Source organism: Brucella sp. TWI432 (assembly GCF_039674445.1).
Classification (GTDB): domain Bacteria; phylum Pseudomonadota; class Alphaproteobacteria; order Rhizobiales; family Rhizobiaceae; genus Brucella; species Brucella chromiisoli.
This window is the reverse complement of record NZ_JBDJNL010000010.1, coordinates 50,500-105,390: the sequence shown is the minus strand read 5'-3', so window position 1 is coordinate 105,390 and position 54,891 is coordinate 50,500. Positions and strand designations below refer to the sequence as shown.

Genomic DNA, 54,891 nt, shown 5'->3' with positions numbered 1-54,891 from the left:
CGCGACCAAAGGCGTGCACACGCAGGCCTGCTCGCATATTCTTGATGGTTTCAAGCCGGAATACGAATCGACCGTCACCGCCAATCTCTGGGCTGATGGCGCGGTTATGCTGGGCAAGCTCAATATGGACGAATTTGCCATGGGCTCGTCCAATGAAAGCTCCTATTATGGCCCTGTGAAAAACCCTTGGCGCGCAAACGGCTCAGATGTCGATCTGGTGCCGGGTGGCTCTTCGGGTGGTTCAGCGGCGGCTGTTGCTGCACATCTTTGTGCAGGCGCTACGGCGACCGATACCGGCGGTTCGATCCGCCAGCCAGCAGCCTTCACAGGCACAGTGGGTATCAAGCCGACTTATGGCCGTGTTTCGCGTTGGGGTGTCGTTGCTTATGCATCGTCGCTTGATCAGGCTGGTCCGATTGCTCGCGATGTACGTGATGCTGCGATCCTGCTGAAATCCATGGCATCGCTTGATCTCAAAGATACGACATCCGTTGATCTGCCTGTGCCGGATTATGAAGCAGCGATCGGCAAATCGCTGAAAGGTCTCAAAATCGGTATTCCAAAAGAATATCGTATGGATGGCATGCCAGAAGAAATCGAAAAGCTTTGGCAGCAGGGCGTTCAGTATCTCAAGGATGCTGGTGCGGAAATCGTCGATGTTTCGCTGCCGCACACCAAGTATGCGCTTGCTGCCTATTATATTGTGGCACCTGCAGAGGCTTCGTCTAACCTCGCACGTTATGATGGTGTGCGTTACGGCCTGCGCGTACCTGGCAAGGATATTGCCGACATGTACGAACAAAGCCGTGCCGCTGGTTTTGGCAAGGAAGTAAAGCGCCGCATTCTGACTGGTACCTATGTTCTGTCAGCTGGCTATTACGATGCTTATTATCTGCGCGCGCAGAAGGTTCGCACGCTGATCAAGAAAGACTTTGAAAATGTCTTTGCAAGCGGCGTTCATGCAATCCTGACGCCGGTTACGCCTTCTGCTGCATTCAGCATTGGCGATAAGGAACTCGCAAACGATCCGGTCAAGATGTATCTCAACGACATCTTCACTATCACGCTCAACATGGCTGGTCTGCCGGGCATCGCAGTCCCTGCGGGTCTCAACGATCAGGGCCTGCCGCTTGGGCTTCAGCTGATTGGCCGTCCGTTTGAGGAAGAAACATTGTTCCAGGCAGCAAGTGCAATCGAGCAGGCTGCGGGACGCTTTACGCCAAAGAAGTGGTGGTAAAATCTGAAACTCTTATTCGCCGTGCCCGGCTTCGATCCGAAAATCGGGATCGATTTTCAAGAGGATCGAAGCCAGAATATAAAAAATTAGAGCGACCTTTGTGCGTCCAAGTGGACGCACAGCGCTCTATGCCCGGCGAATTTGTTTTGATGGCTGAAATTGCGGTGCGCGCATGGCAAACCGCAGCGCGTGAGATTGTTCTGACGGATGAAAGACGGTCAGAACTTCAGGCCAAATTCCTTCGCGATTTGCGCGAAAATACCGATGGTGTTCTGTTGGCGGAGCGAAGCGGCGAGATTTGCGGCTGGGGCGCTCGCGTCCCGAAAACAAACTATGTTTCTGATCTTTGGATTGCCCCTGCCTTTCACGGTCAGGGAGTGGGCGGCGCCCTGCTTGACGCATTGATGGCACAGATTGTTCTTGATGGTTTTGTGGAAGCCGAAATTGGCACCCATGCCGATAATTTTCCAGCAATCGGGCTTTATGAAAAAGCAGGGTTCAGGATCTATCACCGCAGCGAAGAATGGTCGGAGTGCTTTGGCCGAACGGTTGAAAAAGTCCGTATGCGGATCGTCTTGTAAAGTTTCATTGTCATTTGGGCATATGCGCCTATCCTCTGTAAGGAATCATTTTTCAGCAGGAGGGGCTTATGTGGATTATGCTTACGGATGTCAGTGGCGAGCGTGTTGCCGTCAACTTCAATCACGTCCTGTCTTACAATGCATATGGCACCGGAACGCGTATTGTGACGCTGAGCACTGATCTGACATTCTTCGTTAAAGAGTCGATCGATGATATTCAAACCAAGCTCGGCATCGATGTGAAAAGCTGAAACATATAGAAAAAACGTCAGCGTGCATAACACGCTGACGTTTATCTTTTGTGATCTGGCAGGCGAAAAGCTTAAATATCAAGCTCTTCCACAAATGCAGCGCGATCCTGAATGAAGCGGAAGCGGGCTTCCGGCTTTGTACCCATCAGATCATCAACAGTGCTGCGCGTTTCATCAACGTAATCTTCATCGACATGAACGCGCAGAAGCGTGCGCTTCTTTGGGTCCATGGTCGTTTCTTTCAGCTGATCGGCACGCATTTCGCCAAGACCTTTGAAACGGCCGATTTCGATTTTACCGCGCCCGGTGAACATCGTGCGAAGCAGTTCATCCTTGTGCGCATCGTCGCGCGCATAGGCCACTTTGCCGCCTTGGCTCAAACGATAAAGTGGCGGGACTGCCAGATAAAGATGGCCGTTGCGGATGAGGTCCGGCATTTCCTGATAGAAGAACGTGATGAGCAGCGATGCGATATGCGCGCCGTCAACGTCAGCATCAGTCATGACGATCACGCGATCATAGCGCAGATCATCTTCGCGATAATTTTTGCGCGTACCTGCTCCCAGTGCCTGTACGAGGTCGGCAATCTGCTGGTTGGCTGTCAGTTTTTCACGGCCAGCACTCGCAACATTGAGAATTTTGCCACGCAGTGGCAGGATCGCCTGATTGGAACGATTGCGTGCCTGCTTGGCGGAGCCGCCGGCCGAGTCACCTTCGACGATGAAAAGTTCTGCACCTGCTGCCGCATTCTGCGTACAGTCTGCAAGCTTGCCCGGAAGGCGCAGCTTTCGTGTCGCACTCTTGCGGACGGTTTCCTTTTCCTGACGGCGACGCAGGCGTTCTTCGGCGCGATCGACAACCCAGTCGAGCAAGCGCGAAGCTTCCTGCGGTGAAGCCGCCAGCCAGTGGTCAAACGGGTCGCGGATAACATTTTCGACAATGCGTTGCGCTTCAACCGTCGCAAGCTTGTCTTTGGTTTGGCCAACAAATTCCGGTTCGCGAATAAAAACTGACATCATGGCAGCAGCCGATGTCATCACGTCATCGGTTGTGATGATTGAGGCGCGCTTGTTGTTAGTCAGTTCTGCATAGGCCTTAAGGCCGCGCGTCAATGCAATGCGAAGGCCTGCTTCATGCGTGCCGCCATCGCCGGTTGGGATCGTATTACAGTAGGAATTGACAAAACCATCGCCGCCATACCAGGACACAGCCCATTCAACGGCGCCATGCCCGCCCTGCTTTTCGGTGCGGCCCGAGAAAATCTCGCGCGTCACCTGATGCTCTTTACCCAGTGAGGCTGCGAGATAATCTTTCAGGCCGCCGGGAAAGTGGAAAACAGCCTTTTCGGGTGTTTCTTTTTTTGGATCAAGAAGAGATGGGTCGCAGTTCCAGCGGATTTCAACACCGCCAAACAGATAGGCTTTCGAGCGCGCCATGCGGTAAAGCCGATGCGGATCGAAATGTGCAGCCTTTCCGAAAATATCCGGGTCGGGATGAAAGCGGACGCGCGTGCCACGACGATTATGCACTTCGCCGACATCTTCAAGGCCGCCTTGTGGAATGCCGCGCGAGAAGCGCTGGCGATAAAGACGGCGATTGCGGGCGACTTCAACTTCCAGAACATCGGAAAGCGCATTAACCACTGAGACACCGACACCATGCAGACCGCCGGAGGTTTCATAGGCCTTGCCGTCAAACTTGCCGCCTGCGTGCAGCTTGGTCATGATCACTTCAAGCGTCGATTTTCCCGGCACCTGTGGATGCTCGTCCACTGGAATGCCGCGTCCATTATCGCTCACAGTCAGGAAGCCTTCGGCATCAAGACTGACTTCGATGAAATTGGCATGGCCTGCAACGGCTTCGTCCATCGAGTTATCGATGACTTCTGCGAAGAGGTGATGCAGGGCTTTTTCGTCGGTGCCGCCAATATACATGCCGGGGCGCAGACGAACCGGCTCAAGGCCTTCGAGAACGCGAATGGAGGAGGCGTTGTAATCATCGCCGCCTGATGAAACAGGTGGAGCTTTGGTTGCAGCAGGTGCTGGCTTCGGTGCAGATGATGGCGTCGCCGTTGGCGCAACAGGCGTCGATGCAGGCGCCTTTTGGGGCTGCTGCTCCATCTGCCGTTCACGGGCATTGTTGACTACTCTGGAAAAGAGATCGTTGCTGTCGTCCATCTTTGTCCGAAAAGCTTTCTGTCTGAAACCGAAAGAACCGTCCCCACTGAACGGCACGAAATAAGTTGTCTGCGAATCACAATGATAATGCCATGAGAATACCCGCAATGCGAACAAAGTTCGCTTTACGTTCCGCTTTTGCCCGGAGTTATCAAATGATTTTGCTCGCAGCGCAACAGATTTGCACCAGAAACGTGGCGAAAGTCAAACCGGGCGCTTTTCGTAATCGAATTAGGATGGAAACGGGCATGGCATTCGCGTAAGCGCAATGGAGTTGAGAAAATTGCGAGTAGCGAGATGCAGGGCAGGGCGGCAGGCGGCTTAGAAGCGCATGTAAAGGGCATGGCGATCATGGTGCTCTCGGTATTGCTGTTGCCGCTTATGGATGCCATCGGCAAATGGCTTGCGATGATGGATAACATGCCGCCGGCGACCGTCACCTTCATGCGCTTTTTCATTCAATCCTGGCTAATGTTCCTGATCCTTGTTGTGATGGGCGGGATCGCAGCGCTGCGGACCACGCATCTTGTCGGCAATCTTGTGCGCGGCGCACTGATGGGCTTTGGCGGAACGTGTTTCTTCACTGCCGTCAAATATATGCCTCTGGCGGATGCCATGGCGGTGTTTTTTGCCGAGCCGTTGATCCTGACGCTGCTTTCAGCGGTATTTCTCAAGGAGAAAGTCGGCTGGCGTCGTTTCAGCGCTGTTGGTATCGGCCTGATCGGGACGATGATCGTTATTCAGCCAAGCTTCGAGATTTTCGGCGCAGTATCCTTGTTGCCTCTCGCAACGGCTGTAACTTTTGCGATCTATCTGATCCTGAACCGGAAATATGGTGCGAAAGAAGGCCCGGTCGTGATGCAGTTTTACGCCGGTATCGGTGGATCGCTGATTGCGGGGCTGTTTATGGTTTTCGGCACGGCTATGGGCGTGCAAGACTTAGGTTTTTCGTTGCCGCATAGTCTACAGCCCTGGCTGCTTCTGCTTTTGCTGGGTACAATCGGCACTGTCAGTCACCTTCTGGTGGTGCAGGCATTCAAGCTTGCACCAGCATCCATGCTCGCGCCGTTCCAGTATCTGGAGATCGTCAATGCGGTTCTGGTCGGTTTGATTGTCTTCGGCGACTTCCCAACACCGTCCAAATGGTTCGGAATCGCGATCATCGTGGGATCAGGCTTCTATGTCTTCATGCGCGAGCGGCGCGTGAAGAGCGTCTGATTATTTGGTCTGACGAGGGCCAAAGACGCTTTCGAAAGCTTTGCCCAATGCCACATCGACATCGCCCATCGTCACCGGTAGCCCCAGATCGACGAGGCTCGTCACGCCGTAATCAGCAATCCCGCACGGTACGATGCCGCCGAAATGTTCGAGTTCCGGCTCGACATTGATGGCAATGCCGTGGAAGCTCACCCAGCGGCGCAGGCGGATGCCGATTGCGGCAATTTTGTCTTCGCACATGCCACCAGTGGCAAGCAGGGGCTTTTCCGGGCGAACAACCCAGACGCCAACGCGATCTGCGCGCCGTTCGCCTTTGATATTGAATTGTGCAAGTGTTTCGACGATCCATTGCTCTAGCGCCGTCACAAATGCGCGCACATCTTCGCGGCGACGCTTCAGATCGAGCATGACATAGGCCACCCGTTGGCCGGGACCGTGATAAGTATATTCGCCACCGCGCCCGGTGTTGAACACTGGAAAGCGATCCGGTGTCAGCAGGTCCTCGGAATTTGCGCTGGTGCCTGCGGTATAGAGTGAAGGGTGTTCAACAAGCCAAATCAGCTCATTTGCTGTCCCTTCGCGAATGGCTGCGACACGCGCTTCCATAAAGGCGAGCGCTTCTTCGTAATCCGTTAAACCGTCAGTGATCAGCCAATCGACAGGCTGATCGTTTGACGATATGGGCAGAAAATGCGTTGGGCGGTATCCGTCGCCGGATTTTTCGGGAAGGGGGGATGCAGAGCTTTCTTTCATGATTGCAGCATATGACGTTTTTGTAGGTATACTGCCAGATGTCAAAATGCCTCTGCCTCAACAGCCTGTTGCAATCAAAACGTCTTATGCAGATCTACACAAAAAGGTTTGCGCAGATTTCTCGCGGTTCCTTGTCAGGCCTTTGGGCCGCTATATATTTATCCCTACTATTCAGCGCAGGTTCATCAACCATCAATCATGATGTTTGCAGTTGAAGTGGAGAAGAATATGATTAATTCACTGAAAAAAATGATGGTCGGCTTGATTGGCGCAACATTTTTAGTGGGGGCGATTGCTCCTGTTTCCGCATCGCCGGTCCTGCCCACTGCACAAATCGCCAGTAGCGATAACATTGCCAATGTTCGGGATGATCGCTGGCGGCGCCACGGTAACGGCAACTGGAATGGCCACCGCCCCGGTCCACGTCCGGGCTGGAATGGTCACCGTCCTGGCCCACGTCCCGGCTGGAATGACAATCATCGCCCGCGTCCGGGTTATTGGAACGGCCATCGTGGCTATAACCATTATCGTAACGGCTACCGCCGTCACAATGATGGCTGGTGGTATCCGCTGGCAGCGTTCGGCGCTGGTGCAATCATTGGCGGCGCAATTGCGAACCAGCCGGCACCTCAGCCGGTATATCGTTACAGCAACAACCATGTTCAGTGGTGCTATAATCGCTATAAGTCCTATCGCGCTTCGGACAACACGTTCCAGCCATATAATGGGCCTCGCCAGCAATGCTATTCGCCTTACCGATGATAGCAATTTGAATTTTCAGAATGACAGCCGCCTCGCAAGGGCGGCTGTTTTTATATGCAATATTTTCAGCAAAAGTGCAGAGCACGCTGACGCATAACCTACCCGGCAATCGGTTTCGGCACTGGATTGCGCTCTGGGCCTGCAAACACGCCGTCCGATCTTATGAGGCATTTTTTGAAAAGATACGCCCCAAAACCAATGCAGGAATAAACATCAGCAGAAGGAGTTCTTTAAGTGGTTGATTTTCTTGAATTTATTGGTGAGCGCGCAGGGATTCGAACCCTGGACCTACTGATTAAAAGTGGCAACCGCGCAAACAATCATGAACTCAATGAACACCACCTAATAAACCAAAATATTGATAAATAAGTAAATTATTGTTCGATACCGTCCGAAGGCGTATCAACGAGTTTTGACATTTCCGTACCCATACGGTACCCATTTGAAAATCAGCAGATTTTCATCAGTAGGTTCAATATGGCTGAGGTACGTCTCAGCGCAAGTTTTGTTAAAGGCATAAAGGTCGTTGATCGGACGGACTATCACGACACTCTCGTGCATGGCTTGTCGTTGCGTGTCGCCCCGACTGGCACCAAAACGTGGAACCTACTTTACACCCGCGAAAGTGATCGCACGAAGCAGCGTGTTAAGATCGGGCGCTACCCTGCCATTGATCTAGAGGAAGCCCGATCCAAGGCGCTTAAAGCGATGAGCGGTATTTCCGAGGGAAAGGACCCAGCAGGACATAAACGCGCCAGACGGGACGCTATGACGGTTCGTGAACTGGGGGGGCTTTATATCGAGAAGTATGCACAGCGTAATAAGAAGACTTGGAAGCAGGATGAGCAACTGCTGGTGACTGAAGTTTATCCAGAGATCGGGCGCATGAAGGCGGAAGCCGTGAAGAAGCGTGACGTGCTGGATATTATCGAAGCAAAGGCCGATGCTGGCAAAGGCGCTCAATCAAATAACCTTCTGGCGGTCATCCGCAAAATGTTCAACTGGGCTGTTGACGGTGACTATCTAAGTGCCTCGCCTGCTTCTGGCATTAAACCGCGAGCAAGGGCCGTCAGGCGCGATAGAGTGCTTTCAAAGGATGAGATCAAGGCAATAATCGAAGCCCTGCCCGATGCCGCTCTAAGCTCTAATACCGTAAACGTTATCCGGCTGCTGTTTTTGACTGGGCAGCGATCCGGTGAGGTTTGCGGGATCATGCGCAGCGAGATCGACTTGGACGGTATGAAATGGACTATTCCAAGCCACCGCACAAAGAACGGTTTATCTCATCTCGTGCCGTTATCAGAGCCGGCCATAACCATTCTGTCAGACGCAATCGACGCCACAGACCCGGATGCTGACGATGCACCGCTATTCAGTCGGGTAGACAACCCGATAGAGAGCAACGCTATTGCTCAAGCAGTACGGCTGAAATTGCAGATGAATAAGGAGCGCTGGACGCCTCACGATATTCGCCGCACGGTTGCAACGGGCATGGCTGACTTAGGCGTGATGCCCCATATCATTGAAGCCTGTTTAAATCATATTAGCGGATTTAGGTCGGGAGTAGCCGGGGTTTATAACCGAGCCACTTATGAGCCAGAAAAACGGGCCGCAATGGTACAATGGGTAAACACTCTGCCAAAGAACATAATATGAACATACGTGAACATAAATAGCACAGAAAAACGTAAATAACTGGGGACGTTCATTAAAAACATCCTCGGACAGTTAGCTGTGGTGTTCAACCTTTGGTATAATCGAGGTCAATGATTTACTTGCCTCGGACGGAGAACCTATGTCTAAATCTGTAAGTGCATTCAAAAAGTTAATCAGCATCCGGGAAGTCTGCTCACTCACATCACTCTCACGCACAACACTATGGATGAGCGTTAAAAGGGGTGCTTTTCCAAAGCCTATCTCGCTCACACCCGAAGGCACCCGCAAAGCTTTTGTAGCCGATGAAGTTCAGTCTTGGATCGAAGGCCGTATCTCATTACGCGATCAGAAGGATGCAGTATGAGTGTAGACGAGAAGTCTGATCATGAAACACAGCGCACCTTCACTGGTTGGAAACTAGACCTGTGTCGCGCCGTCCGTGCTGATCATAAAGTAGGACCTGCCCCAGCATCATGCTTTGCTGCTCTGATGGATCATGTAAACAGCGAAACGCTCAAAGCATGGCCTTCTGAGGCGGCATTAGCAATAAACTTAGGTGTGTCCACAAAGACGGTTAGAAAGTATCTTGCCGTTTTGATCGATGCCAAGTGGATCAAAGTTGAAGGTCGCTCGAACCGTGGCACGATTATTTACCTCGTCCAAGGCTACCGAATGAATGCAGTGCTCGATCAAGTAGCCATTCAAATCGAACGCCATCGAGACGCGGAAAGAGAGCGTCAATCAAAACGCCGCGTACAAAAAAGGACAGTTGTCACGGAACATGGGTTCCAACCCACGGAAACGCCGTCACGGAACATGGGTTCTGAGTTGTCACGGAACATGGGTTCCAACGAACACCTTCATAGAACACCTTCATCTAAGATTAGCTATGAGGAAGGGAATACTTATAGGAGTTCTTCAAATGGTTGGTGATCAGCTTGATTTATTGAACTGGAAAGCCCCGGCAGTCATTCACGCGTTTCCGTTATCGGCACGGCACAGCAAGGTTAGGGCGGTTGCTGAAAATCTATCACGCAAACACTGCAAAGCTGCGGATACATATTGGCGGCAGACTGTAAACACGTTGGGCGGTCAGTTGGTACGTGCTGGCGTGGCGAGGTCCGAGGTCGAGGATCACATTCGATTGTTCTTCGATGCCGTCCAATCTGAATTGAACCGTATGGCCTATGAAGGCACGTGCAAAAACGAAGGCGGCGCAGCATGACCATTCAGCCAAGCTCGTCTCTGGAACAAACAGTGGACATCGACCATGCCGCGAAGCTGACTACGGACACACGACAGGCAAACTGGCGTCGAGCAAATCCGAAAAAGTACGCGGCGCATATCGCAGTTCAGAAAGCTTTGGGCAGCAAGCAGATTGAAAAGCAGGCTTGCGAAGTCTGTGGCAATCCAAACGTGGACGCTCACCACGACGATTATTCGCAGCCTTCGGCCGTGCGTTGGCTTTGCCGACAGCACCACACCCGGCTTCACTCAGGCGGTGAAGATATGTTTTCAGGAGGTTTGGAATGACCCCGACCAATCCCCGCGTTGTTGAAGCCGCTCAATGGCTGGCGACGACACCCGATCATGAAAAGCCGCATCCGGTTATGGAAGGACTGCGCCAGCGGTTCGGCCTGACTGTTCTCGAAGCCAGCCAAGCAGCGACAGAAGCAAGGCTAATTCGAGCGAGGTCGGTTTGAAGGGACGTGCCCGGAATAGCCGGGTTAAGACACCAGCCGAGCGGAAGCGTGATCGACGTGCGCGGCGTCGACGTGGTGAGGTGGTCTTTCCGATTGCTCTGCCTGAAGAAGCCGTCAGGGATATTCTGATTGAAACAGGACGGCTGAAAGAATGGGATGATGATGATCGGCAACGGTTAACTGAAGCCCTTGGAGAGTTGTTTCGCGATTACGTCACGCGTGACGGGTAGCAAAAATCAACAGTGCTAAAGTGTCATTCAATGGCAACCAAGGCACAAATGATGAGCAGAACGAAAGAAGAACTCAAGGGCGCGACGGACTTCAGCCGCGCTCTCCAGCTTCCGAAGAAAAGCCACAAGCTGGTTGAAGCAACCGAAGCTTACGAGGCGGCCCGGAACGCCAGAGCAACCGCTACACGCGAGCTTTCCGATATGCGGTTGAGCCGCAGCAATGCCGAAGCCGGTGTCACGGTTCGGTCAGTTCCGAGCCAGATCCAGATCGATGATGCAGCCGACAATCTGGATGAACTCGTCAATCAGGATACCGAGACAAGCGGCACATTCCAAAGCCTCCATCGCGAATACGTTCAGACGGCCAATCAGCAACTCCAGCCCGTATATCAGGCATATGCAGGTGCGGTCCTCGAAGCTGTGGAGACGCTGGATACCCTTCTGAAGGCTGGCGAAGATTTCCACCGCGAAGCTCTGCGGGCCGGTCTCTCGCCCGACCATCCAGCAATCAACGGCAGCAAGGCAACACGCGGCCTTATCGACAACTCTCTGAAACTTGCCCGGAGCTGGTGCCGATGATCATCAGCATGTTCTCAGACGATGGCATCAGCCTGGAGCCGACCGAGACCGTGAAGCATCGCAATCTGAAGCTTGCCGAGCGTCACCGCGCCAAGGGCGATTATGTCCGTCATATCGAGATCGCCATCAAGGGACCGATTGACGAACTGATGTTCTGCGACACGGTTGAGAAGCTTGCATCTGTTCCAGCTGCTCATTCCATCGACCTTATTATCGACTGCCCCGGTGGCGAGTGCTTTCCAGCGATGTTGCTACACAAGCAGCTTCGCGACCATCCCGCCGAACGCAAGACCGCTCATATCGTCGGTAGCTGCGAAAGCGGCGGCCTATTGATCGCACTGGCCGCAGATCGGCGTATCGCCAGCCGGAAAGCGTCTTTCCTCATTCATCAGACACGATGCGGGGAATACTCGGTCACATCTTGGAAGGCTGAGGATTTCCAGCGTCAGGCAGATCAGTTCCGGGCGATTGACGCCGATCTGATCACCATCATCGCACAGCGCACCGCCATAGACGTTTCTACGATCCGAGCCATCGCAGCCGACGAGAAACCTTCATCAATCGAGTGGTGCCTTGAGAACGGGATCATTCACCAAATCGCGGAGGATCGGACATGAGCCTGCGAGACGTAATCAAGAACGCATCACCGGAGCTTTTGAAATCTGCAACAAATCGTGGCGAGTTCTATGAGGCCTTGGCCAAAGTGATGGACGTGTTCGATGCGATCAAGAAACGGCTGGATGCACTGGAAGAAGGTGGCATCAAATACCGTGGCGTTCACCAACGCGCACAGGGCTATCGCAAAGGCGATGTTGCCACGTTCAAGGGCGATAGCTGGATAGCACTCAGATCAATCAATGAAACTGAAGAACCCGGCAAGTGTGACGGCTGGCAGTTGATGGCTAAGGCCGGAAAGGACGCGTGATGACCAATGAAAAGCGCGGTGGATCGGTTGGCCTGATTACTAAGGAGCCGCCTGTGAGCAATATCTTCGACTGGATCGACAAAACAATCTCAGACATGCTTTTGCGTGAAGAGATGCTTCTTGAGGAAAAGGGGGCAACAGAAGAAGAGATTGTTGCTCACCGAAAAATCCGCAAGGACGAGTTGAACACATGGGCTAAAGGCGTTCTGTCAGAGCTTGAAGTGGCTAGGCAAGAGAGCAGCCACGATGCGCAGCCAGCCGCAAATGACAATGCCAACGTGTTCAGCAAGCCTATCAGTGATCTATACGGCCCAGATGCTCAACAGCACCTTATCGACATTGGCGCTGAGTTCGGCATCCGCGCACAGTATGAAGTTGAAGTGTTCCTACGGTCCCTCGCTCATGTGACCGCACTCATTGGCCGATACCCGACCAAAGAAGAGCAGAAGGCAATCTTCGATGTGGTGAAGCGCAATACAGCGGGGCGCTTCTGATGGCTAAGATCAAGACAATACGACCATTGATTAGAACGATGAAGCCGCTGCTTGGACCTACACCGGGTAGCCAGCGCAGCCGTGACCAGCATCGCGTAAAGCAAGAGCCGTGGCGTCGGTGGTATCGCATAGCCAGATGGCAGAAGCTACGCATGAAGATATTCGTGCGCGACCTGTTCACCTGTCAGATGTGCAAACGGATTGAGCCGGACACATCGCAGCTTGTGTGTGACCACATCGAAGTACATGGCGGCAATGAACGTATGTTCTGGGATGAGGACAATCTGCAATGCCTCTGCAAGACCTGCCATGACGGGACGAAGCAGCGCCAAGACAATCAGGCGAGGCTCTATCGATGATGGGGGGGGGGAGGTTTTGATCCTAAAACGGCTTCGAGCGCGTACCCACGACCTCCACATTCACATATTTTTTTTGGTGAGGTGAAATTTGTTAAGTCCTGACCAAAAGAAAAACAAAGAGGAATACCCCGTAGACCACTGCAAATACGGGGTTTTTCACCAGAGAAGCGCTGACAGAATGAACGATTTAATTTCGGAAGGACTTAACAATGGCTAAGTCTTACAAAATCAGCGGTCTCCGCGAGTTGGACAAGAACCTTGAGCAATTCACCAAGGCAACGCAGCGTCGTGTTCTGGAGCGTGTTTTGAAGCAGACTGCCAAGCCAGTTGAGGACACAGCCAAGAGATTAGCGCCAGTTGATAAGGGCGATCTGAAGCGCTCGATTGAGACAGTCATTCTGAAAAGCAACGCTGGCAAAGCTGCCTTCGCGAACGCCATGCAGTCAGGGGCCACACGAGAAGAAGCAGGTAAAGCCGCTCGTGCCGCGAATAAGGCAGCAGCAGGCCAAGGACTATCCGCAACGGTCCGTGTCAGAGCCAATGCTCCCCATGCCATTTTTGCCGAGTTCGGCACTCAGAAGATGCCAGCGCAGCCGTTCATGGGGCCTGCATTTCGATCCGTAAAATCCATCGAGAATATGCGCAATTTACTGCGCGTTGAAATCGACAAGACAGCAAAGCGCTTGGCTAACCGCGCCAGCAAAGGAAAAAAATCATGAACACAAAGACCGATAACCTTGAACTGAAATACAGCGTCAATGCTCTTTGCGTCCTAGAACGCACGTTGGGGAAACGCGCAGTCGATATCGTTGAAGATTTGGAAGCCGATGGAGGCCCGGCAATCCACACGCTCAGGGCGGTTGTTGCTGCTGGCTGGCTATGGAACGACCACATGGCGAAACTGGCTATGGGTATGCCAGAGATGATGGGTGAAGTTCGATTGAACCTGCCAAAGGCGGGTAATGCTATCGACAGGATAGGGATTAACGGAGCCTCTCGTCAGGTTGGGCGAGCATTGGGTGAGTTCCTTCGCAGCATCGGAGGTGAAGCATGACACAGGTAGGTGGCGTTTATGTCGATCTCGGCTTGAGTTCGGCTAACTTCAAGAAGGGCATCAATGATGCCAGAAAGCAGGCCAAGGGCTTCGGTAAGGAAATGGATGGGGTTTTCTCCGGCATTTCCTCGTCGTTCACTGGTGCCTTTGCCGGTGGCTTTATCGGCGGTGCATTCTCTGGAGGTATCACTGGTGCCGTTTCTGGCATCAGATCGATCATTACAGAAACAGCCAATCTACGAGCCGAGGCTGCAAGAGCCGGCGTTTCACTGACTGCATTCCAGCAATGGAAAGCCGTGGCAGAAGATACCCGTATTCCGCTTGATGCGATGGTAGACGCGCTGAAAGAATTGAACATCAGAGCGGATGAGTTTGCTTTGACTGGCAAGGGCAGCGCCGCGGAAGCATTTGGCCGTCTTGGAATGACGCCAGAAGAAGTTCAAAAGAAGCTTCGTGACCCTTCCAAGCTGATGCAGGAAATCATCGACAAGACCAAAGCGCTTAATAATCAGGCAGCGGCAACCCGTATCTTTGATGAGGTCTTTGGAGGAACTGGTGCAGAGCAAGCGGTGCGGTTGCTTGATCTTGCCGATGGCAGCATTCAGAAAATAATGCAAAGCGCCCAAGACGCTGATCGTATTCTCGATGAGACGATGATCAAGAGGGCCGAGGATATTGACAAGGAGTTCAACACGCTCTGGCGCAACTTTGAAAGCTCTGCAAAGAACGCCATTCTCAACGTATCGGTAGTACTCAAGGATGGCCTCGCTAAAGATATGGGCAACATTGCCGCCTATATGAAAGACTTCTGGGCCGATCCAAGCATGGAGAATTTTGGCCGGGTCATGTTGGGCGACAAAAATGACATGCGTGTCGCTGGTGCACATGGTCCTGCAACAGACAGCAATCCGGCGCTTGTAGAGGCAGCACGTAGAAAATACGGCACACAGCCAACCGAGATTACGGTTACGCCGACGAAACCAGATAAGCCGACAAAAAGCACAGGCGGCAGCAAGTCACGCTCTCAAGCCGTGGACGAGGCACTGCGCGAAGCAGAGGCCGTCAAGGAGCTTATCAAGGATCTTCAATTTGAGGCGGCGCTGGTTGGTAAAAGCGCTCTTGAGAAAGAGAAACTGATTGCGATCCGTCAAGCTGGCGCAGCTGCTACGGGCGAGCAAAAAGCCCAAATCGAAGCGCTGATCGAAAGCACTTATCGGCAGAATGAAGCTTGGGAAAAATCGCAGGATAAACTGCAAGCGCTCAATGATGCTGGACGTGACTTTGCTGGCACTATGATTTCCGGCTTGTTGAATGGTGCGAAGGCTTCCGATGTGCTGGCTGATGCTATTGGCCGTTTAGCTGATCGGTTCCTTAATAGTGGCCTTGATGCGCTATTCGGCAGCGGTGGCGGTATCGGCAGTATTGTTGGGAGCATATTCGGAGGCGGCGGTTCCGATCCATGGGGCGGTTTAAGACTAGCGACAGGTGGCCATGTGCGCGGCCCCGGCAGTGCAACGTCTGACAGTATTCCCGCGATGCTCTCCGATGGGGAGTTCGTTGTAAATGCCAAAGCTACCAAGATGAACCGCGGCATTCTGGAAGCAATCAATAACGGCATTCCGTTGGATAGGTTCGCGCTGGGTGGATCGGTTCCAGGCGGTGAAGCTGGCGCAGAGTTCGTGATGACAATAGGAGTGCAGGCATGAGCGCGTTAGCTGTCGCAGTTGGAACTGATGGAATTATTGTCGCATCGGATGGGGTTTGTCACACCTACGATACAGGCGAGGTTCACGGCTTCGTATCCAAGTTCATTCTGTTGCCAGAGTATAACTGTTTCATCGGTTCGACAGGCGCAGGTGGTTTCTGCACTGCCTTGCGATGGGAAATCACTCAGCAGATAAACAGCTTTGATGATTTGGTTGAGGGAATAGCTGAGTTTTGCAAAACCTCTCACCAGCGATTGTTCTCTGACATATGGGGCAATTGGGATAGAGGCCCACACAGTGAGGCGGCTTGCGTCATCGGTGGATGGTCTGATGAGCGTCAGGCTTATGAGGCGTATCGTGTGGTGAGTTATGAAAAGCCAAGCGTGACATTGAGCGATGGCAATCTTATCACCTTAGAACCGTTCGTCAGATACCCTTTGCCAGCGGCAACATGGTGCAGTCATCTACCAGACACGATGCATGAATTTGATCTCGTGCCGCCACTGCCAAACGAAGAAACCGGCGATATTCTCATGCGGCTCGTGTGTGCGTGTCGGGCCGACAGTGGGCTTGTGGTCGGGGAGGAAGAACGCGAGGGCGATGACCGTTACTATATGGCCGGTGGGTTTATTCAGATGGCAGTTATTCAGGAAGGCACAAGCCAGTCATGGATAGCCCATAGGTGGCCGGAAGATCAGATTGGAAAGCAAATTGATCCGAACGGGCCTGAGCGTTATCCAGCATGGCTGAAAGAGCGCTATGAGCAAGCTAAGAGCATCAATTACGCGGCGGGTGCATGAACCGCGTTAGTGAAATCCATATCGAAGGTGTCGGCATCGTCCGGCACCTAATCCCGAAGTAATTACTGGCCACAAACGAGTGGCCGTTAAATCTGGCAACTACTCATTTACCCATCAACTTTGTTCAATTCCGCCCGCAGAACGATTTTCTTATGCCTGCCGTCGATGAGCTGAGCTTCCACGATAACGTTTTCAACGTCTTCCCAAGTTGTCTCTATGTATTCCCGGTCATCCGAAAAGCCATATCGATTAAGCTGTATTTCCACAACTGCAGGAGGTTTGGTCCGGTCTATCCAGCCCTCGATCGCAAAATCCACCCAACCACTTTTCATAGACTGCTTTTCACTTCCAATCTTAAGCTGTTTATAGCCTAAATAAATTCCGGCTCCGGTTGGAGGAGCATCAATCTTTTTTATTATCAGTGATCTGCGGTTCCAGTTTACTATGCGAACGACGACGATCTTATCGTCAGTGATGTGCTGTAAGGCGTCGAGGGTTGGTAGACTGTCACCAATTACAAACTCTGTTTGTCGGCGCTGCTCCCTAATTTGTGCAAACAAACCAAACAGCGCTAATCCAGCCACTGCAGCGCCAATCCATCCGCTAAGTGCCCCAATCCAACTGCGGATACATTCAGTCGTATCACCATCAGACGTAGAGCAAAGTCCAAACGATGAAAACGTTCGGCTCAACATCAAGAAGCAAACACCTACCAAAGCTATAACTGAAGCCGGTAAAAAGAGCCAAATATATCTTTTGATAATCTTCATTACTAGCATTCTGGAATATACTTCAACAGCAATGGTATACGCTTCGCTTTAATCCAATGCCCCAAAACGACAAGTAAGCCCATGCTTATATGGGCCTACTCACCTCATCCGTTTCGAAGTCAGTTGATTAGTTAATTCATCACAACATCTTCGATGCGGCCGATTTGTTTTTTTGCATAAGCAGGGTCGATATTATCTTCCTCGACCATTCTACGATAAATTTCGTTAATCTCTGTTTGTCTGTCTTCTACGCTCATTTCCTTCCATCCCGCGTTGCAGGCACCAACGGAACAAGGAATGTCATTGTTATCCGGTTCAACATTATGATGGATAACCCTAACTTGGCCACAAGTTGGGTTTTGCAAGAATGGATCCCGGTTTGGCGTCCAAGTTATCATCGCATCTATAGATTTCATTCAAGCCTCCTATTTGCCCTTCACGAATAAACATCGGCTTGCCTCGCAAAGCAAGGGGGGGCTTTGCGACGTCCAGCGGCATCGCAGCACGTACCCAACGCCCCCAACGCTTTTCATAAAGCGTAAGAATTTTAGTTTTTGAGCTGTATAAGTTTAGCTAATCACAATTTCCAATTGAATTAAAAGACAGGTCGTGATCGAGTGTTGCAAAAATGTGATCGTCTTTTGCGGTCGATTGGGCTAAGCGGCGGATAGTTTCGACTAGGGGGTTTTGGGGGAATGACGTTTTTTGAGGATTTGCCTGCACAGTGTCCACCAGCTGCGGCGGCGGATGTACCTTACCAACAGATATGGCGAGTAGTCGCGGACAAGAACTGTAACGCAGATGAGTTTAAGTCTCACCATGCGCGTGGGCAAAAAAAGCCGCCTACAGTAGATGAGTGCAGTTATGCATCTTGCTCACTATTGACCGACTTCCAGAAGATTAAAAAGCTGGCGAAAGGCCTACCGAAAAAGCGCTATCCAAAACCATTCATAGCCGAACTCAATATACCGATGGGTTCAGGATTGTCGGTAAATAACTCCAAAACATCGCACGTGGACTTCTGGATGTTCAAGTCATTTGATCCAGTTAGTGCTATAGTGCAGATTGTGGAGGCATAGATGGCTATTCGACGCCGCAAGGCCAAATATCTTGATACTTTGATCTATCTAGATGAGCCGCAGCTGATTGCACTTGTTTCTGAAAAGCTACCTATTCTGGCAATTGCAGTTCCTGATGAGGATCACGAGGTTGCAAAGTTTTTGGCAACCACTGTCTCTCAACAGAATTGGGAGAGTTATTTAGATGGCAATACGGATTTAAGGTTTCTATTTACCTATCCACGGATGCGAAGACTTTATTATTTTGATCTGCACGATCTAAATAGTGAGGGCGAACTCTTCATGACGCCAGCTTCGGCTTCTGTTCCCGAAGAGCATCTGCCTTCACCCCGTTTATTCTCCAGCGAGCACACTAACGATTTTGAGTTAGCGGCGAGAGCTTCCGATGAGGAAAAGCTAATTATTGATGGCGAATGGGAGATGCCACAATTCGGAGAATTTTATCAGAAATATTCCGATATGTACGCTTTTTTGGCTACTCTAAGTAACTGGAGTGATCCTAACAAGCCTAAAAAAATGAAGGATAGAATAGCCAATACCTTCAGAAGTAAGCCTTTCGAAGGTGGCTCAAGCTATGTCCATTTTTACAAAGAACTTGTTAACGGACTTGTTCGCGAGCAAAGACCAAGCTTGGAGAGTATTCAATACAATTCACCCGGGGTAGTAAATATCCATGGCGAGGGATTTGTTTTTTCTGATATTTCTTCGATAGTGACAACGTATATCACAAATAGAAAAGAAGTTATCGACGCATACGGAAAGCTACACAAGTTCTTATCCGATAGTAAGTATCTAAAAATGCCCGGAAATCAGTTCGGCAAAGATACTCCAGGGGCAGCGTTTATAAATGCTTCTGCAAAAAAGCTGTCCGATGAACTGAGTGCTATAGATTTTGACGCCATACACGAGTTAACTAATCAGAATGCATTGGTTACCGCAAAAATTATCCTTTCGCTTTGTCGACGGGTGGAGGACGCCGCGGAATATTTCGCTCAGGGACGTATGAGTTATTCCGAATAGAGCTATTATCGGGGAGAATTATTTACTTTCTCCCCGATGGATAGTCCAAGCTACATGCAATAATCGCCGGCGTGATTGTCCGCTCATGCGGCGCTGCGATCCTATTCATACGAACGGCTTCTGCATGGCCGTCTATAATGTTTCCAAGCTGGTAAAAGCCCTTGCGTCTGGCTGGCTTAATATAACCTTCTACAACCAGTTCCTTGAACGCGGTATCAGTTTTGTGCAGCACCCTCGCACCATCGTATCGGCTAATGAGCATAGAACGGATAGGCTTATTTAGTTTGGACATCGGCCCCCATTGTTCACAAATAATGATCAAATATAGGTCATCGTTCAATTATTGTGATATATTTCTGCATCACTTTCAACGAATAGGCCTCATCAAATGATCACAGCTCATGAGCTTTGCGCAGAATTTGGCATTGAGATTATTGCAGGCACCAGTTACCCGCTACCGGGCCAGACCCGCGCAGTCGCCACGATCAACCGCATTATTGAGAAACATGGTGAAGGCCATGCGCGTATCGTGCTTTCCACATTGGCGGAAGCGGCAGGCAAGCAGGGCTTGATTGACAAATATAGCCTTTGGGCTGTCAGTGACCTCGTGAGGGCGTGTTCTGACTGGATCGAAACAGATCTTTCAAGCTGGTATGAGGCATGGGATCAGATGCCTATGGGCTTCGCCATGTGGGAATGCAGTCAGCTATCAGGCACCGTTCCGCATCGCGCTGGACTTGCGGGTATGCTCTATCTGATGCTTTCCATGCATAGAAGCGCAAAACGGGCCAACAAAGCGCCGAATTACAAATCCCTAAAGAAAGCCTATGACGAAGAGAAATCGCTTCACCGGGCAACCTCGCAGGAACCACAGCCCAATTCAGACGAAGCGCCAATGTTTCAGCCCTATACGCGCCACACAGAAGAGGACCTGATCGAGATAGGGCAATACCTCATCGAGAATAAGCAATCGCTGCCACACGGCGAATTTGGGCCGTGGGTGCGTGATAAGACAGGGCTGTCATATAATACCGCGCTGAAAGCTATGAGGCTAGCGGAGGCGGCTTAGGCCGTCTGCTATTATCTGCTGATTATGATGAGATGCCGATCATAGCATCCTGAGTAAGACGACGACGAACATCGTCCTTCTGCTGCTGCACCATCCCGGGGATTAGGAACGCATCAATGAGAACCCAAATGAAACCAACAATGATGAAGTAAGACAAAATCTGCAATACGGCGGATCCCGGACGACCGAGATAAAATCTATGTGCCGAGAAGAACCATAGAAAGAACCACAATAGATAGGCCGCGCCAACCGACTTGGCTTCATTGGTCACGCGTTGTTCGATAAGCATCTGCTGTTGAGTAGTAAGCCCCATAAAAACCCCCTATGGAATTAGCAATCTCTGGCAGAGGCGCGGCGGGTGGTCAAGGGCAAAAGAAAACCCCGCCGAAGCGGGGCTGTATCCTTCAAATTTCAATGTGTGTCAGTGCGCGACATATGCCGCTATAGCGAACGTTAATCCTGCAATAGCAATTCCAACGCCAATTACAGTTGCGACCATGCCCCACAACCCGTTCGTTGTCGGCAGAGCGCCCATCTTCTCAAGGACGCGATCTAGCTTATCCTCAATCCGCGTCAGGCGCTGCTCGGCAAAATCCGCACGGGCTTCAAGTTTTGCTATTCTTTCCATACCGTCCAATGTGCCACCGCCGCCGTCAGATTTCAATGGTGCTTTATCTTTTGGGTCCAACCAGTGGATGTTGTCACTCATCCGCATCACCAGAATTTGCGTACTGAGACATTATTTTTTCAGCGTTGAAAATGTGTGTATTGCTGCAATTATTGCATAACATTGCAACGCACAAATACATTTCTATTTTATCATGATGTGTGAGGGGGTTTAGATAAACAGGCATTTGGATGTATTGTGGGAGGAAAGACCATTTAGTTTCCTTGCAAACTACGCATTCAAAAGGCTTCTTAGCTTTGCTGTTGTAATGATTTTCGATTATTTTCCTCTGATCATCGGGGATAACCCCGTCATCTGGAAAAACAATTATTTTCTTTGGCATGTCGCCCCATCCCCTTATCCCCGCTTCTCAAACTCTTCCGGTGATATGACCTGAGTCTTTGAAGGGCGGCAACCTTTCGATTTAAGCGGGAGGTTGATCAGGCCTTTATGCGGACGCCCGGACCGCCATCGCGATTGTCACCAGTGGCAAGAAAAACAATCCCCTCTTTTTCAAGCGCAGTTTGTATTGCCGCCAAGGTCGAGGCCTTTGGATCGGCAGAACCGCGTTCAATGTTATTAAGGCCCGTCGTTGATAGGCCTGCCAACTTTGCGAGATCAGCTTGCGTCATACCAAGCATTGCTCGCGCTCCACGTATTTGCGCTGGTGTAATCATGTCTATTTTCTACACCGTAATTGTTTTTTTATCAAGCACGCTTGACAAGAACTTCAATTATGATTAATTCAATCTTACTTGATAAATTAACAAGTGGAGAAATAAAGATGCCGACACAACCAAGTCAGGCAACTGCCGAAGGTATGCCGAAAACTCAGATGACAAGACGTTCGATGCTGGCGGGAGCCGTTGGTATCGTGGTGGCAGGCACATCAACCACCATAGCCGAGCCTGCTATGTCGGAGTTGGAAAGCCTCATTGAGCAGCACAGAATAGCACTTAAGGCCACATCGGATGCTTGGGATCAAGTGTCCGAAATCGAAGATACTGCCGACTGGTCGGGTCGTTGCGAAGTCCGTGTCCAAGTCGGAAATTTGCTTTCTGGATGGGATAACGATGGCAATCAGATATTGCGGCCAATCTATGCTTACAGCGATGCCGATGTTGATATTCACCTCAACAGGACTTTGCAATCATCGCTCAATCTAGCTTGGTCTGACATGGGAAAAGCAAGGGCTGCAGAACGGTGTGAAGAGAAGAAAGCCGTGCTCAAAGCAGTGTTGCGGGAGTGTGACGCACAAAATCAGATCATTGAGGATCGTGTTGGCATGACAGCCGTAAAGGATGAGGCACAACGCTGTTCAAGCATCACCGTCGCACTTGAAGATGCAATCATCGAATTTGTGCCAGCGAACCTCAATGAGGCCGCTCTCAAAGCACAATTCATCGTCAGTCAGCACGATGACGCATTTTTTGATGAAGAGCGGCTTATGAATGCGTTCAAGTCCATCGCCGCCGCTGGCAGTAATCAGCAAGAAGGGATCGTGTGATGGAAAGTCTTGCCGTTAAACGCCTATGCCGCCTGTTACTGGAAAAGTGGATTGAGGATGCGATTGCGCTGCTCGATACGATGGACGGTGACGCAGACTTTGAAGACGAAGTGGAATATGAGGATGAGCGTGAACTGGATCATGCTGATTACGGTATATGTGATGCCGACGCCGCAGCCGAGTATTTCCCCGCTAGCGCATACTGGAGTGTCCAGTGATGAGCATTTTCCGCCTTCGCATCTTAACAGCCCGATTTATCATGATAGCTGGCAGCTGGCTGGCTGAAATCATTTGCCCGGAGCCTAGACAGCCGGAAGATCGGAGATATGACCCAAATCACAAGCCTAAAGTACCCAACTGCAATACGGTACCCATACGGCACCCAAAACCAAGGCATGCCAAATCATCAGTAGAAGGGATATTCTAAGTGGTTGATTTTCTTGAATTTATTGGTGAGCGCGCAGGGATTCGAACCCTGGACCTACTGATTAAAAGTCAGTTGCTCTACCGGCTGAGCTACGCGCTCCCTTAAGGAACAAATCGTCCCTGGAAGTGTGGCGGAACATACGGGCGGCTTTCGGATTGGTCAACACCATAAAATCAAGTTTCTCCAACATAATTTCAAAAAAATTGCCTTATTCGCTATAAATTTTGTCGTCACAGGTCTTCCCGATGAAACCGTGGAACCAAATTTGCTCATTTGGCATGGAATTCAGCCATTAAACGTCATGCAATGCAGATTCGTTATGCCAGAAGGGGAGAGCTGTAATCTCATTAAGAATCAAATCAATGAAAAAGGACTTCGTCACAATGACGACCGCCATATATGGCTTCAATAGAAGCTGCGATTGAGGCCACCAGAGCAAATGCCACTAGCAGGAAGGCCGTCAGAATGCCAGGGATCGGATTTAAGACTGATAAGAGGTTTGATTGCCGATTGGCTGTGCAGGAAGAAGCGCAGCGCCAAGGCTGTATGAACAAGGCACCGGCTAAAAATGCCGGTGCCTTTCATTTTAACTCGCGGGGCGAGGCGGCAGGCCTGCATGCGCGCGCATTTTTTCGTAAAGAGCGGCAGCAATCGGCTCGTAATTTTCATCGAAGTGATGCCCACCTGAAAGTTTCATCAGGTCGGCCCCTTTGAGCTCCGGTGCTGTGCAAGCCGTATCGTCTTCCTCTTCACCATAAACGCAGACCACGCGATCCAGCGGAATTGTCGTGATAGCTGGAACGACGTCCTTGTCACCATCCATGCCGAGCCAGCCTTCAATCGAAACCTGGAATGTGGTGGTTGTTTCGACGCCAAGAAGTCCGACCATTTTGGTGCGGTCCTGAATCGCTGGATCCAGATATTTCCAGGCAAACGGGAATGTATCTGCGCCAAATGAATAACCAAGAACGGCAACGGGCAGCTTATTGGATGGATCAGCTTTTTTGATCATTGCGGTTGTATCACGCGCTATTTCTTCCGGCGTGCGTTCTGACCAGAAATAGCGCAGTGAATCGACACCTATCACATGAACGCCATTGGCTTGAAGCCATTCACCAATTGATTTGTCGAGATCGCGCCAACCGCCATCCCCCGAGTAAAACACGGCTACCATATCAGCCTTGCCGCCTTTGGCTGGTAAATCGACAACGGGGAGTGCTTCGTTCTTCGCGTCCATATCAGCCATTGCCACGACATTGTTCACGGCCATGTTCATACGAGCGGGGAAGTCTGCGCCGCTTTGCAGTACGGCTACGCTCTTTTGTCTTGCTTCGACAGGGTTGTTGACGGGAGAGCCGTTGGGTCCAATTACCAATGTGGGTGTAGGAATTTTGGCATCATATTCATAGGTGAATCCGCCGCCCGGTGCATTCACCGCTTCTGCTTCTTCTGTGCATGAGGGCAGGCGGGTTTTTGCAGGTGTCGGGTCGAGAGCGACTGCACCGGCAATGGTTGCATCGGGCGAATCCGATGCTGCGGCATATGCAATTGTCGCGCCCTGACCAATGCCGGTCACGACGGGATGAAAATAGACATCAAGATCGAGTCCGCGCAGGGCCTCCTTGGCAATCGCTTCAAAGTCCGAGTCGAGATAATTGCACTCACCATCTTCTTTATCGAGTGCAGCGCGCCACGGACCCAGTTCGACAGGCAACACGATCATGTTGCGTGCCAGCATTGCATCCATATAAGCGCGTTCATTCTCACCAATTCCGTTTTCGTCACTCAGCAGAATGGCAAGGCCAACCGGATCGCCTTTGGGCATGTAAACCGGGATGTTGGAAAGCCGTTCAGCACTGGCATGGATTACCGGTTCGTCGGCATTGAAAAACTGCGCCCACTGACGCGCAATTTTGCCCGGATGCAGCGCAGCATAGACACCTGCACCGCCGAGCAAAGCCAGCCCAAAGACAGTTAAAAGAATGCGTCGCTTCTTCATTTACGGATAAACTCCAGTGGGCTGCCATTGATCAGTGTTGTTGCATCGATGAGTGTGCGGGGTGTTTCAAGACCGCCGGGACAAACCATATAGTGCGGTGTCCAGACGGGGTCGAATTTTTCCTTGAAGGCTTTGAGGCCATCAAAGTGGTAGAGGTCGGCACCGCGCCGATAGATGAATGATCCGAAGCGGTTCCAGCGCGAGGCCAATCTGCTGCGGTTCAGACCTGATAGCGGCGCAGCCCCGAGATTGAACCATTTATAGCCCTGTTCTTTGCTATACATGAGCAGTTTGGCAAAAAGAGCGTCCATAAGCAGTTTATGCACATTGGGCATGTAGCGCATGAGATCGACTGTGATCTCGTATTTGTCGGCACCGCGCCAGATATTGGCGAAGGCAACGATCTCTCCGTCTTTTTTAAGCACAGCCACATCGAACCGCGTCATGTAGTCGTCGTCGAAATAGCCAAGCGAAAAGCCTTTTTCGCTGCCTGATTTATGGTCAAGCCATGCATCGCTGATTTCACGCAGACGCGGAATAAGCGGTGGAACCTCTTTCACGTCTATAACTTCAAATATCAGCCCATCCTTGTCGACTTTTCGATCGGCATAACGGAATGGCTGACGGCGCGGACCTTCGAGCGAAAAATCGCTGAGGTCAACGCGGGCGACTTCGCCAAGCTTCAGCGCCACCAATCCCATGTCGAGAAACAATGGCAGACTTGTTGGTCCAACGCCGTAAAATACGGTGCGCAGCGCCATCTTGTCTGCCAGGCTATGGAAAGACCACGCGAGTTCCTTTGCAGCCTGTTTGTCGCCAATCGGCTCGCCCAGCGCAATCAGACTGCCACCCGATTGCGCATACATGATGAATGCGTTGTTATCGGGCGCAAGCAGAAATTGCTTGTCACCAAGAAGCGCAAGGGCTGCATCTGTATGCGGACATTGCGCAACAAGTTCAAACACCGCAGGGGGGATTGAGTAATCACGCTTGCGTTTGCGCTGGCTGTGCCGATTGATGATCGAGTTCAGACCGACTGCCGCCACAACAGCAAACACCAGAACGGTGGCGCGCAAAAAGCGTGGTGCATTATCGTTCCAAGCAAAATCCCACCAGAGATTATTGGAATATTCCACGTGGCGATAAACGAAGAAGCCAAGCCAAGTGGAGACGATGACAGTTGTGCCGACAGAGGCAATCCAGCTCCAGCTCAGTTCAAATGGTCCGGAAATCGGGCGGCGATAAAAGGAATCGCGAAAGCCCCATAAAGCAAGAGCAAAAACGCACAGAATGCTTGCTTCTTCCCAATCCAAACCTTTCGCAATCGAAAACACTGCACCAAACAGCAAAAGCACGATTGCAGCAATCCATGCACGCTCCAGTCGTCTGAACAGGCCACGCGCTACGATCAACAGGGCAACGCCGACAAGGCTTGCGGCAAGATGCGATGTTTCGACAAAAAACTCTGGAACAACACTGGAGAGTATTTTTACACGATAGCGCAAGTCGGGCGTTGCACCCGATACGAGCAGAATAATGCCGCCGAGGAAGATGATACTGGCAGAGAGACCGGGAATGAGTGGCTCGACAAGGCGCTTTGCAAATTTGGCCTGACGCCCCAACATCTGCCTGCGGCGCATCCCCTCCCAGATGAGAAGGCCAATTGTGGATACGACAAGCGGCATGACTGTGTAGATCACACGATAGGCAAGCAGACCGGCAATGGCTTGTGGATTGTCACCAATGCCAAGGCCAGCAATGATGGTTGCTTCAAATGCACCAAGTCCGCCCGGCGCATGGCTCGCAATGCCTAGAACGATAGCAATCACATAGACGAGCGCGAAGACCGCAAAGCTCGGAACCGCATCCTGTGGCATCAGCACATAGAGGGTTGCAGCTGCAGCGCCTACATCGACAAGGCCTGCAAAAATTTGGGTCACTGCACCTTTCGAGTTGGGCAGTCGCAGGCTGAGCGAGCCTAAGCGAAGCGTTCTTTGGCCATGTGAGAGCCAGTAGATCAGCCAGCCAATGCCGCCAAGAATGATAATGCCAGCGACAACATCAATGCGTGCATCAATCGTCGAAATCCACGGCACATCCTGCGGATCAATCAGCAGTGCCGCGCCCACCATGATGATAAGTGCAAACCAGATTGCAAACCACGAGGTGCCGACGATCTTGCCGATATCGGCAAGGCTGATCCCTTCCGCAGCATAGATGCGATAGCGCAGTGCACCGCCCGTCAGCAGCGAAAAGCCGATGGCGTTGGAGATTGCATAGCCTGCCGCACCTGCCACCGCTGCGATACGACGCGGTATTTGGTTAGGCGCGATTGTGTCGACCGCCACCACGTCATAAAGCGCTACCGCAGCGTAGCTCAGCATAGTGAACAGAACTGCGAGGCCGATGACACTCCATGGGAGATCATGGAATGCGACCAGCGTATCCTTGCGTGAGGTATTCTGAAGCAGGCTTTCCAGAACATAAATTGCCAGCAGCGCGATCGCAATGCCCGCAACTGGAAACAGAAAATGCTGGTAGCGTTTCAGCCATCCAGAAGACTTGCTTTGTTCTTTGGTGGCTGAAGAAGGTTCTTCGTTGTCAATTAAGCTCATCGGAGCGTCGTCCAGTTGGAGCAATCTAATTTTGCGCAAATGATCCTGATTTAGGGCGAACTTGTGTTCGAATGAGATGCTGCATTGAAAATAATCAAAGTAATGTCGAAGTTGGGTTATAAGGCCATCAAAGGGTATTTCACTCGGGTCGGATTATGCCTTAATTGGCAGTGGCCGCAAGCGCTTTGGATAAAACGGGGAAGTTTCCCCGAGTTTGTTCAAAAACAAATGAATAGAGCTGTTTATCTGTTTCAGATAAGAAAAACTCTATGTAAAAAATGAGGTTTCAGTGCTTAGTGTTTCTTATTTGACGGCTGCCGGTGCGGGTGCGCTGTCGTTTCTTTCGCCCTGTGTCCTGCCGCTTGTGCCGCCTTATCTGTGCTATATGGCGGGTGTGAGTGTTGAGGATTTTCGTGCAGAAAAAGAATCACGCATTGCTGCGGCTCCTTCGCATCGTCGTTCTCTTGCTTTCGCGGCTATCTGCTTTGTACTCGGTTTTACCACTGTTTTTGTGGCCCTTGGGGCTGGTGCATCGTCCATCGGCGCATTTCTGCGCATGTGGCAGCAGGAAATCGCCATGGTGGCGGGCGTCGTCATCATTCTGATGGGCCTCAATTTCCTGGGGGTGCTGCGCTTTTCATTCCTATCGCGTGAGGCGCGTTTTCAGGCGCGTAATGCGCCAGCTTCGCCGTTGGGCGCTTATGTCATGGGGCTGGCTTTTGCTTTTGGCTGGACACCATGTATTGGCCCGGTTCTGGGGCCTATCCTCACATTGGCAGGCGGCAGCAGCACGGTGATTGACGGCGCTGCCCTTCTGGCAGTGTATTCGCTGGGTCTGGGAATTCCGTTTCTGATTGCGGCTCTTTTTTCGGGCGCATTCATGCGGTTTTTGTCACACTTCCGGGTTCATCTGGGCAAAGTTGAAAAAGCGATGGGCGCGTTGCTCGTGATTGCTGGTGTGCTTTTCCTGACCGGCGGAATGCAGTCTTTCTCGTTCTGGCTGCTCGAAACTTTCCCGGCACTGGGGCGCTTGGGCTGAAATTGTAAGTTTCCATATACGCTTTAATGCTATTGAGCAGATGAGCCTTTAATCTTTCTGGACGATATTATGACAGACCGTACATGCCTTTCCATCGTGCTTGCCGCTGGCGAAGGCACGCGTATGAAATCGAGTTTGCCAAAAGTTCTGCATCAGGTAGCTGGCCTGCCGCTGGTTTCTCATGTGGTCAAAGCCGTGCAGGGAACCGGTAAGAGCGACGTTGCGCTGGTCGTCGGACGTGGTGCTGATGAGGTGCGCGGCGCTGTCGAAAAAGTTGCCGATGCTGTTTCTGCTTTTGAGCAGAAAGAACGTCTTGGTACGGCGCACGCAGTTTTGGCAGCGCGTGCAGCGATTGAACGCGGCTATGATGATCTGCTGATCGTCTTTGGCGATACACCGCTTATCGAAGCGCATTCGTTGCAAGTTGCGCGCAACAAGCTTTCAGAGGGTGCTGATGTTGTTGTTATAGGCTTCCGTCCTTCAAACCCGCATGGCTATGGTCGTCTTATCGAAGAAGGTGGCAAGCTCACCGCGATTATAGAGGAAAAAGAAGCCAGCGAAGCGCAGAAAAAAATCGGATTCTGTAATGGCGGACTTATGGCCGTTGGCGGTAGCCATGCACTTGCACTTCTCGATGCGGTTGATAACAAGAACGCCAAGGGTGAATATTATTTGACCGATATTGTCGGCCTTGCGCATGGCAAAGGTCTAAATGTTGTAGCGATTGAAGTGCCTGTCGATAATGTGATTGGCATCAACAATCGCGCTGAACTTTCGGTTGCCGAGAACATCTGGCAGAACCGCAAGCGTCAGGAGATGATGCTGGCCGGTGTGACGCTGATTGCGCCTGAAACTGTTTTCTTCTCACATGATACGCTGGTCGAAGCCGACGTTGTGATTGAGCCAAACGTCTTCTTCGGGCAGGGCGTGCATGTGGCATCGGGTGCGCTGATTCACGCTTTCTCACATATTGAAGGTGCGAAGATTGGCGTAAATGCCGAGATCGGACCCTTTGCGCGTTTGCGTCCGGGTGCAAATCTTGGCGAAAAATCCAAAGTGGGTAATTTTTGTGAAGTGAAGAACGCCCAGGTCGGCAAGGGCGCGAAGATCAATCATCTGACCTATATTGGTGATGCTATTGTGGGCGCGTCGAGCAATATCGGTGCGGGCACAATCACCTGCAATTACGATGGCTATAACAAGTATAAGACGGTGATCGGCGAACATGCCTTCGTTGGCTCCAACAGTTCGCTTGTTGCGCCAGTATCGATCGGTGATAATGCCTATATCGCATCTGGTAGCACAATTACGGAGGATGTGCCTGCGGATGCTCTGGCTTTCGGTCGTGCGCGGCAGGAAACCAAAGAAGGTCGGGGAAAGATATTGCGCGAGAAATACGCTGCCATCAAAGCGGCTAAAACATCGTCGAAATAAACGGCCAACAGATGAATAGAACGACAGCCCTTTGGGTTGTCGTTTTACATTAGAATCTTTAAATCACAACTCAATGCGTGAATCTCGGATCTGGAGCACCCTATGTGTGGAATTATCGGCATTATCGGCAATGACGAAGTCGCACCGCGTCTGGTTGATGCGCTGAAGCGGCTTGAATATCGCGGTTATGATTCTGCCGGTATTGCCACGCTTTTGAATGGCAAGCTTGATCGCCGTCGTGCGGAAGGCAAACTGGTTAATCTGGAAAAGCGTCTGGCGGGTGAACCACTTCCGGGCGTCATCGGCATTGGCCATACGCGGTGGGCCACACATGGCAAGCCCGTTGAACGCAATGCGCATCCACATATCACGCCGCGCTTGGCTGTTGTTCATAACGGCATTATCGAAAACTTTGCCGAATTGCGCGCTATGCTCGAAGCGGAAGGTTTTACCTTCGAGACAGAAACCGACACTGAAGCCGTCGCGCATCTCGTGACGCGCGAGTTGAACAAGGGAAAATCGCCTGTTGAGGCCGTGCGCGACAGCCTGCCACTGTTACAAGGCGCTTTTGCACTCGCCTTCTTGTTTGAAGGCAATGAAGAAACGTTGATCGGCGCGCGTCAGGGGCCGCCACTGGCCGTGGGCTATGGCGAAGGCGAAATGTTCCTCGGTTCTGACGCTATCGCTTTGTCGCCATTCACCGACACAATTGCCTATCTTGAAGATGGTGACTGGGCAGTGCTGACCCGTAAGGGCGTGACCATCTATGATGAAAACAATGTTGAGGTTGAACGCACGATTTTGAAGTCACAGGCCGGTAATATGCTGGTCTCGAAGGGCAATCATCGCCACTTCATGCAGAAAGAGATGTTCGAGCAGCCGGAAGTGATTTCGCATACGCTCGCAAACTATCTCGATTTCACCACCGGTAAGGTGCGTCGGGAAGCGATTGCTGTTGATTTTGCCAAGATTGACCGGCTGACAATCTCTGCCTGTGGCACCGCTTTTTATGCGGCTTCGGTGGGCAAATACTGGTTCGAGCAGATCGCACGTCTGCCGGTCGATAGCGATATCGCTTCGGAATTTCGTTATCGCGAAATGCCGCTTTCAAAGGATTCGCTCGCGATGTTCGTTTCGCAGTCTGGTGAAACGGCGGATACGCTCGCGTCGCTGCGTTATTGCAAATCGCAGGGTTTGAAAATCGCCTCTGTGGTCAATGTGACCGGATCGACCATTGCGCGTGAATCGGATGCCGTGTTCCCGACGCTGGCCGGTCCTGAAATCGGTGTGGCCTCGACCAAGGCTTTCACCTGCCAGCTTTCGACCATGGCGTCACTTGCGATTGCTGCTGCAAAAGCGCGCGGTGCGATTGATGACAAGCGTGAACAGGAACTGGTGCGTCAGCTTTCGGAAGCACCGCGCTTTATCAATCAGGTTCTCAAGCTTGAAGACCAGATTGCTACCGTCTGTCACGAGTTGGCAAAGGTCAGCCATGTGCTTTATCTCGGTCGTGGAACATCGTTCCCGTTGGCCATGGAAGGCGCGCTGAAGCTCAAGGAAATTTCCTACATTCACGCCGAAGGCTATGCGGCTGGTGAACTCAAGCACGGCCCGATTGCGCTTATTGATGAGACCATGCCGGTTATCGTCATTGCGCCGTCGGATCGTCTTTATGAGAAGACCGTTTCCAACATGCAGGAAGTGGCAGCCCGCGGCGGCCGTATTATTCTGATCACCGACAAGAAAGGTGCTGCGGCAGCAAGCCTTGATACGATGGCGACCATTGTTCTGCCGGATGTGCCTGAGTTTATCACGCCGTTGGTTTATGCTCTGCCGATCCAGATGCTCGCTTATCATACTGCTATTTTGATGGGTACGGACGTCGATCAGCCGCGCAATCTCGCAAAGTCGGTGACGGTAGAATAAAATTAAAACAATCTCTTATCTGAAAAAATTGACAGATAGATAGAAATGACCGCAGCGATGCGGCCATTTCGTTTTTATCCCGCGCGAAGCAGGCGGATCGCCTCATCGCGTCCGAAAAGATAAAGCAGCACGCGCAGCGCTTTTCCGCGCTCGCTTTCAAGGTCGGGATCGCTTGCCAGAATATAGCGCGCGTCTTTGCGAGCGATTTCCAGCAAGTCGCCATGTGCTTCAATCGAAGCAAGGCGGAAGCCCGGCGTACCTGATTGACGGGTGCCGAGCAACTCGCCTTCGCCACGCAGTTTCAGGTCTTCTTCGGCAATGCGGAAACCGTCTTCCGTTTCGCGCATCACCTTGAGACGGGCCTGTCCGATTTCACCAAGTGGGCCTTTATAAAGCAGAAGGCAGGTGGATGGCTTGTCGCCACGGCCAACGCGTCCGCGTAGCTGGTGCAATTGGGATAGGCCGAAGCGCTCGGCGTGTTCGATGACGATGATCGTTGCATCCGGCACGTCGACGCCAACCTCAATGACGGTGGTTGCGACGAGCAACCGCGTTTCGCCCTGCTTGAAAGCGCGCATCGCTTCGTCTTTTTCAGCACCAGTCATGCGGCCATGGATGAGGCCGATCTTGTTGCCAAAAACGGACTTGAGCGATTCAAAGCGTTCTTCGGCGGAAGTCAGCTCAACGACTTCTGATTCTTCAACAAGCGGACAAATCCAGTAGATCTTCTGCCCTTCGTGAACGGCCTTCCGAATGCGCTCGACAAGTTCGCCCATGCGCTCCATGGGCAGAATGGCAGTGGTAATCGGCTGGCGTCCGGCTGGCTTTTCGGTGAGCTTGGATACATCCATATCACCAAAGGCGGTCAGCACAAGTGTGCGTGGAATAGGCGTTGCCGTCATCACAAGCATATCGGGTGCGCTGCCTTTTGCCGTCAGCATCAGACGCTGATGTACGCCGAAACGATGCTGCTCGTCAATAATAACGAAGACGAGATCGTGATATTCGACCTTTTCCTGAAAAAGCGCATGCGTGCCGATGATAATATCGACTTCGCCGCTTTTCAGGCCCTCAAGCACAGCATTGCGTTCCTTGCCTTTTTCGCGACCTGTAAGGAGGGCGGCTTTCAGGCCAACCTTTTCCGCCAGAGGTGCAATGGTGGCAAAATGCTGTCGAGCCAGCACTTCTGTTGGCGCCATCAGGGCAGACTGACCGCCAGATTCTGCGGCATGTGCCATCGATAAAAGGCCAACGACCGTCTTGCCAGAACCAACATCGCCTTGCAGCAGGCGAAGCATACGCTCAGGCGATTTAAGATCGGTGATGATCTCGCGAACCGCCTGATCCTGACTCCTGGTCAGTTTATAGGGGAGGTGGCGCATGATTTCCGCAACAATGCGGCCATTGCCTTCCAGTGGGCGCCCTGAAAGGCGACGTGTCTTGGCGCGCACAAGCGCCAGTGCCAATTGTCCTGCCAAAAACTCGTCATAAGCCAGCCTGCGCCGTGTGATACTTTCGAGCGCGATATCACTCGGATCTTTCGGCAGATGCATCGTGTTCAATGCCTCTTTGAAAGAGGCGAAACGCTCACGCGCAATCAGCGGCCCGTCAATCCATTCGGGTAGTACCGGCACGCGGGTCAGTGCTTCTTTCACCGCGCGGCCAAGCGTTTTGGATGAAAGGCCAGCCGTCAGCGGATAGACGGGTTCAACCATCGGAAGACTGGCCGCATCTTCAAGGCTTGCGATATAATCCGGATGCACCATCGAGGCACGCCCATTGAACCATTCGACCTTGCCGGAAACGATGACGATTTCGCCTTCGGGCAACATCTTTTCCAGCCATGGCAATTGCGCATGAAAGAAGGTGAGGATGATTTCGCCAGTGTCATCATGTGCAATCACACGATGCGGAACATTGCCACGTCCACGCGGGGCTGGCTGATGCTGATCAACCATCACCTCAAGCGTCACAATGGCGCCTTCCTGCGCAAAGGCTACTCCGGGGCGGTTGCGTCGGTCGATCACACTATGTGGTGGCAGGAAGAGAAGCTGGCCAACTTTTGGCTCAGCTCCGGGCACGTCTGTGCCCAAAAGTTTGCCAAGCAAAGCTGCCACTTTCGGGCCAATGCCGGAAAGTGAGCGGACGGAAGCGAAAAACGGATCAAGCACAGACGGACGCATGGCTGGGAGCATTAACTGCTTTGCTTTTCTGTGCAAGCCTTTGAAATGGTTTTGTACTATTTTTGTTCTAATTGCGGAAACGGGTTCCCTCATCGTCAACAGATGCTATATACCGGCAACATATTTTTTAATGGAGCGCTCAAACAATGACAGGCAGCACACTTGCGGCAGGAAATCTTGATGTTAGGCGTCGCAAGCTTCTGTTTCGCGCCTGGCATCGCGGCATGCGCGAGATGGATCTGATCCTTGGGCAGTATGCCGATCAGTATCTTCCAGCCTTCACTGATGCTCAACTGGACGAGTTTGAGCAGATTCTTGAAGTGCTCGACCGCGATCTTCTGAAATGGGTGACAGGCGAAAGCGAAACACCTCAGGAATATGATACGCCTTTATTCCGTGACATCATTGCTTTCCGCGACCGCATAGAATTCTGAGAATAAGCCGCCATGCCCGTATTCAGCAAACTTGGTGTGAAAGCCAGCAATAGCAAAAATATCGTCATCGATGGCGTTGCCGATGGTTTCGAAGCTTTTTGTCTTGCGCGGCTGGTCGAAGAGATTGGTGAGCGTGGGCCAGTTCTTTATATTGTGCGTGATGGTCAGCGCATTGCTGATCTTGAGCAGGTGCTGAACTTTGTTGCGCCCGACCTTCCGGTGCTGCATCTGCCAGCGTGGGATTGTTTGCCCTATGATCGTGTGTCGCCGGGGGCGGATGCATCGGCACGCAGGCTCGCGGCACTGGCCGCCTTGGCTTCATTGAAGAAGACGCCGCATCCGGCTGTTATCATCACGACTGCCAATGCGGTTTTGCAGAAGCTGCCGCCGCAGGCTGCAATCGCTGAACAGGTGATTTCCGCACGTCCCGGTAATCAGCTCAATATGAACGCGCTGAGTGCGCGACTTGAGCGCAACGGCTTTGAACGTGTTTCGACCGTGCGTGATATTGGCGAATATGCAGTGCGTGGCGGGATTCTTGATCTTTATGCACCGGGGTCAGAAGAGCCGCTGCGTCTTGATTTTTTTGGTGATACGCTCGAAACAATTCGCGCGTTTGACCCGGCATCGCAGCGCACCACAGGCGCACGTAAGGAATTTGTGCTTCAGCCGATGAGCGAAATTTCGCTCTCGCCGGACATGATCAGCCATTTTCGCAAAAATTATGTGGCGATGTTTGGCGCGCCACAGCGCGATGATGCGCTTTATCAGGCGATCAGTGAAGGGCGGCGCTTTGCCGGTATGGAGCACTGGCTCCCGCTGTTTTACGATAATCTCGAAACTGTGTTTGACCATGCCGGCGACATGCCGGTGGTGTTCGATCATCTGGTGCATGAAGCACTGACCGAACGCCACACGATGGTTGTGGATCACTATGAGTCGCGCCTCAGGCAGGCAGAAGGCAAAGAGCCGGGCAGCGATGCTGTGCCGTATAAGCCGGTTAAGCCGGAAACGCTTTATCTCACGCCAAAAGAAGTGGAAGCGATTGCTGCAACCAACGGATTGCGTATTGATCTGACGCCATTTGGTACGCCTGAAGTGACTGGCCGTGCGATTGTTCATGCCGATGTCCATAAGGGACGCAGCTTTGCGGAAGAACGTGCAGCAACTGATGTGAACCTGTTTGAATCGGTGGTGAAATATATTGCTGATTTGCGTGTGGCTGGCAAAAAAGTGCTGGTGGCAGCATGGTCGGAAGGATCGCTCGATCGTTTGCTGCAAGTGCTCGACGAACATGGCCTTGAAAAGATTGAGACCGTTGACCGCCTTTCGATGGTTAAGGCGCTGTCGCGCGACAAGATCACGGCAGCTGTTCTGGCAGTTGAAAGCGGTTTTGACGCTGGCGATCTGGTTGTTGTTGCCGAGCAGGATATTCTCGGTGACCGCCTTGTGCGTCGCTCAAAGCGCCGCAAACGTGACCAGAATTTTATTTCGGAGGCCGCCTCACTTTCGGCTGGCGATATTGTCGTCCATGTTGATCATGGTATCGGTCGTTTTATAGGCCTGAAAACGATCACGGCAGCGGGCGCTCCGCATGATTGTCTTGAGATTCATTATGCAGGCGATGATCGACTGTTCCTGCCAGTCGAAAATATCGAATTGCTTTCTCGCTTCGGGTCCGAGGGTTCGGAAGCTGTTCTTGATAAGCTCGGCGGCGGCGCATGGCAGATGCGCAAGGCCAAGCTCAAGAAACGCCTGCTTGAAATTGCCGGTCATCTGATCCAGATCGCTGCCGAACGCCAGATGCGCGGTGCACCCGTTATGCAGCCACCAGAAGGCCTTTACGCAGAATTCGCGGCGCGTTTCCCATATGATGAGACCGAAGATCAGTTGCGCGCTATTGATGCGATTACGGATGATCTGGGTGCAGGCAAGCCGATGGATCGCCTCATCTGCGGTGACGTTGGTTTCGGCAAAACGGAAGTTGCTCTGCGCGCGGCTTTTGTTGCAGCTTTGAGCGGCTTTCAGGTGGCGGTTGTTGTGCCGACCACGCTTCTGTCACGCCAGCATTTCAAAACCTTCTCGACCCGTTTCCACGGTTTGCCGGTCAATGTTGCGCATGCATCGCGGCTGGTCGGCTCGAAAGAGCTTGCAGCCACCAAAAAGGGCATCGAAGACGGCACCGTAGATATTGTGGTCGGCACGCATGCGCTGCTCGGCAATTCGATCAAGTTCAAGAATCTGGGTCTTCTCATCATCGATGAAGAGCAGCATTTCGGCGTAAAGCACAAAGAGCGGCTTAAGGAGTTGAAATCGGACATTCACGTTTTGACGCTTTCTGCAACGCCGATCCCGCGCACGTTGCAGCTGGCACTCACCGGCGTGCGTGAGCTTTCGCTGATTACGACGCCACCGGTTGATCGTATGGCTGTTCGTACTTTTGTGTCACCATTTGACCCGCTGGTGATCCGCGAGACATTGCTGCGCGAACGCTATCGCGGTGGTCAAAGTTTCTATGTCTGTCCGCGCGTGGCTGACCTTGCGGACATTGAGCAGTTTCTCAGAGATCATGTGCCGGAACTTAAAGTGGGCGTTGCACATGGTCAGATGGCACCCGGAATGCTCGATGACATTATGAATGCCTTCTATGACGGCCAATATGATGTGCTTTTATCGACGACCATCGTCGAATCTGGCCTCGACATTCCAACCGCCAATACGATGATCGTGCATCGTGCCGATATGTTCGGCCTCTCGCAGCTTTATCAGCTGCGCGGACGTGTCGGCCGCTCCAAGCAGCGCGCCTTTGCGCTGTTTACGCTGCCTGCCGGTCGCACGCTCACCGCCACTGCCGAGCGTCGTCTGAAGGTTCTGCAGTCCCTTGATACGCTGGGCGCTGGCTTCCAGCTCGCAAGTCATGACATGGATATTCGCGGTGCGGGTAATCTGCTTGGCGAAGAACAGTCCGGTCACATCAAGGAAGTAGGCTTCGAGCTTTACCAGCAGATGCTGGAAGAAGCGGTTGCAACGCTCAAGGGCACCATTGAGGTCGAAGACAGCCAGTGGTCGCCACAGATTGCAATTGGAACGGCTGTGATGATTCCGGAAGCTTATGTGCCGGATCTGCAATTGCGCCTTGGTCTTTATCGCCGTCTGGCAGACCTTGAAGAGCCGCAGGATATCGATGCATTTGGTGCAGAACTGATCGACCGTTTCGGTCCGATGCCGGAAGAAGTGCAGCATCTGCTTAAAATCGTTTACATCAAGGCACTCTGCCGCCGCGCTAATGTCGAGAAGCTTGATGCCGGTCCGAAGGGCGTGGTTATCCAGTTCCGCAATGCAACGTTCAACAATCCGGTTGGGCTGGTGAAGATGATCGGTGAACAGGGCTCCATGGCCAAGATCAGGCCGGATCAGAGCATCGTCTTTATTCGTGATTGGGCGACGCCAGAAAAACGTCTGAATGGTTCGGCGGTTATTATGGCGCAGCTTGCAAAGATCGCGGCGGGTTAACCCCGCCGCGATATATTTATCTGTCTTCCGAAATACCCGGCTCGAAGCCTTCCGCCGTTTGCTGAATGGCATCGGCGAGGGCAGAGGCGGATTGTGCACCCATGACGGCATATTTCTGGTCAATGATGAAGCATGGCACCCCGCGCACACCTATACGGTCTGCGATGTCGATTTCCTCACGGATCGTGGCTTTGTCGGCATCGCTTTCCAGAAGACGCGCGACAATCGGCGCTTCCATGCCAATGCTTGCCGCAGCATCCACCAGCACGTCATGATCGCCGATATCCTGCCCTTGCTCGAAATAGAGCGAGAACAGTCGGCCGACCAATTTGTCCTGTAGGCCCGGTCCAGCCTGTTCAGCCCAATGGATCAGGCGATGGGCATCCAGGGTGTTGGGTGCGCGCGTGATCGCTTCAAAATCGAAGACGATATCGTTTTCTTCGCCGAGTTCTGTCAGCTGTTTGTGAATGTCGTCAATCTTCGAACTCGTGCCGAATTTCTCGCGCATATAGACCTGCCGATCTTTGCCCTGAGCGGGGATCGATGGGTCAAGCTGATAAGGGCGCCAGCGTACTTCGGCATCAACTTCGGGCGTCATTTCAAGTGCTTGTTCCAGCCGCTTGCGGCCGAGGAAACACCATGGGCAAACGACATCTGACACAACGTCGATGGTGATTTTTCTTCTGGTCATAAGGTGCTCCGTTCGACGTACAGGAGACGTGTTCTCCTGTACGCCTATCTCTATAGCTCTAAAATGTAGGATGAATTACGGTCTTATCAATCGACGTTATTTGGTGACCTGCCACCATGTGGGAAGCTGATAACCATAAAGCGATGTCTTGTCTGGATGTCCGATGCGATCCCAACGCGCAACCCATTGAGCAGGCTGATGATAAAGCGGAATATAATAGTTGCCTGAAATGAGGATGCGGTCGAGCGCACGAACTGCGCTGATGAAATCGGCACGGGTCCGGGCCACAAGCATGGCTTCAATCATGGCATCGACCGCCGGATCGGCAACGCCGGGATAATTGAAGCTTCCCTGTGCATCACGTGATCCTGAGCCCCAGCGCTGCCATTGCTCATTGCCGGGCGAAAGCGAGCCGGTAAGGGCGCCGAGCATCATGTCATAGTCAAAGGTTTGCAGGCGTTGTTGATACTGCGCGTCATCAGGGGTGCGAATGTTTACAATGATGCCCAGTCGATCCAGCGTGCGTTTGAAGGCAAGGGCAATTTTTTCCTGATCGGCTGATAAAGTCATTATTTCGAAAGAAAATGCCTTGCCGTCCGGCGAAAAAGCCTTTCCGTCGTGAAAGGTGAAACCGGCGGCTTGTAGAAGTTCAAAGGCTTCTTTCATGGGGCGTCTGTCATAGCCGCTTCCGTCTGTTTGCGGTGCGCGCCATGTTCCATCCATCGCTTCAGGCGTTACAGCCTTGTGGAAAGGAGCAAGAAGGCGTTTTTCTTCCGCATCGGCCGGGTGTCCAACGGATGAAAGCTCGGAACCGTCCCAATATCCTTGTGTTCGAACATATTGATTTAGAAACAGGGTCCTATTCAGCCACTCAAAGTCGAACATAAGCGCAAGCGCCTGCCTCACTCTGGGGTCTGCCCAGAGCGCCCGTCTGGTATTGAAGACAAAGCCGTAAATATTTGCAGGGAGTTTCTTTTCGAACTTCTCTTTTAAAACCCTGCCTTCTTTGGCCGCGGGAAAATTATATGCGGTCTGCCAGTGAAGAGGATTTCCTTCCCTGTATGTATTTCCTTCGAGATAGACGTCGAGCAATCCCTTCTTGAAGGACTCAAACAGCGACGTCTCATTGCGATAATATTCGATACTGACGGTATCGAAGTTATTCAATCCTCGCTGCGATGCGAGGTCTTTGCCCCAATAATTGGGATTTCGCTTGTAAATGATGCGCTGGCCTGGCTGAACAGCGGACACGATATAGGGCCCGCTGCCAAGAGGTGCCTTCAGCGTGGAATTGCCGAAGGTTTCCGGGTTAATTGCATGTTTGGGAAGCACCGGCATCGTTCCGGCAATGAGCAAGGGAAATTCACGGTCTGACTTATCATTGAAGACAAACCGCACGGAGCGCTCGCCGGTTTTTTCAATCTTTTCAATCCGGCTCATACGGTTGTTGTATGGTGGGCGGCCTTTTTCCGTCAGGATCTGATAGGTGAAGATGACATCATCCACAGTGACAGGCTGACCGTCTGACCACTTGGCTTTTGGATTAAGCGTAAACTCCACCCATTTGCGTTCCGGGTCGATTGCAACTTTTTCCGCCAATAGCCCATAAAGGGTAAAGGGTTCGTCCCGTGAGCGCTGCATGAGCGTTTCATAAAGCATGTTGCCAAAATCGGCATCATTAAACAGTCCACGCGCCGTTGTACGCATGCTTTTGAGCACAAATGGGTTGAGGCTATCAAATGTGCCAACCACGCCCATTCTAAGAGAACCACCTTTCGGCGCATCCGGGTTTGAATAAGGAAAATGCGTGAAGTCTGCGGGAAGCGCTACGTCCCCATGCATCGACAATGCATAGTCGGGGGCATTACCGGCTACAGCATCGGATTCGGCCTGCGCCTGCGCAATGAATGCGCCCATGCCGATAAGGCTGGCTAAAGCTGTGATGCGGAAAAGAGCAAACAATCCAGTCAACTTTCTCGCGTCCTCGTTTAACTTAAGTGGTTCACTGTAAATAAGCGAGAGGTCTTAAATATCGATTCGTGTGGCGAAATTAGCATGAACCGATAGCATATGTGTCTTAAGAGCGTGTCCGGTGTGCGACAGTGCAGAATAAAACAAAAAATATGGCGGATTCTGTCCATCGAATGTATGTGACCATCTGGATTAAAATAAGAAGTCGTTGTAACACCACCGCGGATTGGGACGATAAATCTCAAAGGTCACGCTGTTGCCGCATTTTCAAATCAGTGACGGTCTATCGCTGACTCAAACCAGAGACGGAAGATCAAAGCCTTGGAAGGAAACTGTTGATCATGACCAGCACAAAGACAATCGCTGCCGCATCTGCATTTGCTGGCGCGTTCGCCCTGCTTGCTTCTGCGACGATGCCTGCAGCCGCACAGCAGCAGCCACCACAGGGCTGGTTCAAAGTGTGCTCGAAGCAGGAAGACAATGATATCTGCAACACGCAGAATATTGTTACCGCTGACTCAGGCCAGCTTTTGACAGCCGTCAACCTCATCGAAATCAAGGGCAAGATTAATCGTAAGATTTTTCAGGTCACTGTTCCAATCGGTCGTCTGATCCCAGCCGGCGTTGGTTTGCAGATCGACAACAACAAGCCAACCAAGCTTGAATACGGCATCTGCTTCCCGGATCGCTGCATTGCGGAAGCTCCGCTTTCCGACGATCTGATCAATGCGCTCAAAAAGGGCAGCAAGGTTACGCTGACGTCAGTCAACTACCAGAACAAGCAGAACCCGATTCCGGTTGCACTGACTGGTTTCTCGGCAGCGCTGACCGGTCCGGGCCTCAAGCAGTCTGAACTAGAAGAACGCCAGAAGGAACTTCAGGACGCTGTCGCAAAGCGCCAGAAGGAATTCGAAGAAAAGATGAAGGCTGAGCAGGACAAAGCCAAAGGCGCAGCAAACTAAACTGCTCGAAGCTGATAAACTATAAAAAGGGCGCTTATAGCGCCCTTTTTGCTGGCTTATTATTTTCAAAGAAATTTAGAGCATTTCCAGCAAAAGTGCGAAGCGATTTTGCGTTGAACAATGCTTGAAAACAAACAGTTAGAGCATTTCCAATGATTCAATCTCGACAGGGAATGCTCTAATTGGCGTGCAGCTTCACGCGATACGTCCCATTTTCAAGCTTGTCGAAAAGATCCACTATCATAGGGTGGCGAAGCGGTTCATCGCTCAAATCCGGTATCAGGTTCTGCTCGGACACATAGGCCACATATTCGGCTTCTGAGTTTTCCGCCAACAAATGATAAAATGGCTGATCGCGGCGCGGCCGTGTTTCTTCGGGAATGGATTCATACCATTCCTCCGTGTTCGCAAACTCCGGATCAACATCAAAAATGATGCCGCGGAAAGGAAACAGCCGATGCTTGACCACCTGTCCGATTTGAAACTTCGCGTGCTTTATCTGTGCTATGCTCATAAGACATATGTAGTTCACCGCGCGCTAAATTAAAGCTGCGGGAGGTTTCAGGTTCGCTTATTGAGATGGCTGACTATTTTGCCATGCTTTTCGTGCGATTGGAGATCTTTGGCAGCCTTGGCAAAAGCTGAGAAATGCCGCTGCCGGGACGCAGACCTTCGCGCATGAAAAAGGCCCGTAACGGCGCAAACGAGCGCAGCATTTCCAAACCGATATTGCGGGCAATCTGCGCTGGTAGCATGGATGACAGGAGCGAGCGGTTGAGTGCGTCTACTGATCCTGTGCGCATCAGAATGTCTGGGCGGCGACCACGATCATAGGCGCGGATCACCCGATCTGAACCGGGATCGGAGGGATCATGTGCGATGGCATTGACGAGTGTTTCGACATCGCGTGTGCCAAGGTTCAGCCCCTGCGCACCGATCGGCGGAAACACATGCGCCGCCTCGCCAATGAGAATGGTGCGCTTAGACGCAAATGAAACAGGTACCATTCCCGAAAGTGGCCATGCTTGCGGACGAATATCAATCGTTACCTTGCCAAGCATGGACTGCATCATGTTTTCGATGCGCTGTCCAAGCGTTTCATCATCGAGTGCCATCAGAGTTTCTGCACGCCCCGGATTGACCACCCAGACCAAGCTTGAGCGTTTTCCCTGAAGTGGCACCTGCGTAAACGGGCCTTCTTCGGTATGAAACTCCGTCGAGATATTCTGGTGCTCGATCTCATGTGTAAAAGAAAGCACAACCGCGGTTTGCGGATAGCCCCAGCGGCGGGTGCGAATGCTGGCTGCCTCCCGTGCCATCGAATTGCGCCCATCAGCCGCCACGACCAGGCGCGTATGCACTGTATCGCCGTCTGCAAGCGTGATGGTGATGTGATCGCCATTGTTGCGATATTCGATTGCAGGCTGGGTAATGCGTTTGATTGCGGGATTGTTATCAACCGCTTCCGCAAGCTTCTGGTTCAGGGCTGCATTGGGAATGTTATAACCAAAGGCGATTTCACCGATTTCACCGGCGCGGAAAGTCACGGCGGGGCTGCGGATCAGCCGGGTCGTTGCATCGACAATACGCATGGAGGCAAGGGGGGCTGCTTTTGACGCAATGTCTTTCCAGACGTTAATATCTTCCAGAAAGCGAATGGCAGGCATCATGAGGGCTGTGGTGCGACGATCACCCTTGTCTGTTTCAGGCCCAAGTAAAACTGTCCGGTAGCCTTTCGCACTGAGCGCAAGCGCTGCCATCATCCCGGCTGGTCCACCACCGCTGATGACGATTTCGGTAAGGGGCTTTTCTACAACCACGTCATTCATAATGCTCTATCCTTGACCAGAAACTCAGGCCCAAAGCGATTCTTATCGCATCGTGTTTTAGCGCATTTAATCGCAAACGAGGGGCAAAGGCCATTGTTGCATAAGTGAAAACCCATTCTTTGGTGGAATGAGGGCGGTTTTGTCTCACGACTTACTTGCTCTTTTTGCCTTATTCGGGGAAAGCTTTATGCAACAACATGGCTTCCGCCGATCACTCGCGTTGGAAGTCTTATCTGCTGCCTCACGCCTTGTTGGAAGATTGAAGGCGGCGATCAAGAGAAATGGCAAACGGCGTGAAAAGCAAACTGACCGGAAAACTCAAAGCCAAGAAAGTGACAGCCCCGCAGGCCAAGGCATTTTCTGTTCACCTGCTCACAGCGTCCGGTTCGTTTCTGGCGTTTCTGTCTATTGTTGCGGCAAGTGACGGTCGCTACACCGCGATGTGGTGGTGGCTGGGGCTGGCGCTCTTTGTCGATGGTATCGATGGTCCCATCGCACGCAAGCTTGAAGTCAAATATGTGCTGCCCAACTGGTCGGGTGAGTTGCTTGATAACATCATCGACTATGTGACCTACGTGCTGATACCTGCCTTCGCACTTTATCAGAGCGGTTTTATGGGGACGAACCTGTCCTTCATATCCGGTGCGATTATCGTTGTCTCGAGCGCGATTTACTATGCCGACACCGGTATGAAAACCAAGGAAAACTTCTTCAAAGGCTTCCCGGTTGTCTGGAATATGGTGGTGTTTACGCTCTTTATTGTTCGCCCAGGCGAATGGGAAGCCTTTGCCATTGTCGTCGTTTCGGCTGTTTTGTCATTCCTTCCAATCAACTTCCTGCACCCGGTGCGTGTTGCGCGGCTGCGCCCACTCAACCTCACTGTCTTTTTGCTGTGGTGTGCATTTGGTGCTGCGGGGCTTTATTACATGCTGGATGCGCCGCTATGGGTGCGCGTCGGCATTACAGTGACCGGGCTATATATTTATTTCATCGGCGCTATCATGCAGTTCTTTCCCAATCTGGGACGAACTGCTGCGATTATTGCCGCTGAACAGGCCGAAAATACAAAGAAAACCAGCGCCGGAGAAGCATGATGATCAATGCAATTCGTGTACACCAGACAGGTGGCCCTGAGGTTTTGCAATATGAGCAGATCGAAATTGGCGAGCCGGGACCGGGTGAGGCAAAGGTGCGCCATGAGGCGATTGGCCTAAATTTTATTGACGTCTATTTCCGTACCGGACTTTATAAGGCCGCCCAGATGCCCTTCACGCCCGGCAACGAAGGTGCAGGCATTGTGGTTGCTGTTGGCTCCGGCGTTGATACGCTCAAAGTTGGCGACCGGGTTGCATATGCTGCGACACCGGGGTCTTATGCGCATGAGCGCATCTTGTCCGCAGATCGCCTCGTCAAGGTTCCAGATAATATCGAACTGAAAACTGCTGCTGCTATGATGCTCAAGGGCATGACAGCGCGATATCTTTTGCGCCAGACGTTCGCTGTAAAGCCTGGCCATACAATCCTGTTTCATGCGGCAGCAGGCGGCGTCGGGCTGATTGCCGGGCAATGGGCCAAGCATCTTGGCGCAACTGTCATCGGCACGGCTGGATCGGAAGAAAAGATCGCTCTCGCCAAGGTGCATGGCTATGATCATGTCATCAATTACCGCACAGAAAACTTTGTAGAACGTGTCAGGGAATTGACCGGCGGCGAGGGCGTGGACGTTGTTTATGACTCCGTGGGTCGTGACACCTATATGGGCTCGCTTGATGTGTTGAAACCGCTTGGCATGTTCGCCTGTTTTGGTCAGTCCTCGGGTGTTATTCCGCCATTTGATCTTGGTCTTCTGGCGCAGAAGGGATCGCTTTTTGTGACCCGCCCAACCTTGTTCAACTATGTTGCCAAGCGCGCTGATCTTGAAAAAACGGCGAACGATCTGTTTGATGTGGTTTCAAGCGGTGCTGTTAAGATCGAAATCAATCAGTCCTATGCACTGAAAGATGTGCGTAAAGCGCATGAAGATCTGGAAGCGCGCAAGACAACGGGCGCCAGCATCTTGCTCCCATAGTATCGGATAGATGCAAGCATATAACGGCGGTGTGCATATGTGCTCCGCCATTTTCTTTTTGGCTTCCCAATTGCGGTTCGGCTGGATAAGGTCATTCAAAAATAAGTTCGGGGAACTACAAAAAGACAATGTCAGTGCCTTTAACCGACCGGCCTCTTCTTGATGTCCGCCGGCTCACAAAAGTATTTGGTCAGCTCAGAGCCTGCGATGCGGTCGATCTCGTCATTGCGGAAGGCGAAATACATGCGCTTCTGGGTGAAAACGGGGCTGGGAAATCCACCTTCGTCAAGATGTTGTTCGGCGCGCTCCAGCCGCTGGAAGGCGAAATCGTCTGGAAGGGCGAGCGCGTAACGATTAGCGAACCCGCCACAGCAAGAAAGCTGGGCATTGGTATGGTTTTCCAGCATTTTTCGTTGTTTGATTCGCTCACTGCTGCCGAGAATATTGCCCTTTCACTGGATGGTTCCTTGCCATTATCGGAAGTGGCAAAGCGTGCGCACGACGTTGGAAAGGCCTATGGATTGCCAATTGATCCGCAGGCGCATGTTGGTGATTTGTCCGTTGGTGAGCGTCAGCGCATTGAAATTGTGCGTTGTCTCCTGCAAGAGCCTGATCTGATCATTCTTGATGAGCCGACCTCGGTGCTGACGCCGCAGGAGGCGGATCGCCTGTTTGAAACGCTGGAGCGTCTCAAGTCAGAAGGCAAGTCAATCCTTTATATCAGCCATCGACTGGAAGAGGTGAAGCGCCTTTGTGATCGCGCCACGGTGTTGCGCCACGGCAAGGTGGTCGCGCATTGTGATCCAAGGCAGGAAACAGCCGCCTCGCTGGCGCGTATGATGGTTGGTAACGACATCAAGGTTGTGGCGCGCCGCCCGATTGACGCCATTGAAAATGCGTCCATACCGTTGCTTGAGATTAAATCGTTGTCGCAGGCGCCGCGCGGACCGTTTTCAACCGCTCTCGACAATATTTCTCTTTCGGTGAAAGCGGGTGAAGTTGTCGGTATCGCAGGTGTGGCAGGCAATGGACAGGGTGAGTTTTTTGAAGCGGTTTCGGGCGAGTTTCTCCAGTCGTCGGCATCGGCTGTGCGTATTCGCGATAAGGATGCAGGCAGGCTTGGCATCAATGAGCGTCGCTTGATGGGCGCTGCATTTGTGCCTGAAGAACGGTTGGGACATGGTGCTGTGCCATCCCTGCCGCTGACTGATAATCTGTTTCTCTCGCGTTATAAGACTGACGCGAAGGTATTTTTGCGCGGTGGCAAGCTGAAGCTGATTGCTGAAAGCGCCTTACGCTCAGCCGCAAAGCGGATCATCGAGATGATGGATGTGCGCAAAAGTGCTGAAAACCCACCAGCTTCAGCTTTATCAGGCGGCAATCTTCAGAAATTCATCATTGGCCGCGAGCTGGATCGTTCTCCATCGGTGATGATTGTCAACCAGCCGACATGGGGCGTGGATGCGGGCGCTGCAGCCCATATCCGTCAGGCTTTGCTTGATCTGGCGCGTTCCGGTTCTGCTGTGCTTGTTATCAGTCAGGACCTTGATGAGTTGCTTGAAATTAGTGACCGTATCGCGGTCATGAATCACGGTGCACTTTCCGAACCGATGGCTATCGCGGACGTAACGCTGGAAAAAATCGGCCTTCTGATGGGGGGCGTTTCCGGCTCGGATCAGGCGGGAGCAGCATGATGCGGATTGAACTTGTTAAGCGTCCACAGCCGTCAAAGCTTTTTAGCGCTGTTTCACCGCTGCTCGCACTAGCGCTCACGATGGTTTTCGGTGGTCTTGCCTTTGCGCTGATGGGCAAAGACCCGTTTCAGGCGCTTTATGTGTTCTTCGTTGAGCCGTTGCTCGATGTGTGGTCTTGGCATGAGCTTCTGGTCAAGGCGACGCCGCTTATCCTGATTGCGGTCGGGCTGTGTGTTTGCTTTCTTTCCAATAATTGGAATATCGGCGCAGAAGGTCAATTTATCATCGGAGCTATTACGGGCTCAATTCTGCCGGTGATGTTTCCTCAATTGCAGCTATGGATCGTATTGCCGCTGATGATGCTGATGGGGATGGCGGGCGGTGCTGCCTATGCATCCATTCCGGCATTGTTAAAAGTCCGCTTCAACACCAATGAGATTCTCACCAGTTTGATGCTGGTGTATGTCGCGCAATTGTTCCTCGACTGGCTGGTGCGCGGCCCTTGGCGCAATCCCGAAGGCTATAATTTTCCTGAAACACGGCAATTTAATGCGAGTGCCGTGCTGCCGGAAATATGGAGCGCATCGGGGCGCGCGCATTGGGGCTTTATCTTCGCAATTGTCGCCGCGATTATCGTGTGGTTTTTGCTCGCCAAAACACTCAAAGGCTTTGAGGTGAAGGTTATCGGGCAAAGCCCAAGGGCAGGGCGCTTTGCAGGTTTCAGTTCCGGCAAACTCGTGTTTTTCGTGTTTGCATTGTCTGGCGCATTGGCCGGTCTTGCTGGCATCGCGGAAACTTCCGGCGCGATTGGTCAGCTTCGTCCTGTGATTTCACCCGGATACGGCTTTACAGCGATTATTGTCGCCTTCCTTGGCAGGCTTAATCCGATTGGCGCGATTGCAGCAGGCTTTGTACTGGCACTTTCCTATCTTGGCGGCGAAGCTGCGCAGGTTGCCATCGGCATATCGGAAAAGTCAGCACGGGTCTTTCAGGGTATGATCCTGTTTTTCGTGCTCGCATGTGACACACTCATACACTATCGCATCCGCTTTGTGGCGGGACGCGCAGCAGGAAAGGTGTGATCAATGGATTTGACACAGGCTATCCTCCTTACCATCGCAACCGCTGCCACACCATTGCTCATCGCTGCCCTTGGTGAACTGGTGGTTGAGCGCTCCGGCGTGCTCAACCTTGGCGTCGAAGGCATGATGTTGATGGGCGCAGTCTCCGGCTTTGCGGCGGCTCAGTTCACCGGCTCGGCATGGCTTGGCATGCTCGCCGCTATTTTTGTCGGGATGGCGTTTTCTGGCATTTTCGCATTTCTGACGCTGACGCTTGTGACCAATCAGGTCGCAACGGGGCTGGCGCTGACCATTCTTGGTATTGGCGCGTCTGCCATGCTGGGCGAAAGCTTTGTCGGCATGCCTGGCGTGCGGCTTGATGCGATCAGCATTCCGTATCTTAGTGATATTCCCTATGTCGGTCGCTTTCTGTTTGGTCAGGACCCGATCTTCTATATCTCCATTTTGCTTGTCATTGGCGTGACGTGGTTTTTGTTCCGCACGCGGGCAGGGCTGCAATTGCGTGCAATCGGTGACAATCACGGCTCGGCTCATGCGCTGGGTGTGCATGTGGTGCGCACGCGCTATCTCGCCGTGCTGTTTGGCGGTGCCTGTGCGGGACTTGCCGGCGCGCAGCTTTCGCTGGTCTATGTGCCGCAATGGGTTGAGAATATGTCGGCGGGGCGTGGCTGGATTGCGCTTGCGCTTGTTGTGTTCGCTTCATGGCGGCCGTGGCGCGTTTTGATCGGTGCCTATCTGTTTGGTGCCGTCACCATTGGCCAGCTTCATGCTCAGGCGCTTGGCTTTGGCCTGCCATCGCAGTTTTTATCGGCCTTGCCTTACATTGCGACGATTGTGGTGCTGGTCATCATCTCACGCAACCGGCGCCTGACGATGATGAACACGCCAGCGTCGCTTGGCAAACCTTTCGTGCCGGACAGGTGATTATGTGTTTGAACGGCAGTCCGGCTCCCACGGCCTGCCGTTTTGTTTTGAGGGTACTAACAAGGAGTGCAGGGAACATGAAAAAAACGCTGTTGGCGATTGCCACCGCAGCCAGTTTTATGCTTGGCGGAGCGGCACATGCAGAAGACAAGCTGAAAGTCGGCTTTATCTATATCGGACCTCCGGGAGATTTTGGCTGGACGTATCAGCACGATGTCGCCCGCAAGGAAATGGTCAAAGCTCTTGGTGACAAGGTTGAAACGACCTTCCTCGAAAACGTGCCGGAAGGTGCGGATGCCGAGCGTTCGATCGAGCGTCTTGCACGCGCGGGCAACAAGCTGATCTTCACGACCTCTTTCGGCTATATGGACCCAACCATCAAGGTCGCTGCCAAATATCCGGATGTGAAGTTTGAACATGCGACCGGTTACAAGACCGCGGACAACGTTTCAGCTTACAATGCGCGCTTCTATGAAGGCCGCTATATTCAGGGGCAGATCGCAGCCAAGCTGTCGGAAAAGGGTGTTGCAGGCTATATTGCCTCGGTACCGGTGCCGGAAGTTGTGCAGGGCATCAACTCGTTCATCCTCGGCGCACAGTCCGTCAATCCTGATTTCAAGGTTAAGGTCATCTGGGTCAATTCATGGTTTGATCCGGGCAAGGAAGCTGACGCCGCCAAGGCGCTGGTCGATCAGGGCGTCGATATTCTGACGCAGCATACCGACTCGACCGCGCCTATCCAGGTTGCGCATGAGCGCGGCATCAAGGCATTCGGTCAGGCATCCGACATGATCAAGTTCGGTCCCGAAACCCAGCTGACTGCAATCGTTGACGATTGGGGCCCATACTACATCGACCGCGCCAAGGCTGTTCTTGATGGCAAATGGGAAAGCCAGAACATCTGGTGGGGAATGAAGGAAGGCCTCGTTAAGATGGCGCCTTACACCAACATGCCAGATGACGTGAAGAAAATGGCGGAAGAAACTGAAGCCAAGATCAAGTCGGGTGAATTTAAACCGTTCACCGGCCCTATCAAGAAGCAGGACGGCTCTGTCTGGCTGAAGGAAGGCGAACAGGCTGATGATGCAACCTTGCTTGGTCTGAACTTCTACGTCGAAGGCGTTGATGACAAGCTGCCGCAATAAAGCATAAGTCCTGTCGGAGTGAAACGCGGATCGATAAGATTCCGCTTCAATTAAAAACGTTTAGAGCGCAGGTCTGATTCAATCAGATCGAAACGCGCTCTAAATAAATAAAAAAGGGCGCTTGAAGCGCCCTTTTTTCAACGGATGAATTTATTCTGCTGCATCAGCAGGCGCTGCATTGAGCAGGCCATAGCGTTCTTCGCCAATCTTACCAAGCAGTTCAAGCTGTGTTTCGAGGAAGTCGATGTGACCTTCTTCGTCAGCCAGAAGCTCGTCAAAAAGCTGCTTGGAAACATAATCGCCAAGCTCATCGCAGATTTCGCGGGACTTTTTGTACGACGTGCGTGCATCATATTCCCCAGCCAGATCGGCTTCGAGAACTTCCTTAACAGTCTGACCGATGCGCAGCGGAGCGACCGTCTGCAGGTTTGGATGGCCTTCAAGGAAGATGATGCGGTCGATGATCTTATCCGCATGCTGCATTTCTTCGATGGATTCCGCACGCTCTTTGTTCGCAAGACGCGTGAAACCCCAATCGTTAAGCAGACGATAGTGCAACCAGTACTGGTTAACAGCGCCTAGTTCGAGAAACAGTGCCTCGTTAAGCCGCTCTATGACCTTTGGTTCGCCTTTCATTCCAAGAACTCCCGAATTTGTCTCGTAGAGAACGCACACGATCCATGAACTGGATCACGTTTTCGTCCATTTGGTTGTGACGAAGATGATATTCTTCAGTCACCCTTATGATCGTTTCTACGACGTTTGGGAAGCAGCCACAGCAACGGCCGCTCTTGGACATGGCATTATAAACGGTTCCGGGGACGATTAATCGCCAGCAATCCTCATCCAGAAGCTCTATAACGACAGCTTCGATGTCTTTATCGGTAATAACATTGCAGCTGCAGACTAACATAAGTAGTAGACTCCAGTATCTGCAATGCGCTGTGATTGTATAGAATTCACAATTCGGGAGGTTGCGCTTTGTTCGTTATTTATTTTTACACAAAAACTACCACGGAAGGCGTGTGTTTTTACTTCAATATTGACAAGTCGCCATTCTGAACCGAACAAAGGTTCCTCCAATCGCAGGGGTTAAAGGCCCGAACATCAAAGGTAAACTTGAGCAAGTCTTTATAAACCCACCCATTTCAGTCAGGTTATGACGGGTCTGTGGGCTTTCTGTCAAATTTTATGTTTTGGAAATGTTCTAAAAATCAACAAGTTAGAATCATTCTAATTGTGAGTTAAGTACCCATCTTTAAACATGATTTGGTATTTTACATGAGTGAAAACGGCGCAATTTTTACGCCGCCTCTGTTTTATGCGCCATTTCGCCGCACGATGTGGAAAACACCGGGATGAAAGGATCAAATCCCTTCAATCGCCTCGAATCCCTCAAATTGCGGCGGGCCGGCATAGAGTGACTTGCGGTCACCGGCGTTGCGATGCGCATTGCGGAACTGCTCGGATTTCGTCCAGAAGGTGAAATCATCCCGCGTGCGCCAGACTGTATGGGAAGAATAAAGCGTATAGCCTTCTTCTTCACTGGTCGCACCGCGCAGAAGATGGAAGCTTTCAAAGCCTGGGAGCTCGGCAAGCTGGGCATCGCGATTTTTCCAGGCAGTTTCGAACTCGGCTTCTTTGCCGATGAGAACCTTGAAACGGTTCATGGCTATAAACATTGCTGATCCTTTCTTTCTAAGAGGGACTGGCTAGAGAATATTCCGAAAAGTGGGAACCGGTTTTCGAAGCCATTTCCGGCGAGTGCGGCAGTATGTTCCGCACTCGCCGCATCGCAGCTTGGGATCGAAGCCCACGACAGCGGTCAGAGGTGAGTGGACTTCGCAAGCGCGATGATTCATGTTCAGGAGGCGGGGGCCTCCTGAACATTTTAGAACTTTTGCGTCAGCGAAATTTTAAAGTAACGGCCTGCTTCCGCATAAAACTCGGTAGGCTTGGCGACGTCTTTAACCGACATCGCATCATAATAGGTTTTATCGAAGAGATTATAGACGCCAGCCTGCAAGCGTGTGCCATTCAACTGTCTTGGCTCCCACCAGCCAGTCAGGTTAACCAACCCGTAGCCCGGCAATCTGCGGGTGACGGTTCCGGCTTGCGTTGATACAGTCTGGTTTAGATAAGCAGCTGCAACCACGCTCGTGTCTACACCCCAGGTCTCCGTGTTATAGCCAACACCGAAGATACCTTTGAAAGGCACTGCCGACGACAGAGGAATATCTTCATCAAGGTTCATTGCCTTTGAATAAGCAAGGGCGCCATGCAGATTAATGCCATTTGCGAAGTTATGATGCGCTTTGACTTCGATACCGGCAATGCGAGCCTTATCAAGATTGCGATATTCCGTCAGCCCAAATGGAAATTCGGCTGTCCGGGTGGTGATCGTATCGATGAAGTTGTTGTAACGGTTCGCGAAGACGGTGATCTTGCCGCCTGAATCGCTATCACCAAACTGGGCACCGACATCGATTCCATAGCCAGTTTCAGGCTTCAGATCAGGATTACCGATCGAACCATAACCTGCTGAAAGGTAGGTTACGTAAAGCTGATCAATTTCAGGTGCTTTATAGGTGGATGAAATTTGCGCAAACAGTTCGAGATCTGGTGTTGCCTGCCATGAAAAACGGATCTTTGGAGAGATGCGATTGTTGGAGTTGTTGGCATAGCCTGCTGCCGAATCTGGTTCATATTTAAACCAGTCAAATCGCAGACCGGGTGTAATAGCAAAAGGTGTCTCACCAATTTCGATACGATCTTCGGCAAACAGTCCCAGCCGGTAGGAGTCGACGTCCGGCGTATCCTTCTGATTGATGTGCAGGAATGGGCAAGTGCCCATCTGTGCGGCAGGTGTTGCAGTGCCGCGGGTACAGGCATCGTCACCGGTCAAAGACTGCGTATTTTTGCCGACACTGAAATCTCCGCCGAGCGTCAGGGAATGAGACAGGCTACCGGTTTCAAAACCAAGATTGGCATAACCGCTTGCGCCATAGCGTTCGTCTTCAAGCGTATATTTGCGGCTGAAAGGCCCTGCTACCGAGCCAAAGCGGATCGTGTCGGTCGCATATTCACGCTTCATCTTCTGCCAGTAAAAGGTCGCAGCTGCATTCTTAACGAGGCTGTCATCCTGGCTTTCAAAGCGGTAGTCGAGCGAAACACGATCACGTTCGTTTTTGCGATTCTGATTGTAGTCTCTGTTATCGTATGTCGTTCCGGCATCCGAATTCAGATTGGTATCGGAATCAAAACGGTTCCGCTCTGCCGTAATCCCGATGGTGTGGCCGCCTTCAAGCTTCTGACGCAGCTTGAACATCAGGTTGCTGTTATCATAATCCTTTGGATCAGCTTTGGAACGCTCGGGGCCGTAACCGCCCACGTCGCCCGTGTTCTGAATTTCGTGGCCGCGCTTATACGAGCCCTGAAACAGGACTGATGTGTCCTGGATTTTTTGTGCTGCGGCTGCCGAGCTGATGAATGACTTATCCGATCCATCGTAGGTAAATTTAGCAATGCCGCCAAAAGCCTTGCCGGGAGCAAGCAGGTCTTCGGGTTCAAGGGTTTTAAGCGCAATGGCGCCTCCCATAGCCCCCGAACCCAGACGGCTCGCATCCGCACCATAAAGCACGTCAAATGTGGAAAGCGCAGAGAGGTCATAGGCGTTGCTGCCACCGCCGCTCACTTGCGTGCGGATCGCTGCATCTAAATATGGAATTGGAATGCCATCGATCGTCGTCAAGACGCGGTTGTCCTGGAGCCCGCGAATATTCACGCTGCCCGTGATGGCGTTAACAGCCAGACCCGGTTCGAGCGTGTTTGTCAGATCCTTTACAGAATCGATGTTGTTTTTGCGAATTTCTTCGGCTGTCACCACATTTGCCAGAGGCGTATCTGAGGCTGATCCCTTTGTGACGCGCGAGCCTTTGATGACGATGGGCTTGAGTGCGACACTATCCTGTTCCGTCACTGCACTCTGTTGCTGCGCGAAAGCACTCTGAGGGATTGCCATAAGAATGACAGCGAGACCTGTGCTTGCCAGAAATGACCGCTTTTGTGCCCCGTTAATTGCCCGCATTGCCTGATTTCTCCTGAAGGACAAAGCAAAATTCCCACGCCCCCTCGGAGGTGAGAAATTTAAGTTTCTCAATAGGTTATAAACTCTCTTGATAAAGAGAGTGTCGGCGCTGGCTGGAAGGAAAACCTTCGGGCTTGCTCTGGAAAAAGCGAGATTTAAACTTGACTCGTTTAATCTAGTAAGGCAGTGAATATTAAACATGACTTAACATGTCAACTAATGATTTGTTGGTGTTTTAGTCGGTTAGCGAAACGGCCACAGCTGGTGCAGG

General features: G+C 51.9%; 59 protein-coding genes and 1 tRNA gene (1 of these 60 only partly in view). 40 read left to right on the top strand and 20 right to left on the bottom strand.

All coding sequences use genetic code 11. The features are described 5' to 3' along the window. The 3 genes from gatA to ABE527_RS14765 all read left to right on the top strand — a co-directional run. Window positions 1–1,237: the 3' portion of an Asp-tRNA(Asn)/Glu-tRNA(Gln) amidotransferase subunit GatA gene (gene gatA / locus ABE527_RS14775; protein WP_499697375.1), read on the top strand. It extends 245 nt beyond the left edge of the window; only the last 1,237 of its 1,482 coding nucleotides appear in the window; its start codon lies off the left edge, out of view; the stop codon is at window positions 1,235–1,237. 149 nt (window positions 1,238–1,386) lie between these two features. Continuing rightward, on the top strand, window positions 1,387–1,818 hold the full coding sequence (locus ABE527_RS14770) for a GNAT family N-acetyltransferase (protein ID WP_499697374.1): 432 nt from the start codon (window positions 1,387–1,389) through the stop codon (window positions 1,816–1,818). Between the two features lie 68 nt (window positions 1,819–1,886). Then, complete coding sequence (locus tag ABE527_RS14765; RefSeq protein WP_265986622.1) at window positions 1,887–2,069, top strand: hypothetical protein; 183 nt, start codon at window positions 1,887–1,889, stop codon at window positions 2,067–2,069. A gap of 71 nt (window positions 2,070–2,140) precedes the next feature. On the opposite strand, the gene parE is transcribed toward ABE527_RS14765, so the two are convergent. Beyond that, window positions 2,141–4,246: a DNA topoisomerase IV subunit B gene (gene parE / locus ABE527_RS14760; protein ID WP_499694894.1), complete on the bottom strand. Its 2,106-nt coding sequence runs from the start codon at window positions 4,244–4,246 to the stop codon at window positions 2,141–2,143. Between the two features lie 297 nt (window positions 4,247–4,543). Between parE and ABE527_RS14755 the strand changes: the two genes are divergently transcribed. Further along, entirely contained in the window at window positions 4,544–5,464 is a 921-nt protein-coding gene (locus ABE527_RS14755; RefSeq protein ID WP_265986620.1) for a DMT family transporter, read from the top strand. Here ABE527_RS14755 and lipB read toward each other — a convergent pair whose 3' ends face one another. Further along, window positions 5,465–6,217 (bottom strand): lipoyl(octanoyl) transferase LipB, encoded by a 753-nt coding sequence (gene lipB / locus ABE527_RS14750; RefSeq protein ID WP_265986619.1) that lies wholly within the window; start codon window positions 6,215–6,217, stop codon window positions 5,465–5,467. 228 nt (window positions 6,218–6,445) lie between these two features. Between lipB and ABE527_RS14745 the strand changes: the two genes are divergently transcribed. The 18 genes from ABE527_RS14745 to ABE527_RS14660 all read left to right on the top strand — a co-directional run bounded on the left by ABE527_RS14745 (window position 6,446) and on the right by ABE527_RS14660 (window position 16,485). Further along, entirely contained in the window at window positions 6,446–6,979 is a 534-nt protein-coding gene (locus ABE527_RS14745; RefSeq protein WP_499694896.1) for a BA14K family protein, read from the top strand. 234 nt (window positions 6,980–7,213) lie between these two features. Next, complete coding sequence (locus ABE527_RS14740; protein ID WP_499697373.1) at window positions 7,214–7,348, top strand: hypothetical protein; 135 nt, start codon at window positions 7,214–7,216, stop codon at window positions 7,346–7,348. A gap of 108 nt (window positions 7,349–7,456) precedes the next feature. Then, a complete protein-coding gene (locus tag ABE527_RS14735) occupies window positions 7,457–8,635 on the top strand; it encodes a tyrosine-type recombinase/integrase (protein ID WP_499697372.1) in 1,179 nt (392 codons plus the stop codon). Between the two features lie 139 nt (window positions 8,636–8,774). Beyond that, window positions 8,775–8,999 carry a helix-turn-helix transcriptional regulator gene (locus tag ABE527_RS14730; RefSeq protein ID WP_499697371.1) on the top strand — a complete coding sequence of 75 codons (225 nt, stop codon included), beginning with the start codon at window positions 8,775–8,777 and terminating at the stop codon, window positions 8,997–8,999. Next, window positions 8,996–9,568 carry a hypothetical protein gene (locus ABE527_RS14725; protein ID WP_499697370.1) on the top strand — a complete coding sequence of 191 codons (573 nt, stop codon included), beginning with the start codon at window positions 8,996–8,998 and terminating at the stop codon, window positions 9,566–9,568. The genes ABE527_RS14730 and ABE527_RS14725 overlap by 4 nt, the downstream gene beginning before the upstream one ends. Then, window positions 9,558–9,860 (top strand): DUF6074 family protein, encoded by a 303-nt coding sequence (locus ABE527_RS14720; RefSeq protein WP_499697369.1) that lies wholly within the window; start codon window positions 9,558–9,560, stop codon window positions 9,858–9,860. Before ABE527_RS14725 ends, ABE527_RS14720 begins: the two co-directional genes overlap by 11 nt. Further along, window positions 9,857–10,168: a hypothetical protein gene (locus ABE527_RS14715; protein WP_499697368.1), complete on the top strand. Its 312-nt coding sequence runs from the start codon at window positions 9,857–9,859 to the stop codon at window positions 10,166–10,168. Before ABE527_RS14720 ends, ABE527_RS14715 begins: the two co-directional genes overlap by 4 nt. After that, on the top strand, window positions 10,165–10,338 hold the full coding sequence (locus ABE527_RS14710; RefSeq protein ID WP_499697367.1) for a hypothetical protein: 174 nt from the start codon (window positions 10,165–10,167) through the stop codon (window positions 10,336–10,338). The genes ABE527_RS14715 and ABE527_RS14710 overlap by 4 nt, the downstream gene beginning before the upstream one ends. Then, window positions 10,335–10,568, top strand: a complete 234-nt coding sequence (locus ABE527_RS14705; protein ID WP_499697366.1) for a hypothetical protein — start codon at window positions 10,335–10,337, stop codon at window positions 10,566–10,568. Before ABE527_RS14710 ends, ABE527_RS14705 begins: the two co-directional genes overlap by 4 nt. Before the next feature lie 51 nt (window positions 10,569–10,619). After that, window positions 10,620–11,147 carry a hypothetical protein gene (locus ABE527_RS14700; protein ID WP_499697365.1) on the top strand — a complete coding sequence of 176 codons (528 nt, stop codon included), beginning with the start codon at window positions 10,620–10,622 and terminating at the stop codon, window positions 11,145–11,147. After that, on the top strand, window positions 11,144–11,764 hold the full coding sequence (locus ABE527_RS14695; protein WP_499697364.1) for an ATP-dependent Clp protease proteolytic subunit: 621 nt from the start codon (window positions 11,144–11,146) through the stop codon (window positions 11,762–11,764). Before ABE527_RS14700 ends, ABE527_RS14695 begins: the two co-directional genes overlap by 4 nt. Then, the gene (locus ABE527_RS14690; RefSeq protein WP_499697363.1) at window positions 11,761–12,072 is read left to right on the top strand and encodes a hypothetical protein; all 312 of its coding nucleotides are present in this window, start codon (window positions 11,761–11,763) and stop codon (window positions 12,070–12,072) included. Before ABE527_RS14695 ends, ABE527_RS14690 begins: the two co-directional genes overlap by 4 nt. Continuing rightward, on the top strand, window positions 12,072–12,566 hold the full coding sequence (locus ABE527_RS14685; protein ID WP_499697362.1) for a hypothetical protein: 495 nt from the start codon (window positions 12,072–12,074) through the stop codon (window positions 12,564–12,566). The genes ABE527_RS14690 and ABE527_RS14685 overlap by 1 nt, the downstream gene beginning before the upstream one ends. Continuing rightward, window positions 12,566–12,925, top strand: a complete 360-nt coding sequence (locus tag ABE527_RS14680; RefSeq protein WP_499697361.1) for an HNH endonuclease — start codon at window positions 12,566–12,568, stop codon at window positions 12,923–12,925. Before ABE527_RS14685 ends, ABE527_RS14680 begins: the two co-directional genes overlap by 1 nt. Window positions 12,926–13,134: 209 nt before the next feature. After that, window positions 13,135–13,644, top strand: a complete 510-nt coding sequence (locus ABE527_RS14675) for an HK97-gp10 family putative phage morphogenesis protein (protein WP_499697360.1) — start codon at window positions 13,135–13,137, stop codon at window positions 13,642–13,644. Then, complete coding sequence (locus ABE527_RS14670; protein WP_499697359.1) at window positions 13,641–13,979, top strand: hypothetical protein; 339 nt, start codon at window positions 13,641–13,643, stop codon at window positions 13,977–13,979. Before ABE527_RS14675 ends, ABE527_RS14670 begins: the two co-directional genes overlap by 4 nt. Then, window positions 13,976–15,685 (top strand): hypothetical protein, encoded by a 1,710-nt coding sequence (locus ABE527_RS14665; protein WP_499697358.1) that lies wholly within the window; start codon window positions 13,976–13,978, stop codon window positions 15,683–15,685. Before ABE527_RS14670 ends, ABE527_RS14665 begins: the two co-directional genes overlap by 4 nt. Continuing rightward, the gene (locus ABE527_RS14660) at window positions 15,682–16,485 is read left to right on the top strand and encodes a hypothetical protein (protein WP_499697357.1); all 804 of its coding nucleotides are present in this window, start codon (window positions 15,682–15,684) and stop codon (window positions 16,483–16,485) included. The genes ABE527_RS14665 and ABE527_RS14660 overlap by 4 nt, the downstream gene beginning before the upstream one ends. Window positions 16,486–16,592: 107 nt before the next feature. On the opposite strand, the gene ABE527_RS14655 is transcribed toward ABE527_RS14660, so the two are convergent. Then, window positions 16,593–17,255, bottom strand: coding sequence for a hypothetical protein (locus ABE527_RS14655; protein WP_499697356.1), 663 nt, complete (start codon window positions 17,253–17,255; stop codon window positions 16,593–16,595). Window positions 17,256–17,386: 131 nt separating this feature from the next. After that, the gene (locus ABE527_RS14650; protein WP_499697355.1) at window positions 17,387–17,671 is read right to left on the bottom strand and encodes a hypothetical protein; all 285 of its coding nucleotides are present in this window, start codon (window positions 17,669–17,671) and stop codon (window positions 17,387–17,389) included. Window positions 17,672–17,950: 279 nt separating this feature from the next. Between ABE527_RS14650 and ABE527_RS14645 the strand changes: the two genes are divergently transcribed. The 4 genes from ABE527_RS14645 (at window position 17,951) to ABE527_RS14630 (ending at window position 20,423) form a co-directional block, all read left to right on the top strand. Continuing rightward, window positions 17,951–18,334, top strand: a complete 384-nt coding sequence (locus tag ABE527_RS14645) for a hypothetical protein (protein WP_499697354.1) — start codon at window positions 17,951–17,953, stop codon at window positions 18,332–18,334. Next, window positions 18,335–19,354, top strand: coding sequence for a hypothetical protein (locus ABE527_RS14640; protein WP_499697353.1), 1,020 nt, complete (start codon window positions 18,335–18,337; stop codon window positions 19,352–19,354). 124 nt (window positions 19,355–19,478) lie between these two features. Continuing rightward, window positions 19,479–19,637, top strand: a complete 159-nt coding sequence (locus ABE527_RS14635) for a hypothetical protein (RefSeq protein WP_499697352.1) — start codon at window positions 19,479–19,481, stop codon at window positions 19,635–19,637. Window positions 19,638–19,742: 105 nt separating this feature from the next. Continuing rightward, on the top strand, window positions 19,743–20,423 hold the full coding sequence (locus ABE527_RS14630; protein WP_499697351.1) for a DUF3102 domain-containing protein: 681 nt from the start codon (window positions 19,743–19,745) through the stop codon (window positions 20,421–20,423). A gap of 22 nt (window positions 20,424–20,445) precedes the next feature. Here ABE527_RS14630 and ABE527_RS14625 read toward each other — a convergent pair whose 3' ends face one another. The 4 genes from ABE527_RS14625 to ABE527_RS14610 all read right to left on the bottom strand — a co-directional run bounded on the left by ABE527_RS14625 (window position 20,446) and on the right by ABE527_RS14610 (window position 21,767). Next, window positions 20,446–20,736, bottom strand: coding sequence for a TM2 domain-containing protein (locus ABE527_RS14625; protein WP_499697350.1), 291 nt, complete (start codon window positions 20,734–20,736; stop codon window positions 20,446–20,448). A gap of 108 nt (window positions 20,737–20,844) precedes the next feature. After that, on the bottom strand, window positions 20,845–21,132 hold the full coding sequence (locus tag ABE527_RS14620; RefSeq protein ID WP_499697349.1) for a hypothetical protein: 288 nt from the start codon (window positions 21,130–21,132) through the stop codon (window positions 20,845–20,847). Beyond that, the gene (locus tag ABE527_RS14615) at window positions 21,125–21,433 is read right to left on the bottom strand and encodes a hypothetical protein (RefSeq protein WP_499697348.1); all 309 of its coding nucleotides are present in this window, start codon (window positions 21,431–21,433) and stop codon (window positions 21,125–21,127) included. The genes ABE527_RS14620 and ABE527_RS14615 overlap by 8 nt, the downstream gene beginning before the upstream one ends. Window positions 21,434–21,530: 97 nt before the next feature. Continuing rightward, window positions 21,531–21,767, bottom strand: coding sequence for a helix-turn-helix domain-containing protein (locus tag ABE527_RS14610; protein ID WP_499697347.1), 237 nt, complete (start codon window positions 21,765–21,767; stop codon window positions 21,531–21,533). Between the two features lie 59 nt (window positions 21,768–21,826). Here ABE527_RS14610 and ABE527_RS14605 point away from each other — a divergent pair, with 59 nt between their 5' ends. Then, a complete protein-coding gene (locus ABE527_RS14605; RefSeq protein ID WP_499697346.1) occupies window positions 21,827–22,597 on the top strand; it encodes a hypothetical protein in 771 nt (256 codons plus the stop codon). After that, window positions 22,597–22,815 carry a hypothetical protein gene (locus ABE527_RS14600; protein ID WP_499697345.1) on the top strand — a complete coding sequence of 73 codons (219 nt, stop codon included), beginning with the start codon at window positions 22,597–22,599 and terminating at the stop codon, window positions 22,813–22,815. Before ABE527_RS14605 ends, ABE527_RS14600 begins: the two co-directional genes overlap by 1 nt. A 232-nt stretch (window positions 22,816–23,047) precedes the next feature. Here ABE527_RS14600 and ABE527_RS14595 read toward each other — a convergent pair. From ABE527_RS14595 to mprF, 3 genes are all read right to left on the bottom strand, one after another. After that, window positions 23,048–23,123 (bottom strand) — tRNA-Lys (locus tag ABE527_RS14595). A 487-nt stretch (window positions 23,124–23,610) separates the two neighbouring features. After that, window positions 23,611–25,023, bottom strand: coding sequence for a virulence factor family protein (locus ABE527_RS14590; protein WP_499697344.1), 1,413 nt, complete (start codon window positions 25,021–25,023; stop codon window positions 23,611–23,613). After that, window positions 25,020–27,638, bottom strand: coding sequence for a bifunctional lysylphosphatidylglycerol flippase/synthetase MprF (mprF, locus tag ABE527_RS14585; RefSeq protein ID WP_499697343.1), 2,619 nt, complete (start codon window positions 27,636–27,638; stop codon window positions 25,020–25,022). Before mprF ends, ABE527_RS14590 begins: the two co-directional genes overlap by 4 nt. A 289-nt stretch (window positions 27,639–27,927) precedes the next feature. Here mprF and ABE527_RS14580 point away from each other — a divergent pair, with 289 nt between their 5' ends. The 3 genes from ABE527_RS14580 (at window position 27,928) to glmS (ending at window position 32,037) form a co-directional block, all read left to right on the top strand. Continuing rightward, entirely contained in the window at window positions 27,928–28,677 is a 750-nt protein-coding gene (locus tag ABE527_RS14580; RefSeq protein WP_499697342.1) for a cytochrome c biogenesis CcdA family protein, read from the top strand. Between the two features lie 69 nt (window positions 28,678–28,746). Beyond that, window positions 28,747–30,111, top strand: a complete 1,365-nt coding sequence (glmU, locus tag ABE527_RS14575; protein ID WP_499697341.1) for a bifunctional UDP-N-acetylglucosamine diphosphorylase/glucosamine-1-phosphate N-acetyltransferase GlmU — start codon at window positions 28,747–28,749, stop codon at window positions 30,109–30,111. Between the two features lie 102 nt (window positions 30,112–30,213). Then, the gene (gene glmS, locus ABE527_RS14570; protein ID WP_499697340.1) at window positions 30,214–32,037 is read left to right on the top strand and encodes a glutamine--fructose-6-phosphate transaminase (isomerizing); all 1,824 of its coding nucleotides are present in this window, start codon (window positions 30,214–30,216) and stop codon (window positions 32,035–32,037) included. 74 nt (window positions 32,038–32,111) lie between these two features. On the opposite strand, the gene recG is transcribed toward glmS, so the two are convergent. After that, window positions 32,112–34,232 carry an ATP-dependent DNA helicase RecG gene (recG, locus tag ABE527_RS14565; protein WP_499697339.1) on the bottom strand — a complete coding sequence of 707 codons (2,121 nt, stop codon included), beginning with the start codon at window positions 34,230–34,232 and terminating at the stop codon, window positions 32,112–32,114. A 134-nt stretch (window positions 34,233–34,366) separates the two neighbouring features. Here recG and ABE527_RS14560 point away from each other — a divergent pair, with 134 nt between their 5' ends. Together ABE527_RS14560 and mfd are read left to right on the top strand one after the other, a co-directional pair. Continuing rightward, entirely contained in the window at window positions 34,367–34,654 is a 288-nt protein-coding gene (locus tag ABE527_RS14560; RefSeq protein ID WP_100557135.1) for an FAD assembly factor SdhE, read from the top strand. Between the two features lie 12 nt (window positions 34,655–34,666). Continuing rightward, window positions 34,667–38,167, top strand: a complete 3,501-nt coding sequence (gene mfd, locus ABE527_RS14555) for a transcription-repair coupling factor (RefSeq protein WP_499694903.1) — start codon at window positions 34,667–34,669, stop codon at window positions 38,165–38,167. Between the two features lie 16 nt (window positions 38,168–38,183). Here the strand turns inward: mfd and ABE527_RS14550 are convergent, their stop codons facing one another. Together ABE527_RS14550 and ABE527_RS14545 are read right to left on the bottom strand one after the other, a co-directional pair. Next, complete coding sequence (locus ABE527_RS14550) at window positions 38,184–38,858, bottom strand: DsbA family oxidoreductase (protein WP_265983936.1); 675 nt, start codon at window positions 38,856–38,858, stop codon at window positions 38,184–38,186. Between the two features lie 96 nt (window positions 38,859–38,954). Next, window positions 38,955–40,775: an extracellular solute-binding protein gene (locus ABE527_RS14545; RefSeq protein ID WP_499697384.1), complete on the bottom strand. Its 1,821-nt coding sequence runs from the start codon at window positions 40,773–40,775 to the stop codon at window positions 38,955–38,957. Window positions 40,776–41,170: 395 nt separating this feature from the next. Between ABE527_RS14545 and ABE527_RS14540 the strand changes: the two genes are divergently transcribed. Next, window positions 41,171–41,791, top strand: a complete 621-nt coding sequence (locus ABE527_RS14540) for an invasion associated locus B family protein (protein ID WP_265983937.1) — start codon at window positions 41,171–41,173, stop codon at window positions 41,789–41,791. Window positions 41,792–41,969: 178 nt separating this feature from the next. Here ABE527_RS14540 and hspQ read toward each other — a convergent pair whose 3' ends face one another. Both hspQ and ABE527_RS14530 read right to left on the bottom strand, forming a co-directional pair. Further along, window positions 41,970–42,305 carry a heat shock protein HspQ gene (gene hspQ, locus ABE527_RS14535; protein ID WP_499694904.1) on the bottom strand — a complete coding sequence of 112 codons (336 nt, stop codon included), beginning with the start codon at window positions 42,303–42,305 and terminating at the stop codon, window positions 41,970–41,972. 73 nt (window positions 42,306–42,378) lie between these two features. Next, a complete protein-coding gene (locus tag ABE527_RS14530; RefSeq protein ID WP_265983939.1) occupies window positions 42,379–43,620 on the bottom strand; it encodes a UbiH/UbiF family hydroxylase in 1,242 nt (413 codons plus the stop codon). Window positions 43,621–43,901: 281 nt separating this feature from the next. Between ABE527_RS14530 and pcsA the strand changes: the two genes are divergently transcribed. The 6 genes from pcsA to ABE527_RS14500 all read left to right on the top strand — a co-directional run bounded on the left by pcsA (window position 43,902) and on the right by ABE527_RS14500 (window position 50,533). After that, window positions 43,902–44,714: a phosphatidylcholine synthase gene (gene pcsA, locus ABE527_RS14525; protein ID WP_265983940.1), complete on the top strand. Its 813-nt coding sequence runs from the start codon at window positions 43,902–43,904 to the stop codon at window positions 44,712–44,714. Further along, window positions 44,714–45,688: a quinone oxidoreductase family protein gene (locus ABE527_RS14520; RefSeq protein WP_499697383.1), complete on the top strand. Its 975-nt coding sequence runs from the start codon at window positions 44,714–44,716 to the stop codon at window positions 45,686–45,688. Before pcsA ends, ABE527_RS14520 begins: the two co-directional genes overlap by 1 nt. 128 nt (window positions 45,689–45,816) lie before the next feature. After that, a complete protein-coding gene (locus tag ABE527_RS14515; RefSeq protein ID WP_499697338.1) occupies window positions 45,817–47,382 on the top strand; it encodes an ABC transporter ATP-binding protein in 1,566 nt (521 codons plus the stop codon). Further along, window positions 47,382–48,464 carry an ABC transporter permease gene (locus tag ABE527_RS14510; RefSeq protein ID WP_265984463.1) on the top strand — a complete coding sequence of 361 codons (1,083 nt, stop codon included), beginning with the start codon at window positions 47,382–47,384 and terminating at the stop codon, window positions 48,462–48,464. The genes ABE527_RS14515 and ABE527_RS14510 overlap by 1 nt, the downstream gene beginning before the upstream one ends. Before the next feature lie 3 nt (window positions 48,465–48,467). Continuing rightward, window positions 48,468–49,388 (top strand): ABC transporter permease, encoded by a 921-nt coding sequence (locus tag ABE527_RS14505; RefSeq protein WP_265983942.1) that lies wholly within the window; start codon window positions 48,468–48,470, stop codon window positions 49,386–49,388. 77 nt (window positions 49,389–49,465) lie between these two features. Next, window positions 49,466–50,533: a BMP family ABC transporter substrate-binding protein gene (locus ABE527_RS14500; protein ID WP_265983943.1), complete on the top strand. Its 1,068-nt coding sequence runs from the start codon at window positions 49,466–49,468 to the stop codon at window positions 50,531–50,533. A 150-nt stretch (window positions 50,534–50,683) separates the two neighbouring features. Here ABE527_RS14500 and bfr read toward each other — a convergent pair whose 3' ends face one another. The 4 genes from bfr to ABE527_RS14480 all read right to left on the bottom strand — a co-directional run bounded on the left by bfr (window position 50,684) and on the right by ABE527_RS14480 (window position 54,620). After that, complete coding sequence (bfr, locus tag ABE527_RS14495; RefSeq protein WP_265983944.1) at window positions 50,684–51,169, bottom strand: bacterioferritin; 486 nt, start codon at window positions 51,167–51,169, stop codon at window positions 50,684–50,686. Continuing rightward, entirely contained in the window at window positions 51,135–51,446 is a 312-nt protein-coding gene (locus ABE527_RS14490) for a (2Fe-2S)-binding protein (protein ID WP_265983945.1), read from the bottom strand. The genes bfr and ABE527_RS14490 overlap by 35 nt, the downstream gene beginning before the upstream one ends. Before the next feature lie 454 nt (window positions 51,447–51,900). Beyond that, window positions 51,901–52,215, bottom strand: coding sequence for a heme-degrading protein HmuQ (gene hmuQ, locus ABE527_RS14485; protein ID WP_265983946.1), 315 nt, complete (start codon window positions 52,213–52,215; stop codon window positions 51,901–51,903). Between the two features lie 209 nt (window positions 52,216–52,424). Next, window positions 52,425–54,620 (bottom strand): TonB-dependent hemoglobin/transferrin/lactoferrin family receptor, encoded by a 2,196-nt coding sequence (locus ABE527_RS14480; protein ID WP_499697337.1) that lies wholly within the window; start codon window positions 54,618–54,620, stop codon window positions 52,425–52,427. Window positions 54,621–54,891: the final 271 nt, after the last annotated feature.

What these genes read in the sequence shown, in the direction of transcription:
- ABE527_RS14700 (WP_499697365.1), top strand. Translation starts at nt 10,620, where the DNA reads ATGAGCAGAACGAAAGAAGAACTCAAGGGCGCGACGGACTTCAGCCGC.
- ABE527_RS14630 (WP_499697351.1), top strand. Translation starts at nt 19,743, where the DNA reads ATGATCACAGCTCATGAGCTTTGCGCAGAATTTGGCATTGAGATTATT.
- ABE527_RS14625 (WP_499697350.1), bottom strand. Translation starts at nt 20,736, where the DNA reads ATGGGGCTTACTACTCAACAGCAGATGCTTATCGAACAACGCGTGACC.
- ABE527_RS14550 (WP_265983936.1), bottom strand. Translation starts at nt 38,858, where the DNA reads ATGACCAGAAGAAAAATCACCATCGACGTTGTGTCAGATGTCGTTTGC.
- glmS (WP_499697340.1), top strand. Translation starts at nt 30,214, where the DNA reads ATGTGTGGAATTATCGGCATTATCGGCAATGACGAAGTCGCACCGCGT.
- ABE527_RS14635 (WP_499697352.1), top strand. Translation starts at nt 19,479, where the DNA reads ATGGCCGTCTATAATGTTTCCAAGCTGGTAAAAGCCCTTGCGTCTGGC.
- ABE527_RS14505 (WP_265983942.1), top strand. Translation starts at nt 48,468, where the DNA reads ATGGATTTGACACAGGCTATCCTCCTTACCATCGCAACCGCTGCCACA.
- lipB (WP_265986619.1), bottom strand. Translation starts at nt 6,217, where the DNA reads ATGAAAGAAAGCTCTGCATCCCCCCTTCCCGAAAAATCCGGCGACGGA.
- pcsA (WP_265983940.1), top strand. Translation starts at nt 43,902, where the DNA reads ATGGCAAACGGCGTGAAAAGCAAACTGACCGGAAAACTCAAAGCCAAG.
- ABE527_RS14510 (WP_265984463.1), top strand. Translation starts at nt 47,382, where the DNA reads ATGCGGATTGAACTTGTTAAGCGTCCACAGCCGTCAAAGCTTTTTAGC.
- recG (WP_499697339.1), bottom strand. Translation starts at nt 34,232, where the DNA reads ATGCTCCCAGCCATGCGTCCGTCTGTGCTTGATCCGTTTTTCGCTTCC.
- ABE527_RS14610 (WP_499697347.1), bottom strand. Translation starts at nt 21,767, where the DNA reads ATGATTACACCAGCGCAAATACGTGGAGCGCGAGCAATGCTTGGTATG.
- ABE527_RS14735 (WP_499697372.1), top strand. Translation starts at nt 7,457, where the DNA reads ATGGCTGAGGTACGTCTCAGCGCAAGTTTTGTTAAAGGCATAAAGGTC.
- ABE527_RS14620 (WP_499697349.1), bottom strand. Translation starts at nt 21,132, where the DNA reads ATGAGTGACAACATCCACTGGTTGGACCCAAAAGATAAAGCACCATTG.
- hspQ (WP_499694904.1), bottom strand. Translation starts at nt 42,305, where the DNA reads ATGAGCATAGCACAGATAAAGCACGCGAAGTTTCAAATCGGACAGGTG.
- ABE527_RS14600 (WP_499697345.1), top strand. Translation starts at nt 22,597, where the DNA reads ATGGAAAGTCTTGCCGTTAAACGCCTATGCCGCCTGTTACTGGAAAAG.
- ABE527_RS14715 (WP_499697368.1), top strand. Translation starts at nt 9,857, where the DNA reads ATGACCATTCAGCCAAGCTCGTCTCTGGAACAAACAGTGGACATCGAC.
- ABE527_RS14710 (WP_499697367.1), top strand. Translation starts at nt 10,165, where the DNA reads ATGACCCCGACCAATCCCCGCGTTGTTGAAGCCGCTCAATGGCTGGCG.
- ABE527_RS14770 (WP_499697374.1), top strand. Translation starts at nt 1,387, where the DNA reads ATGGCTGAAATTGCGGTGCGCGCATGGCAAACCGCAGCGCGTGAGATT.
- bfr (WP_265983944.1), bottom strand. Translation starts at nt 51,169, where the DNA reads ATGAAAGGCGAACCAAAGGTCATAGAGCGGCTTAACGAGGCACTGTTT.
- hmuQ (WP_265983946.1), bottom strand. Translation starts at nt 52,215, where the DNA reads ATGTTTATAGCCATGAACCGTTTCAAGGTTCTCATCGGCAAAGAAGCC.
- ABE527_RS14560 (WP_100557135.1), top strand. Translation starts at nt 34,367, where the DNA reads ATGACAGGCAGCACACTTGCGGCAGGAAATCTTGATGTTAGGCGTCGC.
- ABE527_RS14540 (WP_265983937.1), top strand. Translation starts at nt 41,171, where the DNA reads ATGACCAGCACAAAGACAATCGCTGCCGCATCTGCATTTGCTGGCGCG.
- ABE527_RS14545 (WP_499697384.1), bottom strand. Translation starts at nt 40,775, where the DNA reads ATGGGCGCATTCATTGCGCAGGCGCAGGCCGAATCCGATGCTGTAGCC.
- ABE527_RS14590 (WP_499697344.1), bottom strand. Translation starts at nt 25,023, where the DNA reads ATGAAGAAGCGACGCATTCTTTTAACTGTCTTTGGGCTGGCTTTGCTC.
- ABE527_RS14670 (WP_499697359.1), top strand. Translation starts at nt 13,641, where the DNA reads ATGAACACAAAGACCGATAACCTTGAACTGAAATACAGCGTCAATGCT.
- ABE527_RS14500 (WP_265983943.1), top strand. Translation starts at nt 49,466, where the DNA reads ATGAAAAAAACGCTGTTGGCGATTGCCACCGCAGCCAGTTTTATGCTT.
- ABE527_RS14660 (WP_499697357.1), top strand. Translation starts at nt 15,682, where the DNA reads ATGAGCGCGTTAGCTGTCGCAGTTGGAACTGATGGAATTATTGTCGCA.
- ABE527_RS14680 (WP_499697361.1), top strand. Translation starts at nt 12,566, where the DNA reads ATGGCTAAGATCAAGACAATACGACCATTGATTAGAACGATGAAGCCG.
- ABE527_RS14490 (WP_265983945.1), bottom strand. Translation starts at nt 51,446, where the DNA reads ATGTTAGTCTGCAGCTGCAATGTTATTACCGATAAAGACATCGAAGCT.
- ABE527_RS14480 (WP_499697337.1), bottom strand. Translation starts at nt 54,620, where the DNA reads ATGCGGGCAATTAACGGGGCACAAAAGCGGTCATTTCTGGCAAGCACA.
- ABE527_RS14695 (WP_499697364.1), top strand. Translation starts at nt 11,144, where the DNA reads ATGATCATCAGCATGTTCTCAGACGATGGCATCAGCCTGGAGCCGACC.
- ABE527_RS14520 (WP_499697383.1), top strand. Translation starts at nt 44,714, where the DNA reads ATGATCAATGCAATTCGTGTACACCAGACAGGTGGCCCTGAGGTTTTG.
- ABE527_RS14605 (WP_499697346.1), top strand. Translation starts at nt 21,827, where the DNA reads ATGATTAATTCAATCTTACTTGATAAATTAACAAGTGGAGAAATAAAG.
- parE (WP_499694894.1), bottom strand. Translation starts at nt 4,246, where the DNA reads ATGGACGACAGCAACGATCTCTTTTCCAGAGTAGTCAACAATGCCCGT.
- mfd (WP_499694903.1), top strand. Translation starts at nt 34,667, where the DNA reads ATGCCCGTATTCAGCAAACTTGGTGTGAAAGCCAGCAATAGCAAAAAT.
- ABE527_RS14755 (WP_265986620.1), top strand. Translation starts at nt 4,544, where the DNA reads ATGCAGGGCAGGGCGGCAGGCGGCTTAGAAGCGCATGTAAAGGGCATG.
- ABE527_RS14675 (WP_499697360.1), top strand. Translation starts at nt 13,135, where the DNA reads ATGGCTAAGTCTTACAAAATCAGCGGTCTCCGCGAGTTGGACAAGAAC.
- ABE527_RS14725 (WP_499697370.1), top strand. Translation starts at nt 8,996, where the DNA reads ATGAGTGTAGACGAGAAGTCTGATCATGAAACACAGCGCACCTTCACT.
- ABE527_RS14515 (WP_499697338.1), top strand. Translation starts at nt 45,817, where the DNA reads ATGTCAGTGCCTTTAACCGACCGGCCTCTTCTTGATGTCCGCCGGCTC.
- ABE527_RS14640 (WP_499697353.1), top strand. Translation starts at nt 18,335, where the DNA reads ATGGCTATTCGACGCCGCAAGGCCAAATATCTTGATACTTTGATCTAT.
- mprF (WP_499697343.1), bottom strand. Translation starts at nt 27,638, where the DNA reads ATGAGCTTAATTGACAACGAAGAACCTTCTTCAGCCACCAAAGAACAA.
- ABE527_RS14765 (WP_265986622.1), top strand. Translation starts at nt 1,887, where the DNA reads ATGTGGATTATGCTTACGGATGTCAGTGGCGAGCGTGTTGCCGTCAAC.
- ABE527_RS14665 (WP_499697358.1), top strand. Translation starts at nt 13,976, where the DNA reads ATGACACAGGTAGGTGGCGTTTATGTCGATCTCGGCTTGAGTTCGGCT.
- ABE527_RS14645 (WP_499697354.1), top strand. Translation starts at nt 17,951, where the DNA reads ATGACGTTTTTTGAGGATTTGCCTGCACAGTGTCCACCAGCTGCGGCG.
- ABE527_RS14690 (WP_499697363.1), top strand. Translation starts at nt 11,761, where the DNA reads ATGAGCCTGCGAGACGTAATCAAGAACGCATCACCGGAGCTTTTGAAA.
- ABE527_RS14655 (WP_499697356.1), bottom strand. Translation starts at nt 17,255, where the DNA reads ATGAAGATTATCAAAAGATATATTTGGCTCTTTTTACCGGCTTCAGTT.
- ABE527_RS14685 (WP_499697362.1), top strand. Translation starts at nt 12,072, where the DNA reads ATGACCAATGAAAAGCGCGGTGGATCGGTTGGCCTGATTACTAAGGAG.
- ABE527_RS14615 (WP_499697348.1), bottom strand. Translation starts at nt 21,433, where the DNA reads ATGCCAAAGAAAATAATTGTTTTTCCAGATGACGGGGTTATCCCCGAT.
- glmU (WP_499697341.1), top strand. Translation starts at nt 28,747, where the DNA reads ATGACAGACCGTACATGCCTTTCCATCGTGCTTGCCGCTGGCGAAGGC.
- ABE527_RS14730 (WP_499697371.1), top strand. Translation starts at nt 8,775, where the DNA reads ATGTCTAAATCTGTAAGTGCATTCAAAAAGTTAATCAGCATCCGGGAA.
- ABE527_RS14745 (WP_499694896.1), top strand. Translation starts at nt 6,446, where the DNA reads ATGATTAATTCACTGAAAAAAATGATGGTCGGCTTGATTGGCGCAACA.
- ABE527_RS14530 (WP_265983939.1), bottom strand. Translation starts at nt 43,620, where the DNA reads ATGAATGACGTGGTTGTAGAAAAGCCCCTTACCGAAATCGTCATCAGC.
- ABE527_RS14720 (WP_499697369.1), top strand. Translation starts at nt 9,558, where the DNA reads ATGGTTGGTGATCAGCTTGATTTATTGAACTGGAAAGCCCCGGCAGTC.
- ABE527_RS14650 (WP_499697355.1), bottom strand. Translation starts at nt 17,671, where the DNA reads ATGAAATCTATAGATGCGATGATAACTTGGACGCCAAACCGGGATCCA.